General features: G+C 72.3%; 56 protein-coding genes and 1 tRNA gene. 7 read left to right on the top strand and 50 right to left on the bottom strand.

Annotated elements, in window-relative coordinates:
* Positions 1-29: 29 nt before the first annotated feature.
* Positions 30-860: a DUF4097 family beta strand repeat-containing protein gene (locus tag AKI01S_RS09075; protein WP_157419734.1), complete on the top strand. Its 831-nt coding sequence runs from the start codon at positions 30-32 to the stop codon at positions 858-860.
* A 78-nt stretch (positions 861-938) separates the two neighbouring features.
* On the opposite strand, the gene AKI01S_RS09070 is transcribed toward AKI01S_RS09075, so the two are convergent.
* From AKI01S_RS09070 to AKI01S_RS08990, 17 genes are all read right to left on the bottom strand, one after another.
* Entirely contained in the window at positions 939-2,459 is a 1,521-nt protein-coding gene (locus AKI01S_RS09070; protein ID WP_067813884.1) for a M28 family metallopeptidase, read from the bottom strand.
* A gap of 216 nt (positions 2,460-2,675) precedes the next feature.
* Positions 2,676-4,184 (bottom strand): M28 family peptidase, encoded by a 1,509-nt coding sequence (locus AKI01S_RS09065; protein ID WP_067813882.1) that lies wholly within the window; start codon positions 4,182-4,184, stop codon positions 2,676-2,678.
* Between the two features lie 171 nt (positions 4,185-4,355).
* Positions 4,356-5,879: a M20/M25/M40 family metallo-hydrolase gene (locus AKI01S_RS09060; protein WP_245681534.1), complete on the bottom strand. Its 1,524-nt coding sequence runs from the start codon at positions 5,877-5,879 to the stop codon at positions 4,356-4,358.
* 86 nt (positions 5,880-5,965) lie between these two features.
* The gene (locus AKI01S_RS09055; RefSeq protein WP_067813878.1) at positions 5,966-7,462 is read right to left on the bottom strand and encodes a M28 family metallopeptidase; all 1,497 of its coding nucleotides are present in this window, start codon (positions 7,460-7,462) and stop codon (positions 5,966-5,968) included.
* Between the two features lie 172 nt (positions 7,463-7,634).
* Positions 7,635-8,114 (bottom strand): DUF2550 domain-containing protein, encoded by a 480-nt coding sequence (locus tag AKI01S_RS09050; protein ID WP_067813966.1) that lies wholly within the window; start codon positions 8,112-8,114, stop codon positions 7,635-7,637.
* Positions 8,115-8,313: 199 nt separating this feature from the next.
* Positions 8,314-8,694, bottom strand: a complete 381-nt coding sequence (locus AKI01S_RS09045; RefSeq protein ID WP_067813876.1) for a F0F1 ATP synthase subunit epsilon — start codon at positions 8,692-8,694, stop codon at positions 8,314-8,316.
* A gap of 81 nt (positions 8,695-8,775) precedes the next feature.
* Complete coding sequence (atpD, locus tag AKI01S_RS09040; protein WP_067813874.1) at positions 8,776-10,209, bottom strand: F0F1 ATP synthase subunit beta; 1,434 nt, start codon at positions 10,207-10,209, stop codon at positions 8,776-8,778.
* A gap of 2 nt (positions 10,210-10,211) precedes the next feature.
* Complete coding sequence (locus tag AKI01S_RS09035; protein WP_067813872.1) at positions 10,212-11,117, bottom strand: F0F1 ATP synthase subunit gamma; 906 nt, start codon at positions 11,115-11,117, stop codon at positions 10,212-10,214.
* Between the two features lie 5 nt (positions 11,118-11,122).
* Positions 11,123-12,760: a F0F1 ATP synthase subunit alpha gene (gene atpA, locus AKI01S_RS09030; protein WP_067813870.1), complete on the bottom strand. Its 1,638-nt coding sequence runs from the start codon at positions 12,758-12,760 to the stop codon at positions 11,123-11,125.
* 42 nt (positions 12,761-12,802) lie between these two features.
* The gene (locus tag AKI01S_RS09025; RefSeq protein ID WP_067813868.1) at positions 12,803-13,621 is read right to left on the bottom strand and encodes a F0F1 ATP synthase subunit delta; all 819 of its coding nucleotides are present in this window, start codon (positions 13,619-13,621) and stop codon (positions 12,803-12,805) included.
* On the bottom strand, positions 13,618-14,190 hold the full coding sequence (locus tag AKI01S_RS09020; RefSeq protein WP_067813866.1) for a F0F1 ATP synthase subunit B: 573 nt from the start codon (positions 14,188-14,190) through the stop codon (positions 13,618-13,620). The genes AKI01S_RS09025 and AKI01S_RS09020 overlap by 4 nt, the downstream gene beginning before the upstream one ends.
* 40 nt (positions 14,191-14,230) lie before the next feature.
* Positions 14,231-14,455, bottom strand: a complete 225-nt coding sequence (gene atpE, locus AKI01S_RS09015; RefSeq protein WP_067813864.1) for an ATP synthase F0 subunit C — start codon at positions 14,453-14,455, stop codon at positions 14,231-14,233.
* Between the two features lie 75 nt (positions 14,456-14,530).
* Entirely contained in the window at positions 14,531-15,334 is an 804-nt protein-coding gene (atpB, locus tag AKI01S_RS09010) for a F0F1 ATP synthase subunit A (protein WP_067813862.1), read from the bottom strand.
* Positions 15,335-15,446: 112 nt separating this feature from the next.
* Positions 15,447-15,698, bottom strand: coding sequence for an AtpZ/AtpI family protein (locus AKI01S_RS09005; protein ID WP_083999205.1), 252 nt, complete (start codon positions 15,696-15,698; stop codon positions 15,447-15,449).
* 66 nt (positions 15,699-15,764) lie between these two features.
* Positions 15,765-16,193, bottom strand: a complete 429-nt coding sequence (locus AKI01S_RS09000) for a Cg1360 family ATP-synthase-associated protein (RefSeq protein WP_067813859.1) — start codon at positions 16,191-16,193, stop codon at positions 15,765-15,767.
* A gap of 260 nt (positions 16,194-16,453) precedes the next feature.
* Positions 16,454-17,620 carry a glycosyltransferase family 4 protein gene (locus AKI01S_RS08995; protein ID WP_067813857.1) on the bottom strand — a complete coding sequence of 389 codons (1,167 nt, stop codon included), beginning with the start codon at positions 17,618-17,620 and terminating at the stop codon, positions 16,454-16,456.
* Between the two features lie 94 nt (positions 17,621-17,714).
* Complete coding sequence (locus AKI01S_RS08990) at positions 17,715-18,773, bottom strand: DUF2207 domain-containing protein (RefSeq protein WP_083999203.1); 1,059 nt, start codon at positions 18,771-18,773, stop codon at positions 17,715-17,717.
* A 197-nt stretch (positions 18,774-18,970) separates the two neighbouring features.
* Here AKI01S_RS08990 and AKI01S_RS08985 point away from each other — a divergent pair, with 197 nt between their 5' ends.
* The 3 genes from AKI01S_RS08985 to AKI01S_RS08975 all read left to right on the top strand — a co-directional run bounded on the left by AKI01S_RS08985 (position 18,971) and on the right by AKI01S_RS08975 (position 23,386).
* The gene (locus AKI01S_RS08985) at positions 18,971-19,363 is read left to right on the top strand and encodes a hypothetical protein (RefSeq protein WP_067813852.1); all 393 of its coding nucleotides are present in this window, start codon (positions 18,971-18,973) and stop codon (positions 19,361-19,363) included.
* Between the two features lie 61 nt (positions 19,364-19,424).
* A complete protein-coding gene (locus AKI01S_RS08980) occupies positions 19,425-21,344 on the top strand; it encodes a sensor histidine kinase (RefSeq protein ID WP_067813850.1) in 1,920 nt (639 codons plus the stop codon).
* A gap of 17 nt (positions 21,345-21,361) precedes the next feature.
* Positions 21,362-23,386 carry a sensor histidine kinase gene (locus tag AKI01S_RS08975; RefSeq protein ID WP_067813848.1) on the top strand — a complete coding sequence of 675 codons (2,025 nt, stop codon included), beginning with the start codon at positions 21,362-21,364 and terminating at the stop codon, positions 23,384-23,386.
* Positions 23,387-23,925: 539 nt separating this feature from the next.
* Here AKI01S_RS08975 and AKI01S_RS08965 read toward each other — a convergent pair.
* From AKI01S_RS08965 to AKI01S_RS08890, 16 genes are all read right to left on the bottom strand, one after another.
* Complete coding sequence (locus AKI01S_RS08965) at positions 23,926-25,101, bottom strand: hypothetical protein (protein ID WP_067813845.1); 1,176 nt, start codon at positions 25,099-25,101, stop codon at positions 23,926-23,928.
* On the bottom strand, positions 25,098-25,607 hold the full coding sequence (locus AKI01S_RS08960; RefSeq protein WP_245681533.1) for an RNA polymerase sigma factor: 510 nt from the start codon (positions 25,605-25,607) through the stop codon (positions 25,098-25,100). The genes AKI01S_RS08965 and AKI01S_RS08960 overlap by 4 nt, the downstream gene beginning before the upstream one ends.
* A gap of 73 nt (positions 25,608-25,680) precedes the next feature.
* Positions 25,681-26,481, bottom strand: a complete 801-nt coding sequence (locus AKI01S_RS08955) for an AfsR/SARP family transcriptional regulator (RefSeq protein WP_157419733.1) — start codon at positions 26,479-26,481, stop codon at positions 25,681-25,683.
* 55 nt (positions 26,482-26,536) lie between these two features.
* On the bottom strand, positions 26,537-27,133 hold the full coding sequence (locus AKI01S_RS08950) for a hypothetical protein (RefSeq protein WP_067813841.1): 597 nt from the start codon (positions 27,131-27,133) through the stop codon (positions 26,537-26,539).
* Positions 27,130-28,386 carry a DUF7224 domain-containing protein gene (locus AKI01S_RS08945; RefSeq protein WP_067813839.1) on the bottom strand — a complete coding sequence of 419 codons (1,257 nt, stop codon included), beginning with the start codon at positions 28,384-28,386 and terminating at the stop codon, positions 27,130-27,132. The genes AKI01S_RS08950 and AKI01S_RS08945 overlap by 4 nt, the downstream gene beginning before the upstream one ends.
* Before the next feature lies 1 nt (position 28,387).
* Positions 28,388-29,125, bottom strand: a complete 738-nt coding sequence (locus AKI01S_RS08940; RefSeq protein WP_067813837.1) for an ATP-binding cassette domain-containing protein — start codon at positions 29,123-29,125, stop codon at positions 28,388-28,390.
* Positions 29,126-29,213: 88 nt separating this feature from the next.
* Positions 29,214-29,666 (bottom strand): hypothetical protein, encoded by a 453-nt coding sequence (locus tag AKI01S_RS08935; protein WP_157419732.1) that lies wholly within the window; start codon positions 29,664-29,666, stop codon positions 29,214-29,216.
* Positions 29,667-29,827: 161 nt separating this feature from the next.
* The gene (locus AKI01S_RS08930) at positions 29,828-30,511 is read right to left on the bottom strand and encodes a hypothetical protein (protein ID WP_067813833.1); all 684 of its coding nucleotides are present in this window, start codon (positions 30,509-30,511) and stop codon (positions 29,828-29,830) included.
* Entirely contained in the window at positions 30,504-30,878 is a 375-nt protein-coding gene (locus AKI01S_RS08925; protein WP_067813831.1) for a PadR family transcriptional regulator, read from the bottom strand. The genes AKI01S_RS08930 and AKI01S_RS08925 overlap by 8 nt, the downstream gene beginning before the upstream one ends.
* Positions 30,879-30,990: 112 nt before the next feature.
* Positions 30,991-31,725, bottom strand: coding sequence for an L-threonylcarbamoyladenylate synthase (locus AKI01S_RS08920; protein ID WP_083999199.1), 735 nt, complete (start codon positions 31,723-31,725; stop codon positions 30,991-30,993).
* Positions 31,726-31,757: 32 nt separating this feature from the next.
* On the bottom strand, positions 31,758-32,618 hold the full coding sequence (prmC, locus tag AKI01S_RS08915) for a peptide chain release factor N(5)-glutamine methyltransferase (RefSeq protein WP_067813826.1): 861 nt from the start codon (positions 32,616-32,618) through the stop codon (positions 31,758-31,760).
* A complete protein-coding gene (gene prfA / locus AKI01S_RS08910; protein ID WP_067813824.1) occupies positions 32,615-33,676 on the bottom strand; it encodes a peptide chain release factor 1 in 1,062 nt (353 codons plus the stop codon). Before prfA ends, prmC begins: the two co-directional genes overlap by 4 nt.
* A gap of 120 nt (positions 33,677-33,796) precedes the next feature.
* On the bottom strand, positions 33,797-34,009 hold the full coding sequence (gene rpmE / locus AKI01S_RS08905) for a 50S ribosomal protein L31 (RefSeq protein ID WP_067813822.1): 213 nt from the start codon (positions 34,007-34,009) through the stop codon (positions 33,797-33,799).
* Between the two features lie 174 nt (positions 34,010-34,183).
* The gene (locus AKI01S_RS08900; RefSeq protein WP_067813820.1) at positions 34,184-34,837 is read right to left on the bottom strand and encodes a response regulator transcription factor; all 654 of its coding nucleotides are present in this window, start codon (positions 34,835-34,837) and stop codon (positions 34,184-34,186) included.
* A 47-nt stretch (positions 34,838-34,884) separates the two neighbouring features.
* Positions 34,885-36,228: a sensor histidine kinase gene (locus AKI01S_RS08895; protein WP_245681532.1), complete on the bottom strand. Its 1,344-nt coding sequence runs from the start codon at positions 36,226-36,228 to the stop codon at positions 34,885-34,887.
* 425 nt (positions 36,229-36,653) lie between these two features.
* Positions 36,654-37,223 carry a hypothetical protein gene (locus AKI01S_RS08890; RefSeq protein ID WP_157419731.1) on the bottom strand — a complete coding sequence of 190 codons (570 nt, stop codon included), beginning with the start codon at positions 37,221-37,223 and terminating at the stop codon, positions 36,654-36,656.
* 912 nt (positions 37,224-38,135) lie between these two features.
* Between AKI01S_RS08890 and AKI01S_RS08885 the strand changes: the two genes are divergently transcribed.
* Positions 38,136-38,867, top strand: coding sequence for an MFS transporter (locus tag AKI01S_RS08885; RefSeq protein ID WP_067813816.1), 732 nt, complete (start codon positions 38,136-38,138; stop codon positions 38,865-38,867).
* A gap of 267 nt (positions 38,868-39,134) precedes the next feature.
* Here the strand turns inward: AKI01S_RS08885 and rho are convergent, their stop codons facing one another.
* The 7 genes from rho to AKI01S_RS08850 form a co-directional block, all read right to left on the bottom strand.
* A complete protein-coding gene (gene rho, locus AKI01S_RS08880) occupies positions 39,135-41,120 on the bottom strand; it encodes a transcription termination factor Rho (protein WP_067813814.1) in 1,986 nt (661 codons plus the stop codon).
* A gap of 465 nt (positions 41,121-41,585) precedes the next feature.
* Positions 41,586-42,506 carry a homoserine kinase gene (gene thrB / locus AKI01S_RS08875; RefSeq protein ID WP_067813812.1) on the bottom strand — a complete coding sequence of 307 codons (921 nt, stop codon included), beginning with the start codon at positions 42,504-42,506 and terminating at the stop codon, positions 41,586-41,588.
* Positions 42,507-42,568: 62 nt separating this feature from the next.
* Positions 42,569-43,636 (bottom strand): threonine synthase, encoded by a 1,068-nt coding sequence (gene thrC / locus AKI01S_RS08870; protein ID WP_067813810.1) that lies wholly within the window; start codon positions 43,634-43,636, stop codon positions 42,569-42,571.
* A 56-nt stretch (positions 43,637-43,692) separates the two neighbouring features.
* Positions 43,693-44,994, bottom strand: a complete 1,302-nt coding sequence (locus AKI01S_RS08865; protein WP_067813808.1) for a homoserine dehydrogenase — start codon at positions 44,992-44,994, stop codon at positions 43,693-43,695.
* Entirely contained in the window at positions 44,991-46,382 is a 1,392-nt protein-coding gene (gene lysA, locus AKI01S_RS08860) for a diaminopimelate decarboxylase (protein WP_067813807.1), read from the bottom strand. Before lysA ends, AKI01S_RS08865 begins: the two co-directional genes overlap by 4 nt.
* Positions 46,379-47,089: a DALR anticodon-binding domain-containing protein gene (locus AKI01S_RS08855; RefSeq protein WP_157419730.1), complete on the bottom strand. Its 711-nt coding sequence runs from the start codon at positions 47,087-47,089 to the stop codon at positions 46,379-46,381. Before AKI01S_RS08855 ends, lysA begins: the two co-directional genes overlap by 4 nt.
* A 21-nt stretch (positions 47,090-47,110) precedes the next feature.
* Entirely contained in the window at positions 47,111-47,473 is a 363-nt protein-coding gene (locus AKI01S_RS08850; protein ID WP_067813959.1) for a response regulator transcription factor, read from the bottom strand.
* Between the two features lie 134 nt (positions 47,474-47,607).
* On the opposite strand from AKI01S_RS08850, the gene AKI01S_RS08845 reads away from it, so the two are divergent.
* Positions 47,608-47,679, top strand: a tRNA-Arg gene (locus AKI01S_RS08845).
* 185 nt (positions 47,680-47,864) lie between these two features.
* Here the strand turns inward: AKI01S_RS08845 and AKI01S_RS51625 are convergent.
* From AKI01S_RS51625 to AKI01S_RS08835, 3 genes are all read right to left on the bottom strand, one after another.
* Positions 47,865-48,035, bottom strand: a complete 171-nt coding sequence (locus tag AKI01S_RS51625; protein WP_169813931.1) for a hypothetical protein — start codon at positions 48,033-48,035, stop codon at positions 47,865-47,867.
* A gap of 456 nt (positions 48,036-48,491) precedes the next feature.
* Positions 48,492-49,175 (bottom strand): permease prefix domain 1-containing protein, encoded by a 684-nt coding sequence (locus AKI01S_RS08840; protein WP_067813802.1) that lies wholly within the window; start codon positions 49,173-49,175, stop codon positions 48,492-48,494.
* Positions 49,172-49,507, bottom strand: coding sequence for a PadR family transcriptional regulator (locus AKI01S_RS08835; protein ID WP_067813800.1), 336 nt, complete (start codon positions 49,505-49,507; stop codon positions 49,172-49,174). Before AKI01S_RS08835 ends, AKI01S_RS08840 begins: the two co-directional genes overlap by 4 nt.
* A gap of 386 nt (positions 49,508-49,893) precedes the next feature.
* Here AKI01S_RS08835 and AKI01S_RS08830 point away from each other — a divergent pair, with 386 nt between their 5' ends.
* The gene (locus AKI01S_RS08830; protein ID WP_067813798.1) at positions 49,894-50,709 is read left to right on the top strand and encodes a sensor histidine kinase; all 816 of its coding nucleotides are present in this window, start codon (positions 49,894-49,896) and stop codon (positions 50,707-50,709) included.
* 39 nt (positions 50,710-50,748) lie between these two features.
* Here AKI01S_RS08830 and AKI01S_RS08825 read toward each other — a convergent pair whose 3' ends face one another.
* The 7 genes from AKI01S_RS08825 to AKI01S_RS08795 all read right to left on the bottom strand — a co-directional run.
* A complete protein-coding gene (locus AKI01S_RS08825) occupies positions 50,749-51,972 on the bottom strand; it encodes a beta-ketoacyl synthase N-terminal-like domain-containing protein (protein ID WP_067813796.1) in 1,224 nt (407 codons plus the stop codon).
* A complete protein-coding gene (locus AKI01S_RS08820; protein ID WP_067813794.1) occupies positions 51,969-53,255 on the bottom strand; it encodes a beta-ketoacyl-[acyl-carrier-protein] synthase family protein in 1,287 nt (428 codons plus the stop codon). Before AKI01S_RS08820 ends, AKI01S_RS08825 begins: the two co-directional genes overlap by 4 nt.
* Entirely contained in the window at positions 53,252-54,109 is an 858-nt protein-coding gene (locus tag AKI01S_RS54635; protein ID WP_067813792.1) for a cupin domain-containing protein, read from the bottom strand. Before AKI01S_RS54635 ends, AKI01S_RS08820 begins: the two co-directional genes overlap by 4 nt.
* A 26-nt stretch (positions 54,110-54,135) precedes the next feature.
* Positions 54,136-54,384 (bottom strand): acyl carrier protein, encoded by a 249-nt coding sequence (locus AKI01S_RS08810; protein WP_067813789.1) that lies wholly within the window; start codon positions 54,382-54,384, stop codon positions 54,136-54,138.
* A gap of 78 nt (positions 54,385-54,462) precedes the next feature.
* Complete coding sequence (locus AKI01S_RS08805) at positions 54,463-55,824, bottom strand: acetyl-CoA carboxylase biotin carboxylase subunit (protein WP_067813957.1); 1,362 nt, start codon at positions 55,822-55,824, stop codon at positions 54,463-54,465.
* A complete protein-coding gene (locus AKI01S_RS08800; RefSeq protein ID WP_067813788.1) occupies positions 55,824-56,303 on the bottom strand; it encodes an acetyl-CoA carboxylase biotin carboxyl carrier protein in 480 nt (159 codons plus the stop codon). Before AKI01S_RS08800 ends, AKI01S_RS08805 begins: the two co-directional genes overlap by 1 nt.
* Positions 56,296-57,151: acetyl-CoA carboxylase carboxyltransferase subunit alpha (locus AKI01S_RS08795; RefSeq protein ID WP_067813786.1), on the bottom strand; the 856-nt coding region annotated here is incomplete at its 5' end. The genes AKI01S_RS08795 and AKI01S_RS08800, both read right to left, overlap by 8 nt.

Here is a 57,151-nt window from a genome sequence, read left to right as displayed (position 1 = left end):
ACGGACCGAGTGGCGGGGTGGGAGACGACGTGAGGACCCTGACGGGCACGACGGTGCTGGCCGCCGCGACGGTGGCGCTCACCACGATGGCACTGACCGGATGCGGCAACGTCGACTTCGGCACCGAGACCGGACAGCGCACCTATGACGTGACCGAGAAGGTCGACGCCATCAGGGTGAACGGCGGCGGCGCGGTGGAGGTCACCGGCTGGGACTCCCCCACCGTCCAGGTCCATGAGAAGACCCGCTGGTCCAACGACAACAACAAGCCCGACGCCCGGCACGCGGTGGACGGCGGGACGCTGAGCCTCACCACCAGGTGCGCCCGCACCGTGATCGGTTACAACGCCTGCGGCGTGTCCTACGAGGTCCGGGTGCCCCGGTCGGCGGCGGTGAGCGTTCACACCGACGACGGAACGGTGCGCGTGTCCGCGCTGAAGGGCGCGCTCACGCTGCGCACCGACACCGGGAGGATCATCGCCACGGGTCTGGACACGCCCTCGCTGAACGCCGTCGCCGAGGACGGCGACATCCGGATCGACGGGCGGGCGCGCACCGCCGAGCTGCGCACCGACACCGGCGGCATCCTGGCCAAGGGCCTGCGCGCCGACCACGTCAACGCGCGCACCGGCGACGGCGCGGTCCACCTGGCGTTCGCCGCCGCGCCGACCGTGGTGCGGGCCCGCACCGACACCGGGTCGGTGCACCTGAAGCTGCCCGTCGACGTCGGCTACGCGTTCTCCACCTCGACCGACACCGGTTCCCGGCACATCGACCGGGCGTTCAGGCGCGACAACGGGTCCGCCCACCGCGTCACCGTCACCACCGGCGACGGCTCGATCAGCATCAACCCCGCCTGACCAGCACAAGTTCACCCCCGAACGGCACGGGGCCGCGCCCGGAAACCGGACGCGGCCCCGTTCCTCCGGGGTGGTGGGTCAGCGAACGACCTTGCCGCCCTTCCAGATGGGGGCGTGGGTCTGGGCGCGCAGCGCGCGCGCCTTGCGGGCCTCGCCGTTGACCGGCAGCGTGCTGCGCGCGAACCGCTGCGTCGCGTGCGCGGCGCCGTCGCTCAGCTGGTCCAGGGCGGTCCAGCTGATGTTCTTCATGCCGTCGCAGGCGGCGTGGTAGCACGGGTCGTAGGGCTGGCCCGCGGTGCCGCCGTAGATCTTGGCCTGCTCGGGGGTCTTGATGCCCTCGGCGCCGGAGAACAGGCCGCCCGCCGGGATGCCGCTCTCGATGAAGGGCCCGTAGTCGGAGCGCCCGTCGAACGCCGTCGGCTCGGTCTTCAGGCCCCGCTTGGCGAAGTAGTCCACGAAGGTCTTCTCGATCGCGCCGGAGCCCGCGGGCGGGACGGTCGGGTTGCCCAGCGAGTTGTCGCCGTCGTAGACGAACCGCACGAAGTTGGTGGAGCCGAGCATGTCGAAGTTCAGGTTGAGCGCGATCTTCGACTTCTCGGCGGCCGGCAGGGTGTCCACGTAGTGGGTCGAGCCGAGCAGCCCGGCCTCCTCGGCGCCCCACCAGGCGAAGCGGACCTTGTTCTTCAGGCCCTTCTTGCCGAGCTTGTGGGCCTGCTTGGCGATCGCGAGGATGGCCGCCGAGCCGGAGCCGTTGTCGTTGATCCCGGCGCCGTCGTGCACGCTGTCGAGGTGCGCGCCGACGACCACGACGTTGTCGGAGCGGCCCCACTTGGTGTCGGCGAGGACGTTGTAGGTGGGCCGGGAGACGTTGCGGGTGTCGGACTTCAGCCGCACCTTCAGCGTTCCGGCCTTGGCGGAGGCCGCCAGCTCGTTGCCGATCTTGTAGGTGGTGCCCAGGACCGGGAACGGCGCGGGCTCGCTGAGACCGAAGACGGCGGGCGGGTCGTTGGGGACGTCGGCCCCGGTGCGCTGGTAGATGATGACGCCGGAGGCGCCCGCGGCGGCGGCGTTCTTGGCCTTGTCGCCGAAGACGCAGGTGCCGCGGCGGATCAGCGCGATGTTGCCCTTGGGGAAGTTCGCGAAGTCCGACATCTCACAGCCGGAGCTGCCGCCGGGGCCATGGTCGCCGTCCAGGTCCACGGGGGTGACCTTGGCGGTGACGTCGCCGCTGCCCGAGTACTCGTAGGTGCCGTACTCGGTGCCCGCCTTGTAGCTCACCTTGTTGGGCTCGACCTGCTCGAACGCGCCGGGGCCGAGCTGGTCGAACACCCAGAACGGGAAGCTCTGCACCTTGGGGTCGTAACCGGCCTTCTTGAGCTGGCTGACGACGTACTTCACCGAGATGTCGTAGCCCGGACGTCCCGACTGGCGGTTCCCGCCGTTGTAGTCGGAGATCTGCTGGAGGGCCTGCAGGTGCTTGCGGATGTCCTTGACCGTGACGAGCTTGGCGAGGTCGGGGGCGCTGGCCGCGTTCGCCGTCGGGACCGTGACGGCGGAGACGGCGAGGAGGGCCGCCGCGCCGATCGCGATTCTGCGCAATGTCGCTCCTGTCGGTTGTGGCGGGGGGAGAGGGGTGCCTGGATCGTGGCATTTGCCCCCTTACACAACAAGAGTCGATCTTGTGAAGGTTGTGTCACGAGCGCATCACGGGCCACCGCACGGCACAGGACCCCAGGGCACGGGCCCCCAAGGCACAGGGCCCCGTCCGGAAGCGGACGGGGCCCTGCGTCACGAGCCGGGAACCGGTCGGGCCGGTCAGCTCAGGCTGTGGCCGTGCGCGGGCGCCGGGGTCAGGCGCACCGAGCGCTTCGCCACGCGGCGGCTGGCCTCGCCGTTGACCTCCAGCGTGCTCCTGGCGAACCGCTGGGCCGCGAACGCGACACCGTCGAGCGTGGTGTCGAACAGCTTGCGGTCCACGTTCTTCAGCGTGTCGCAGGCCTGGTGGTAGCAGGGGTCGTAGACCTTGCCCGCCTCACCGCCGAACAGCTTGACCTCCTCGGGGGTCTTGACGCCGTCGGCGCCGCTGTCGATGCCGCCCGCCGGGATGCCGTTCTCGATGAACGGCCCGTAGTCGGAGCGGCCGTTGAACTCGGACGGGACGGTCGGCAGCTTCCGCTTGGCGTAGTAGCCGTTGATGATCTTCTCGATGGCGCCGGAGCCCGCGGGCGGGTTGGTGCCCGCGCCGAGGGAGTCGTCGCCGTCGTAGACCGCGCGGACGCCGTTGACCGAGCCCAGCATGTCGTAGTTCAGGTTGAGGGCGATCTTGGCCTTGTCGGCGGCCGGCAGGTTGTTGACGTAGTACGTCGAGCCGACCAGCGAGATCTCCTCGGCGCCCCACCAGGCGAAGCGGACCTTGTTGCGGATCTGCTTCTTGCCCAGCTTGTGGATCTTCTGGGCGACCGCCAGGATCGCGGCCGAGCCGGTGCCGTTGTCGTTGATGCCCGGACCCTCGGGAACGCCGTCCAGGTGCGCCCCGACGACCACCACGTTGTCGGAGCGGCCCCACTTGGTCTCGGCGATCACGTTGTGGGTCTTGCGCTTCTCGTTGCGGGTCTCGGACTTGACGCGCAGCCGCAGCGTGCCCGCCTGGGCGGACGGGATGAGCTGGCGGCCGATCTGGTGGGTCACCGACAGGGTGGGCAGCCCGGGAGGCGCTCCCATGGTCGCGCCGGTGATCGGGCCCGGGGCGTCGGGGCGGTTGTACATGACGACCGCCGAGGCCCCGGCCGCCTTGGCGTTCTCGGCCTTGACGATCAGGTTGCAGGTGCCGCGCTGGATCAGCGCGATGTTGCCCTTGGGGAAGCCGGAGAAGTCCTCGGCCTCGCAGCCGGAGGAGCCCGCCTGGCCCTCGGCGGGGACGTCCACGGCCGTCACGGCGGCGGTGACGTCGCCGGCGCCGGAGTAGTCCATGGTGTTGTACTCGGTGTCGACCTTGTAGGCGACCTTGTTCGGGGCGGTCTGCTCCAGCGCCCCGTTGCCGAGCTGCTTGTAGTAGTCGAAGGGGAACTCCTGCAGCTTCGGCTGGTAGCCCGCCTTCTTGAGCTGGCTGACGACGTACTTCACCGAGACGTCGTAGCCGGGCTCCCCGGCGGCGCGGTTGCCGCCGTTGTACTTGGCGATCTGGGAGAACGCCTTCAGGTGCTTGTCGGCGTCCTTGAGGGTCACCAGCTTGGCCAGGTCCGGCGCGGCGGCCGCGTGGGCCGTGGGCGCCGCGACCGTGGACACCGCGACGACGGCCGCGGCGGCGAGAGCGAACCTACGCAATATGCGCTCCTCTGAGGGGGGAGTTCAACTGGGCGAAAAGCCGGATTTAAGCTCAGAGGTGGCAAGAGTAGATATTGCTTCGGTTTTGTCTCGGTTAGGCCACAAATCTTGGGAAAAAGAGAGGCCGCGCCCGGAAGGGCGCGGCCTGCGTCGTCGCGGACGACCGGCGGATCAGCGGACCTGACGGTCCCCCACCCACGCGAACGGGCCGGGTCCGGCCGCCCGGAGCGCACGCGCCCGCTTGCGGACGTCGCCGTTGACCGGCAGCGCGCCCCCGGCGAACCGCTGGACCGCGAACGCGACCCCGTCGACATGGGTGTCCAGCAGCTTCCAGTCGACGTTCCCGATGGTGTCGCAGCCCTGGTGGTAGCACGGGTCGTACGGCTCCCCCGCCCGGCCGCCGAACAGCCTCGCCTGCTCAGGGGTCTTCTTCAGCTCGGCGCCGGAGAACAGCCCGCCCGCCGGGATGCCGGCCTCGATGAACGGCCCGTAGTCGGACCGGCCGCTGAACTCGGTCTCCACCACGGGCAGCCTTCGCCTGGCGTAGTAGTCCCGGAAGGTCTTCTCGATCGCGCCCGAGCCCGGCGGCGGCTTGGCGCCGTTGGACCCGGTCGAGCCGTCGCCGTCGTAGACGCCGCGGACGCCGTTGACCGAGCCGAGCATGTCGAAGTTCAGGTTCAGCGCGATCTTCGACCGCTGGGCGGCCGGCAGGCTCTTCACGTAGGCCCTGGAGCCCCGCAGGCCCTCCTCCTCGGCGCCCCAGAACGCGAAGCGGACCCGGTTGCGGATCTGCTTCCTCCCCAGCTTGTGGATCTTCTGGGCGACCGCCAGGACCGCCGCCACGCCGGTGCCGTTGTCGTTGACGCCCGCGCCGCCGGGAACGCTGTCCAGGTGCGCCCCGACCACCACGACGTTGTCGGGCCGCCCCCACCGGGTGTCGGCGATGACGTTGCTGCTGCGATGCCTGACGTACCTGGAGTCGGCCCTGATCCGCAGCCGCGGCGTCTCCTCGCGCGCCGCGTCGAGCAGGTCCGCGCCGACCTCGCGGGTGACGAACACGGCGGGCAGCGGGCGCGGGGCCTCCAGCGACGGCCGGACCAGGCCGCCCTGGCCGGGGCGGTTGTAGATCACCACGGCGGACGCGCCCGCGGCCCTGGCGTGGTCGGCCTTCACCACGAAGTTGCAGGTGCCGCGCTGCACGAGCGCGATGTTCCCCCTGGGGAAGCCCGCGAAGTCCTCCGCCTGGCAGCCCGCGTCGCCGACCCCGCCGTCGGCGGGCACGTCCACGGGGGTGACCCCCGCGGTCACGTCACCGGATCCGGAGTGCTCGATCACCGCGTAGTCGGTGCCGTGCTGGTAGGCCGCCTCCCCGGGCGCGACCCGGGTCAGCACCGGCGGCATCCTGGGCTCCCAGCGCTGGAACGTGAACGGCCGCACCGCCGGCCTGAACCCCGCCTTCCTGAGCCGGCCGACCACGTACTTCACCGAGGCGTCGTAACCGGACCGTTCCATGGCCCGGTCGCCGCCGTTGTCCTCGGCGATGGCCTGGAGGCTCTCCAGATGCCGGCGGACGTCCTTGGCCGTGACCGACCGGGCCAGGTCGGGGCCCGCCGCGGCGGGCGGGACCGTCAGGGTCACCGGCAGCAGGGCCACCGGCAGCGCGACCACGGCCCCGAGGGCGAACTTGCGCAACACGCGCTCCTGTCAGATCGGCGCGACGGACGGCGAAGGGCCGCGTCCGTTCCCGGACGCGGCCCTCGTCATCGCGGAGACGACGGCGGTCAGTAGACCGCGCGGTCTCCCTTGTACTGCATCGCCGGGCCGCGCAGGCTCCGGACGCGTCGTGTCTCGCCATTGACGGGCAAAGTGCTCTTGGCGAACGCCTGGGTCGCGAACGCGACACCGTCGGCGTGCGTGTCCAGCAGCTTCCAGTCGATGTTCTTGATGGTGTCGCAGGCCTGGTGGTAGCACGGGTCGTACGGCTGGCCCGCGGTGCCGCCGAACAGCTTCGCCTGCTCCGGCGTCTTGATCACTTCGGCGCCGGAGAACAGGCCGCCCGCCGGGATGCCGACCTCGATGAACGGCCCGTAGTCGGAGCGGCCGCTGAACTCGGTCTCGATCGTGGGCAGCTTGCGCTTGGCGTAGTAGTCGGCGAACGTCTTCTCGATCGCGCCCGAGCCCACCGGCGGCACCGTCGGGTTCTGCCCGCTGGAGTTGTCGCCGTCGTAGATGCCGCGGATGCCGTTGATCGAGCCCAGCATGTCGAAGTTCAGGTTCAGCGCGATCTTGGCCCGCTCCTCGGCGGACAGGCCCGCCACGTAGGCCGTGGAGCCCCGCAGGCCCTCCTCCTCGGCGCCCCACCAGGCGAAGCGGACCTTGTTGCGGATCTGCTTCTTGCCCAGCTTGTGGATCTTCTGCGCGGCGGCGAGGATCGCGGCCGAGCCGGTGCCGTTGTCGTTGATGCCCGGACCCTCGTGGACGCCGTCCAGGTGCGCGCCGACGACCACCACGTTGTCGGAGCGGCCCCACTTGGTCTCGGCGATCACGTTGGTGCTCTTCTTGGTGACCTCGGCCAGGTCCACCTTCAGCCGCAGCTTCAGGCCGCCCGCCTGGGCCAGCTTCGCCAGCTCGCCGCCCAGCTCACGGGTCGCGAACGCCACCGGGATGTCGCGCTTGCCGTTCAGCAGCGGGTTGAGCAGGCCCGGCTCGTCGGGGCGGTTGTAGAACACCACGGCCGAGGCGCCGGCGGCCTTGGCGTTGTTGAACTTCTGCTCGAACGGGCAGGCGCCGCGTTGGATCAGCGCGATGTTGCCCTGGGGGAAACCGGCGAAGTCGGCCGCCTCGCAGCCGGCGTCGCCGACCTGGCCCGGCGCGGGCACGTCCACGGCGGTCACGGAGGTGTTGACGTCGCCGTTGCCCGTCTCACCGGACAGCGTGAAGTCGGTGCCGAGCTTGTAGGCGGCCTGGTCCGGCGCGGTCTGCGCCAGGACGGTGGGGGTCTTCTCCTCCACGGAGGTGTAGGAGAACGGCTGCACCGTGGGCGTGAAGCCGGCCTTCTTGAGCTGGCTGACCACGTACTTCACCGAGATCTCGTAACCCGGCGTCTCGACGGCCCGGCTGCCGCCGTTGTAGTCGGAGATGGTCTGCAGGCTCTGCAGGTGCTTACGGACGTCCTTGAGCGTGACCAGCGAGGCCAGATCGGGCGCGGCCTCGGCCGGCGGGACCGTCACCAGGGTGGCGGCCAGCACGGCGGCGGCTCCGATGGCGAGCTTGCGCAACGTGCACTCCTGTCGATCGGGGGGAGAACAGAGTGATGGAGCGGAAGCGGGGTGATGCAGCATGAAGTTGCACAGGATGCGCCGATCAAAGCGTTGATGACCGATTCGCTACAAGGTCCGCGACCTCGCTGAGACCTTTTCGTGACCGGTTCGGTAGGGGGAACCGGAACCCTCAGTCCAGGCCCTCGGTGGGGACGTCCACCGGGAAACCGGGCGGCGCGGCCTCCAGCCACGACAGGAAGCCCGTCAGCGCCGCCGAGCCCATCGCCAGCTCCATGGCGGCGTCGCCGTCGCGGACCTCGATGATGCTGACCTCGGGCAGCAGCCCCTCGGCCTCGGCGGGATCCGGCTCACGCCGCCCCGCCACGACAAGACCCCGGCGGTGGATCACCTGCCGGGGTCTGCCACGGAAACCGAACACGCGGTGCCACTGGAGCACGTCGCCCTTGTAGCGGCCGATGCCCAGCCGCCACGGGCCGGACTCCTCGCCGGACCCGCCGGGCGACGGGAGCGTCCGCAGGCTGCACTCGACCGCGCCGCCGCCGCGTACCAGCAGCCAGCGGCGCAGCGACATCAGGGCGAACAGGAACGCGACCAGCAGCACGACACCGGCCAGCACCACGCCGGCGTCCAGAGCCAGTTGCCCGGTCACGTCCCCCCGCCGTTCTCGCCTGCGCGCGGCGCCCCGGGTGAGGCGCACCGCGCGCGTTCCACGAAGAGCGCGACGGCGGGCCGTGCGGCCCGCCGGTCACGGTCGAAGCTTCGGTCCGGCCCGAGCGGTCCCGCCGGGTGGGCGGGACGCACCGGACCGGGGAGGCGTCGCCCCTCGCGGGGCGCTGTCCCCTCTCGGGTCACGCCTCCGCGCCGGCCGCGCGCAGGCGCGCCCGCGCCCGCCGCTCGCCGACGGTGTCGTTCTCGGACTGGGCCCGCGACAGCGCCTGGCGGGCGTGCTCGCGGTCCACCTCGGTGCCCAGCTCGGCCTGCTCGGCCAGCACCGACACCTCGTTGTCGGCCACGGAGAAGAAGCCGCTGCCGACCGCCGCGGTGATCCACTCGCCGCCGTCGGCGGGCTCGATCTTCACCTCGCTGCCGTCCAGCAGCACGCCCAGCACCGGGGCGTGGCCCGGCATGATGCCGAGCTGGCCCTCGACGGTCTGCGCGACCACCATCCTGGCCTCGCCGGACCAGACCTCGCGCTCGGGCGAGACCAGGCCGACCTTCAGGGTTGCCACGTTCGTTCCTCCGGATTCTGGAGCGGACCGGAGGGACCGGACCGGCGCCCGTCGGCGGCGGGCCGGTCCCTCCGGAGCGGACTACTTCTCCAGCTCCTTGGCCTTGCGCTCGACATCCTCGATGCCGCCGCACATGAAGAAGGCCTGCTCGGGGATGTGGTCGTACTTGCCCTCGGTGAGCGCCTTGAACGAGGCGACCGTCTCGTCCTTCGGCACCGTGACACCGGGCTGGCCGGTGAACTGCTCGGCCACGTACATCGGGTGCGACAGGAAGCGCTCGATGCGACGGGCCCGGTTGACGGTGACCTTGTCCTCTTCGGACAGCTCGTCGATACCGAGGATCGCGATGATGTCCTGGAGCTCCTTGTACTTCTGGAGGATCCGGCGGACTTCCTGCGCGACCTCGTAGTGCTCCCGGCCCAGCACCTGCGGGTCCATGATCCGGGAGGACGAGTCCAGCGGGTCCACCGCCGGGAAGATGCCCTTCTCGGAGATGGCCCGCGAGAGCACGGTCCGCGCGTCGAGGTGCGCGAACGTGGTGTGCGGCGCCGGGTCGGTGATGTCGTCCGCGGGGACGTAGATCGCCTGCATGGAGGTGATCGAGTGACCGCGGGTCGAGGTGATGCGCTCCTGGAGCACACCCATCTCGTCGGCCAGGGTGGGCTGGTAACCCACCGCGGACGGCATGCGGCCCAGCAGGGTCGACACCTCGGAACCGGCCTGGGTGAAGCGGAAGATGTTGTCGATGAACAACATCACGTCCTGCTTCTGGACGTCCCGGAAGTACTCGGCCATGGTCAGGCCCGACAGGGCGACGCGCAGACGCGTGCCCGGCGGCTCGTCCATCTGGCCGAACACCAGGGCGGTGTCCTTCAGGACGTCGGCCTCGTCCATCTCGACCCAGAGGTCGTTGCCCTCACGGGTGCGCTCGCCCACACCGGCGAACACCGAGGTGCCACCGAAGTTGCGGGCGACGCGACGGATCATCTCCTGGATGAGGACCGTCTTGCCCACACCGGCGCCACCGAACAGACCGATCTTCCCGCCCTTGACGTAGGGCGACAGCAGGTCGATGACCTTGATGCCGGTCTCCAGCATCTCGGTCCGCGACTCCAGCTGGTCGAACGCCGGGGGCTTGCGGTGGATGGCCCAGCGCTCGTTGATCTCCAGGGACGCGGTGGGGACGTCCAGGGTCTCCCCCAGCGCGTTCCACACGTGGCCCTTGGTGATGTCGCCGACCGGCACCGAGATCCCGGCGCCGGTGTTGACGACGGCCGCGCCGCGCGTCATGCCGTCGGTCGGCTGCATCGAGATGGCGCGGACCAGGTTGTCACCCAGGTGCTGGGCGACCTCCAGGGTCAGCGTCTTGGTCTCCGCGCCGAGGGTGACGTCCACCTTCAGCGCGTTGTAGATCTCCGGAATGGCGTCGGCGGGGAACTCCACGTCGACGACCGGGCCGATGACCCGGGCGACGCGCCCGGTGGCCGTCGCCGTCTCCTCTACCTGAGTAGTCATTCTCACTCCCCGCCAGAATCGGCGAGCGCGTCAGCGCCACCGACGATCTCGCTGATTTCCTGGGTGATCGCAGCCTGCCGCACCTGGTTCATCTGGCGCGTGTAGACACCGATCAGTTCGTTGGCATTGTCGGTCGCCGACTTCATCGCGCGACGCCGTGCGGCGTGCTCGGAGGCGGCCGACTGGAGCAGCATGTGGAAGATGCGGCTCTCGATGTAGTTGGGCAGCAGCAGGTCCAGCGCCGCGCCCGCCGACGGCTCGAACTCGTAGGCGGGCAGGACGTCGACCTTGGCCTCCGCCTCGTCGCGCTCGACGACCTCCAGCGGGAGCAGCCGGCGCACCTGGACCTGCTGGGTCAGCATCGAGACGAACTCGGTGTAGACCACGTGGATCTCCCCGACGCCGCCGTTCTCGTCGGTCTTCAGGAAGTCCTCGGCCAGGCGGCGTCCGATCTCCTCCGCCTTGGGGAACGTCGGGCGGTCGCTGAAACCGCTCCACGTCTCGACCATCTCCCGGTCCCGGAACCGGTACCAGGTGATGCCCTTGTTACCGACCACGTAGGGGACGGGCTCGCGCCCCTGCTCGCGCAGGCGCGCCATCAGAGCCTCGGCCTCACGGATGACGTTGGCGTTGTAGCCGCCCGCGAAGCCGCGGTCACTGGTGATCACCAGGACCGCGCTCCGCCTGTCCTCCGGCTGCTCGTTCAGCAGCGGGTGGTCGATCCCGACGTGGTGGCTCACCAGCGCGGACAGGGCCTGGACGATCTGCTCGGCGTACGGCTTGGACGCCTCCATCGCCTGCTGGGCCTTGACGATGCGCGAAGTCGCGATCATCTCCTGGGCACGCGTGATCTTGGCGGTCGACTGGACCGACCTGATCTGCTGCCGCAGTTGCCGAAGCTGGGCCATCTAGGTCAGTCCTTCTTGACGCGGGTGATCGTCTCCTGCTGGACGTCCTCGTCGGCGATGGGCTCGACCGACTCGTCCTCGCCCAGCAGCTTGCCCTCGCTGGTCTCGAAGCCCTTCTTGAACCCCGTGATGGCGTCCTTGAGGGTGGTCAGACCGTCGTCGGTGAGCTGGCCGGTCTCGCGGATGCCCGGCAGCAGCCCCGAGTGCTGGCGCTTCAGGTAGTCCAGGAACTCGCGCTCGAAGCGGGCGATGTCACCGACCGGGACGTCGTCCAGCTCGCCGGAGGTGCCGGCCCACACCGAGACGACCTCCTCCTCGACCGGGAACGGCGAGCCCTGCGGCTGCTTGAGCAGCTCGACCAGGCGGGCGCCGCGCTCCAGCTGGGCGCGGGAGGCCGCGTCCAGGTCGGAGGCGAAGGCCGCGAAGGCCTCCAGGTCACGGAACTGCGACAGGGACAGACGCAGGGTGCCGGCGACCTTGCGCATCGCCTTGATCTGCGCCGAACCGCCGACTCGGGACACCGAGATACCGACGTTGATGGCCGGCCGGACGCCCTGGTTGAACAGGTCCGTCTCCAGGAAGCACTGGCCGTCGGTGATCGAGATGACGTTGGTCGGGATGAACGCCGAGACGTCGTTGCCCTTGGTCTCGATGATCGGCAGGCCGGTCATCGAGCCGCCGCCCATGTCGTCCGACAGCTTCGCGCAGCGCTCCAGCAGACGCGAGTGCAGGTAGAAGACGTCACCGGGGTACGCCTCACGGCCCGGCGGGCGGCGCAGCAGCAGCGACACCGCGCGGTAGGCCTCGGCCTGCTTGGACAGGTCGTCGAAGACGATCAGGACGTGCTTGCCCTGGTACATCCAGTGCTGGCCGATCGCCGACCCGGTGTAGGGGGCGATGTACTTGAAGCCCGCGGGCTCGGACGCCGGGGCCGCCACGATCGTGGTGTACTCCAGCGCGCCGGCCTCCTCCAGCTGGCGGCGCACGTTCGCGATCGTGGAGCCCTTCTGGCCGATCGCGACGTAGATGCAGCGCACCTGCTGCTTGGGGTCGCCGGTCTCCCAGGCTTCCTTCTGGTTCAGGATGGTGTCGATGCAGACCGTGGTCTTGCCGGTCTGCCGGTCACCGATGATGAGCTGGCGCTGGCCACGGCCGATCGGCGTCATCGAGTCGATGGCCTTGATGCCGGTCTGCAGCGGCTCCTTGACCGACTGCCGCTGCACGACGGTCGGGGCCTGCAGTTCCAGCGCACGACGCTCGGTCGCCTCGATGGCGCCCTTGCCGTCCAGCGGGTTGCCCAGCGCGTCCACGACGCGGCCGAGGAAGCCGTCGCCGACCGGGACCGAGAGGACCTCGCCGGTCCGGCGGACCTTCTGGCCCTCCTCGATCTTGCTGAAGTCACCCAGGACAACAGCGCCGATCTCACGCACGTCCAGGTTCAGAGCCAGGCCACGGGTGCCGTCCTCGAACTCCAGGAGTTCGTTGGCCATCGCGGAGGGCAGGCCCTCGACGTGGGCGATACCGTCGCCGGAATCGACAACGGTGCCGACCTCATCGCGCGCGGCGGCCTCAGGCTCGTACGACTGGACGAAGCGCTCCAGCGCGTTCCGGATCTCGTCCGGACGGATCGTCAGCTCCGCCATGATTCCTCTCTTGCTCCCTTTGGGGTCAGCTCGTCAGCTTGGTCAGCTCGCGAGCCGCCGGCGGACGTCGTCCAGCCGTCCGGCGATCGTGCCGTCGATGATCTCGTCCCCGATCTGGATCGACAGGCCGCCGATCGTGCTGGGGTCGAGCTCGATGTTCAGGTGTACTTCGTGCCCGTAGGCCGCGGCGAGCACCGCGGCCAGCCGGGTGCGCTGCTGCTCGCTCAGTTCCACCGGGGTGCGTACGAGCGCGACCAGGCGCTGGCGGCGCTGGGCCACCAGACGGCCGTACTCGGCGAGCCCACCTTCCAGGCTACGTCCTCGCGGACGGAGCGCCAGCTCGGTGATCAGCGTGAGCGCCGACGGGGTGACCTTGCCCTCCAGCAGCTCGGTCACCAGCCCCAGCTTGCGCTCGTCCGGCAGGCCCGGGCCCGACAGCGCGCCGCGCAGCTGCGGCTCGCCCTCGACGACCCGGGAGAACCGGAACAGCTCGTCCTCCAGGTCGTCCAGCCGGCCCTGCCCCTCGGCGCGCGCGGACTCGGCGGTGACCGCGAGGACCTCCACCGCGTCCGCCAGCTCCGACGGCTTGGACCAGCGCAGCCGCACGACGTCGGCGACCAGCTCGAGAGCGGCCGGCGAGACCTTGCCCTCGAGCAGGACCTGGACGAGCCGCGCCTTGTCGGCGCCGTCCCGGGACGGGTCGGAGACCGCCCGTCGCAGGCCGTGCTCGCGGTCGATCAGGTGCAGCACCGCGAACAGGTCGCCGCCCAGCGTGTCCAGGTCGGCCTGCGGAAGGACCGCCTCCAGCCGTTCCCTGGCCTCGGCCAGCGACGCCCTGCTCACCGCTCCCGTGATGGTCATGATGTGATCTGCTCCTGCGTACGAGCGCGCTCCTCGAGTTCCTCGAGGAACCGGTCGACGACGCGGCTCTGGCGGGCGCTGTCCTCCAGGGACTCGCCGACCACACGGCCGGCCAGCTCGACCGACAGCGCGCCGATCTCGGCGCGCAGCGACTGCAGCGCCTGCTGCCGCTCGGCCTCGATCTGCGCCTGCGCGGCCTCGGTGATGCGCCGGGCCTCGGCCTGGGCCTGCTCCTTCATCTCAGCGATGATCGCAGCGCCCTGCTCGCGGGCCTCCTCGCGCAGGCGGGAGGCCTCGTGCCGGGCCTCCTTGAGCTGCTCGTTGTACTTGGCGAGCAGCGCCTGCGCCTCTGCCTGGGCGTCCTCGGCCTTCTTGAGACCGCCCTCGATGGCCTCGGTGCGCTCCTCCAGCGTCTTGCGGATCGCCGGAACGAGCTTCCAGCCGACCAGCGCCAGCACGATCAGGAACGCGAGCGTGCCGACGACCAGCTCGGCCGGCTCCGGGGCCAGCGGGCTGTAGTGCTGCTGCCCCTCCTGGGCCGCGACGGACGCGGCCAGCAGGTTCGTCATGAGGGTTCCGCCTTCCTCTTATGTAGTGGGAAGGAGTCGGTTACTGGTGCACGAAGGGCACGACGAAACCGATGAGCGCCAGCGCCTCGGTGAGAGCGAAGCCCAGCAGCATGTTCTGGCGGATGACGTTGGTCAGCTCCGGCTGGCGGGCGATGGCCTGCACACCCTGACCGAAGATGATGCCCACGCCGATACCGGGGCCGATGGCGGCCAGACCGTACGCGATGGAGCCGAGGTTGCCGGAGACGGCGGCGATGGCGGACATTCGCACTTTTCCTTTTCACTCGACCGGTGGGGCGTTCTTCCCACCGGAGGGTTGCTAGCGGGTGTGGTTGGTCTATCAGTGGTCAGCGTGCAGCGAGCTGTTGATGTAGCTCGCGGCCAGCAGGGTGAAGATGAAGGCCTGCAGGCTCTGCACGAAGATCTCAAAGGCGGTCATGACGATGGTCATGACGAAGCCGACGACGCCGACACCCGCACCCAGCGGGGTGAGCTTCTCGGCCAGGAACCACCAGGCGACGGTCGCGAAGAACGCGATCAGCAGGTGGCCCGCGAACATGTTCGCGAACAGTCGGACGGCATGCGTGAACGGCCGCAGAATAATCGTCGACAGGAACTCGATCGGCGCGAGGATGACGTACAGCGCCTTGGGCAGGCCGGGCGGGAACATGACGTTCTTGAAGTAGCCGACCAGGCCCTGGTGCTTGATGCCGAGGAAGAGCATCATTCCGTAGACGGCCAGCGCCAGCACGATCGGGATGGCGATGTGCGAGGTCGCCGGGAGCTGCAGCACCGGGATGACGCCCGCGTAGTTCATGAACAGGACGAAGAAGAACGTCGAGAACAGGAACGGCATCCACCTGTCGCCGTCCTTGCCCAGCATCGGCCGCGCGACCTGGTCGCGGACCAGCAGGTAGGCGACCTCACCGACGTTCTGGACGCCGCGGGGCACCAGCTTGGGGTTGCCGAACGCGCGCCAGGCGAACAGGATGACGGCCAGCGCGGCCAGGATGACGATGAGGGTCGGCTTGGTCAGCCACGCCAGCCCCGCCTGACCTTCGAAGATCGGCTTCCAGTCGAAGATATGGAGACCTGGGGCCTCGAACTTATCTCCGCTCCCAGAGGCGAGGAGTCGCGCGCTCACGCGGCAGTCCCTTCGTCAGTGACTCTGCAGGTCAGTCGGTGGTACATCGAATGCGTGCCCGAGGGCCGCAGGGGCATTCCGAAGTCGGTGCCGGTCCGTTCCGCCCGTCGCGTCAGGAGCGACCGTAGCGGTGGTAGACCAGGTAGAGCGCTAGAGCAAGGCCCACCAGAACTCCGATGGGGAGCAGCGCCGAGGTGCCCAGCCAGCGATCCAGCAGCCAGCCTAGGCCGCCGTAGACCGCCATCCCGCTGAGGATGTAGCTGGGGATGGACCAGGCGGCGTTGGCGAAGCCTCGGTGGTCCGACTCGTCGGACCCCGGATCGTCGGGCCGGTGCCCCTCCTCGCTCATCGCAGGACGGACCATAGCAGGCCACCCCCCTGATGGTCATATTGGAGTAGTCCATTGCGGACCTCCGTGACCGGACCGTCATCACGGGCTCCGGTCGGCGGTGGTCTTGGCGTCCTCGGCCGGGTCGACGTAGAGCGTCTTGACCTTCAGCGAGGCGCGGATCTCGGCGCCGATCCAGACGAGGGTCAGCGCGATCACGGTGTAGGCGAACACCTTGGGGTTCCAGGCCGTGGCGTCCTTGAACGCGGCGATCAGCGCGAACATCACCAGCAGTTTGGTGATGTAGCTGAACACGGCGGCGGCGAACATCATCTGCGGCGAGATCTTGGAGGCGTAGCTCACCGCGACGACGCTGATGGTGAAGAAGGCGAGCACGGTGATCGTGCCGAGCGCGGCACCCAGCATCCCCTTGGACCCCGCGAGCACCAGTCCGACCACGAGGGCCACGATGCCGGCGAGACCAGAGGGGAGCGCGGCGCCGCGGAGGATCCGGGCGTCAGTCGAATGCATGTGGGCTCCGGCTGGTCACGTTCAGTGTTCGTCCCTTGCTAGTGAAAGGTATCACAAGCGTCCAGAACGCCCGCAATTACCCTTGATGTAACGGGAACGGGGCTCGCGTCCCCATCCACGCCGTCACCGTCACCGCCCGGCATGGTTCGCATCACGGACTGTAGCCCAGGTCAACGAACGGGTTCCGGAGAACGGGCCGTGACGCGCGCGCGTTACGGCCCGTGGACACGGCGAAGAGGTTACCCGCCGGTCGGGGGTCCTCAGACCGGTTCGTGGGAGCGCGGCACCGGGGGGACGGGCCGGGGGGCCACGTCCGGCGCGGTGCGGCGGGCCGCCATGCGCGGGAGCGCGACCATCAGCACCATCCCGACCACCCCGACCGTCAGGGTGCCCCCCGCCACCAGCGTCGTGGAGGGCACCACCGCTATGCCGACCAGCCCGACGGCCAGCAGCGACACCCAGAAGTACATGATCAGCACGGCGCGGCGGTGCGAGTGGCCGAGCTCCAGCAGCCGGTGGTGCAGGTGCAGCTTGTCCGGCGCGAACGGCGACATCCCCTGGTTGGTGCGCCGCCACACCGCCAGCAGCATGTCCAGGAACGGCACCGCCGCGACGGCCGGGACCAGCAGCAGCGGCACCCAGAACGGGAACAGCCCGTACTCGCCGAGCAGCGTCGGGTCGAAGTTGCCGGTGAGCAGGATCGTGGAGGAGCTCAGCAGCAGCCCGATCAGCATCGAGCCGGTGTCGCCCATGAAGATGCGGGCGGGGTTGAAGTTGTGCGGCAGGAAGCCCGCGCACATGCCGACCAGGATCGCGGCGGTCAGCGTCGCGCCGTCCAGCGTGGTCAGGCCGTTGGACTTCGACAGCAGGTAGGCGTAGGAGAACAGCGCCAGCGCGGCGATCCCGACGACCCCGGCGGCCAGGCCGTCCAGGCCGTCGATGAAGTTCACCGCGTTGATCGTGGCGACCACCACGAACACCGTCAGCGGGACGCCGTAGGAGGGCGGCAGCGACAGCGGCTCGCCGTTGGGCATCGGGATCACGTAGAGCTGCACGCCCTGCATGATCAGGATGCCCGCCGCGGCGACCTGCCCGGCGAACTTGGTGAGGGCGTCCACGCCCCAGCGGTCGTCGGCGATGCCGACCAGCACGATCAGGCCGCCCGACAGCAGCAGCGCCTTGCCGACGTTGACGTCAGCGGAGGCCAGCACCTTGCGCATCTCCGGCAGCCCCGTGGCGACCACCAGCGCCGCGACCATGCCGCCGAACATCGCCAGCCCGCCCAGCCGGGGCGTCGGGATGACGTGCACGTCGCGGTCGCGCGGCGCGGCCTGCGCGCCGAACCACACGGCGAACCGCCGCACGGCCGGGGTCAGCAGGTAGGCCACGAGGGCGGCGACCAGAATGGTGAGCAGGTACTCCCGCACTCCCGCTGCCTCCCCCTCGTCAACGACCTCAATCCGACAGACGTCCGGGGACCGCGTCGCGGTTCACTCCGGCCGTGTCGGGCCAACTCTATTCCTACCGCCCGTTGACCGTTGCGTGATCCGATGCGCCACTCCGGTGGACATGGGTCACGGCGGCCCCCAGAACGCCCAACGCGATCCCTATCACGGACATGTCCCCCACCCCGTACTCCCAGGGCCCGTCGGCCACGACCTCGGTTCCGGCGTCGGCGACCACCAGGGCGATCCCCGATGTGAGCAGCAACGCCCCGGGCCGCCGCCCGAGTTCCCGGATCCGCTCGCGCCGCCGCGCGACCAGGGCGGTCCCGCCCAGCGCGAGCGCGAGCGCGGCCGGCCCGAGCCAGGTGCCCCGCCAGTGCGGGCGGGCGTAGCGCGGCGGCGGGACGGCGACCGCGCCGCGCGGCAGCCGCACCCGGACGACCATCCCCTCGCGGGGCCGCAGCCCGGTCTGGGTGAAGTCCACGGCGAACGGGCCGTCGCGGTGCCGCAGGCAGCGGGTCACGGCGGGCGGCCGCCCGGCGTGGCAGGCGGCCTTGCGCAGCGGGACCGGGGCCTCCACCCGCACGGCGGCCTCGCCGATCGGCACCTCCCAGGTGTCGCCGACCGCGTCCCACACCAGCTCGTCGCGGTCGGGATGGCGGGTGAACGCCCCGGCCACCTCGTACTCGATCACGTAGGCCTGGCGTCCGCGCACCTTGCGGCCCTCGTCGCCGACCCTGATGCGCACGGAGTTCGGCATGCGCAGGGTGGCGGCGCGGGCGGGCGCGCCGGTGGAGGAGCCGCTGCGGACGTTCCGCACCTCGTACAGCCGCCGCCCCTTGCGATAGGGGACGCGCCGGATGACGCCGCGCCCGCCGTCGGCGGTGAAGTCGTAGGTGATGGTCTCGCGGACCCGCAGGACCGCGTCGGACCCGATCGCGAGCCGCACGTCGAACGTGGGCACGCTGTCGCGGAACAGGACCCGCCCGTCCCCCGCGCCCACCGCGCCCACCGCGCGCGCCGTGCCCGCCGTCTCCGGCCCGGCCGCGTCGGCGCGGGCGGGCAGCCCGAAGACGACGGTCGCCAGTAGGACTCCCGCCGCCGCGAGCATCCCTCCGCCGTGCCTCTGGGGCATTGCCGATCACCGCCGGTAATCCCGGCGTAACAAGCCGATTGCTCTACGTAATTTCCGGTCGCTCTCCGCATAGGCTACGTGGCGTGTCCACCGCCTCGCAGTCCACTTCCGCACCCCGGTGCCTGTGTGCCCTGGCGTGCGGCGCATGCCTGGCCGTGTCCGCGGTGACCTGCGTCACGTCCTGTGCCCGTGGGCCGGTGCTGTCGGAGTCGGCCGTCCGGCTGCGCACCGACGTCGCGCTGGTGCTCGACCACAGCGCCCGCCGGTTCGGCGTACAGCCCCGCGCCCTGGCCGACCAGTCCGTCCCGTGCGGTGACGGCCTCGCCCGCCGCACCCTGCGCGCCGAGGTGCGGCTGCCGTCCGGAGCGCCGCCCCGCGCGCTGATCGACCAGGCCACGGCGCTGTCGCTGGACGCCTCGGCGCAGCGCGGCTACCGGCTGACGGGCCCGCCGAGCGGGCCGCGCCGCGACCGCTCGTTCACGCTGACCCGCGCCGTCCCGCAGGTGACGCTGACGGTGCGGCTGCGCGGCGGCCGCCACCCGACGATGACCCTGGACGGCACCACCGCGTGCCTTCCGGACGACACCTGAGGGACGGACCTGACATAGTTCCATGCCCGTGAGGGGCGTCGACGGAACCAGGTGGCCGCGCGTGGCCGACCTCGCCGTCCCCGCCGCGACGGCGACGATCCTGCTGTGGCTGACGAGGGGCCTGGCCGCCGAGCCCGGCGCCGAGCCGACCTCCTTCCAGTGGACGGCGACGGTCGTCACGGTCGTCGTAACGTGCGCCGCGCTGGTGTTCCGCCGGTGGGCGCCCGTCCCGGTGTTCGGCGTGGTGCTGGTCACCGCGGCCGCGGGCGCGCTGCTGATCGGCCATCCCGACACCGTCGTCTACGGGCTCGTCGAGGTGGTCGCGTTGTACTCGGTGGCCGTGCACCTCGACCGCCGGACCGCGACGCTGGGCGGGTGCGCGGCGTTCGCGGTCGCGTTGATGCTCGGCGTTCCGGTGCGGGCCGGTCCGCAGAGCCTGCTGGCCGAGCTGGTGCTGGACGCCGCGCTGTACATGGCGGTCGTCGCGTGCGGGCAGTTGCGGCGGCAGCGGAAGGCGCGCCGCCGGGAACTGGCCGCGCGGCTGGCCGCCGCCGACGCCGAACGCCGCGCCGCCGCCCTGGCCGAACGCCACCGCCTGGCCCGCGACCTGCACGACGTCGCCGGGCACCATCTCAGCGCGGTCGTGGTGCACAGCGGCGCCGTCGCGGGCGTCGGGGACCCGGAGCTGGCGCGGCAGGCGCTGGGCGCGGCGGCCGAGAAGGGCCGCGAGGTGCTCAAGTCGCTCAGCCGCCTGGTCGACGTGGTGGGCGCGCAGTCGGTGGACGGCGACCTGCGGACGGTGCTGCCTCCGCTGTGCCGGGGGCTGTCGGAGTTCGGGGTGCCGGTCGCGCTGGAGGTGGAGGGCCGGGCCCGGCGGGTGCCGCCGGAGGTCGGGTTCGCGGCGTACCGGATCGTCCAGGAGGCCCTCACCAACGCCGTGCGGTACGCGGCCGGCGCGCCGGTCCGGGTGACCGTCCGCTACGTGCCGGGCTCGCTGGAGCTCACCGTCGTCAACGACGCGCCCTCCGGCGGGGGGACCGCCCCGGGACTCGGCTCCGGCCGGGGCGTCGCCGGGATGACCGAGCGCGCGACCGAACTCGGCGGCACGCTCCGGGCGGGTCCGGACGCGGCGGGCGGCTGGACGGTCGCCGCCGCGCTGCCGACCGGCGGCGGCCCGCACCGGGGACCGGGCTGGGACGAGGCCCTGGACGCGGCCGCGATCGCGATGTGCGCGGGGCTGCCGCTGGTGGCGTTCACCCCGCCCGACCCCCTCGTGCGGGGCTTCCCCGGCTGGGCCGTGCCGCTGGTCGCGGCGGCGCTGGTCGCCCGGACCGCCCCCCTGTGGTGGCGGCGGCGCGCGCCCCGGATCGCGGTGGCCGCCCTCGCCGTGACGACGCTGGTGTTCGGGATGGCGACCGCGCTGTGGCGGCCGGACCTGCTGCCGGTGCTGATGCTCGGCTGCGGCGCGGAGATGGTCGCGGTGTACTCGGCCGCCTGCTACGGCGGCCGGACCACGCCGACCTGGCCCACCGCCCTGGTCGCCGCCGCGCCGTGGGGCGTCGTGCTCGGGCTGGTGACGGTGGAGCCCGCCGCCGCCCGCGAGGACCTCGCCCTCGTCCTCCTGTACGGGCTGCTGGCCGGGGGGACGGCGGTGACGGTGGCGCTGCTGCCGTTCTGGGCGTGGGGCCGGCTGGTCGCCGCCCGCAGCCGCCACTGGGAGACCGAGGCGCTGGCGACCATGGCGGCCCACACCGGCCGGGCCGTGCTCGCCGAACGCGACCGCGTCGCGCGGGGCCTGCGCGGCGGCGTCCTGGACCACACCGGGCGGCTGGTCCGGGTCGCCGAGGCGGGCCTGGCCGGGGACGCCGACGACCGGCGGGCGGCGTTGACGGCGGCGGCCGACGAGGCGCGCGCGGCGCTGACCGGGATGCGCGCCCTGCTGGCCGCCATGGAGGAGCCCGGGTCCGCCGGGCGGCCTTAAGGTCGGTACCGGGGACCGTGACCGAACGGAACGAGGGGATGCCCGAACGGGACGCGCCGCGCGGCGGCTGGCCGAGCACGGCCGACTTCGCCGTGCCCGCGCTGCTGGCCGCCGTCCAGCTCGCCGGGACCCGGGCGGTGCCCGCGCTGGACGACACCGGCGGCGGGCCGCTGGCGCGGTGGCAGTGGATGGTCGCCACCGTCTGCGTGCTGCTGTCGTGCGTCGCGCTGATCTGGCGGCGGGTGGCCCCGGCGCGGGTGCTGGCGGCGACCGTGCTGGCCGGCGGCGCCGGGGTGCTGCTGATCGGCCGCGCCGACACGCTGGTCGGCGGGGTCGCCGACGGGGTCGCGCTGTACTCGCTGGCGGTCCACCGGGGACGGCGGGCCACGGTGCTCGGCGCGCTGGCCGCGTGGGCGACGGCGTTCCTGATGTACCTGCCCGACCGCCAGGGCGCCGGCGACGTCGTCATGAACGAGGTGTTCAACGGGCTGTTCTACATCGCCGTCGCCGCGCTCGGGCAGGTGCGGAGGCAGCACAAGGCGCGCCGCCGGGAACTGGCCGCCCAGCTGGCCGCCGCCGACGCCGAGCGCCGCGCCGCCGCGGCCGCCGAACGCGACCGCCTGGCCCGCGACCTGCACGACGTCGCCGGGCACCACCTCAGCGCGGTCGTGGTGCACAGCGGCGCCGCGGCCCGCGTCGGCGACCCGGACCTGTCCCGGCAGGCGCTGTCGGCCGCCGCCGACACCGGCCGCGACGTGCTGGACGCGCTGACCCGGCTGGTGGACGTGGTCGGCCCGGAGAGCGACGGCGAGGGCCTGGAGGAGCTGCTGCCGCCGCTGTGCCAGGGGCTGACGCGGCTCGGCGTGCCGGTGTCGCTGGCGTTCGAGGGCCGCGCCCGGCGGGTGCGCCCGCAGGTGGTGACCGCCGCCTACCGGATCGTCCAGGAGGCCCTCACCAACGCCATGCGGTACGCGCCCGGCGCGGCCGTGAACGTCGAGGTGAACTGCTCCTCCGGCGCGGTGCGGGTGTCGGTCGTCAACGCCCCGCCCGCCGACGAGTCGCCCGTCACGACCCTCGGCGGAGGCCGGGGCATCGAGGGTATGCGCGAGCGCGCGGAGGCGTTCCACGGCACGCTCAGCGCCGGGCCGACGCCCGCGGGCGGCTGGGCCGTCGAGGCGGTGCTGCCCACCGCCCCGGCGGGCGGGCGGCGCGGGCTCGGCTGGCCGGAGGTGATCGACGGGATCGTGCTGACGTTCTGCGCGGCGCTGCCGTCGCTGCTGGCGTTCGCGCCGCCCGACGCGGTGCTGCGCGGCTGGCCGCTCGCCGGGGGCGCGGCCGTGGTGGCGGGGCTGACGCTGCGCGCGGCCCCGCTGTGGTGGCGGCGCAGCCACCCCTACCGGACGCTGCTGACCCTGACGGCGGTGGACTGCGCGGCGGCGGGGCTGCTCGCGCCGTACTCGCTCGACCTGGTCGTGCTGCTGATGATCGGCCTCCCGGCGGCGATGTTCGCGGTGTACGCCGTCGGCCGCTACGCGACCGGCCGCCCGACCTGGCCCGCGCCGTTCGTCGCGGTCCTGGCCTGGGGGGCGCAGTTCGGGGTGCTGCTGGCGTTCGGCGACGAGACCGCGTCCCGGGAACGCGTTCCGGTGCTGGTGTTCGGGATCCTCATGGGGTACGGGTTCGGGCTGCTGGTGCTGCTGCCGTTCTGGGCGTGGGGCCGCACCGTCGCCCGCCGGGGCCGCCGCTGGGAGGCCACCGCCCTGGCGACGATGGCGGCCCGCACCGGCGAGGCCGTCCTCGCCGAACGGCACCGCGTCGCCCTGGGCCTGCGCGGCACGGTCCTGGACCACACCAGCCGCCTGGTCCGCGCCGCCGAGGCGGGCCTGGCCGGCTCCACCGAGGACGCCGCCGCGGCACTGTCAGCGGTGGCCGACGAGGCGAGGGCCGCCCTGATGGACATGCGCGCCCTGCTGGACGCGATGCAGGAGGACACCGCGCCCCCCTATGACAATCCCCACAACCCCGCCCCACCCCTATCTTGATCATTTGTCCCGGTGCGGCCTGGAGAACAACCGACCCGTTTCGATCGAACACGGGATCGCCGGACCGACACCCCCTCCGGGCAGGCCGAGGCCAACCGCCTTTGACACCTACTGCCCCTTTCCGACCCGAGCGGAACAATGCGAATTTCGTCGCACTCCCAGAGACATAAAGGCCGCACATGCTCCGGCGAGCTTCCCGCTACGGCATTCCGGTTATCCCAGAATCAATCTCCTTCAGGAAGAAATATGCGTCGTCTCGCCACCGTGGCGATCACGACCGGCACCCTGATCACGGACCTGGCCACTACCACCACCCCCACCATGGCGGACAGCAAGGTGACCCTGGCCGCAGCCTCCCCGGCCTGTGCCGAGGGTGTGTACGCGAATGGCACCTACAGCCGGAACCGCACCAGGGTCGCCGTCAGGGCTTCCCTCTAGGACAAGTCCAAGTACACGGCCGAAATCCAGTTCCGCGAACGAGAAAACGGAGAAGGGGAAGGAGAAGGAGTCCCACTACAAGATGATCATCCTTGGACGGCCTACCAGGCCACGTCGGTAACTCCGCCAAGCCACGGCAGGGGCGTGAAACGGCCACTGTCCACATCGGCGAAGCCTGACCGGACCAGCACATGGCGCCCAGAAGAGTCCGCTTCGACCGTCAAGACGTCCGACGGCCTCCGCACCGGGACCGGAACCACGGCTCTCTCCACCGTGCCGGAGAGAGAGATCCGAACGAGCTTCACGCCGGTGGACAGAGGTTCCATCGGTTCGAGGTCTCCGCCGTCCGCCACCCTTCCCTTCGGCCGTCCCCCTTCCCGCACGGCCAGGAGGAGACTCCGCCCGCCGTTCACCGGGGTCACCGCCACCACGCTGCCCTCGGTCGACGTGAAGAGCACGCGGCCGGCCTTCACGACATCGCCGGATCGGGTCGTCGCGGTGTCCAGGAGATGGAGCGTCCCGCCGTCCAGCATTCCTTCACCCGAGAAAAGCAGATGCCGTCCGTCCGGCAGCCACGTCAGGGCGGGCAGCGAGGCCAGCGGGTCCTGCACCTTCCAGCTCCGGGACGCGGCGGTGCTCGGATCCGTCACGGTGAGCGTCCCCTCGACGGGCGCACCCGTGCCTCCATCGGCCTCGGCGGCTCCACAGGACTGCGTCCAGTAGGCGACCCTCCCCGACGGGGCGAGCGCGACGTCCTCGATCCGCTGGCCGGACGGCGCCCGCAGCTCCATCGCCCTCGGTTCGGCGAGTTCGCCCGCCGCCCCGACCGAGACCCGCAGCAGCCTGGCCGCGCACCCCTCGTCCTCGCGCGGAACCGTCCGCACGACGAACTCCCGGCCGCCACCGGTCCCCACGACCCGGTCGAACTCCCAGCCCGGATCGGTGATGTCGCGAGAGGCGGTCAACCTCCCGCCCAGCGTCTCCCTGACCTCCAGCCGCGACGGCCTTCCCGCCTTGGCCGGAACGCTCAGCAGCACGAACCTCGGAACGTTCGGCCTCTGCTGGGGCTCGGGCTTCCCGCCGTCCCGCAGGCTCACGATCCCCACGATCGCGGCGAGGACCACCAGCACCGCGACGGCCGCCGCCAGCGGCACCACGGGGAGACGGGACCGCGCCCGGCGGGAGGCGCGTTCGGGGAAGGGCCGCTCAACGTGCTCGTCGACCGTCGCGGCCGTGCCCCTCAGGGCGTCGCGCAGGCGCTGTTCGAGCTCGTTCACCGGACCTCCCCTCCCAGCTCACGCGCCAGGGCGGCCAGTGCCCGGGTCATCGTGGACCGCACCGTACCCGGCCGGATCCCCATCGCCTGCGAGACCTCTTCGTCGGTCAGGTCGAGGTAGTAGCGCAGCACGAGCGCCTCCCGCTGCCTCCGGGGCAGCCGCTGCAACGCCCGCATGACCTCCCGGCGGTCCTCGCTGAGGATGGCCGCCGACTCGGCGGACCAGACCGCCGGCTCGTGCTGCTCCGTCCGTCCCCACGACCATCTGCGCCGGCGCAGCACCATGCGGCAGCCGTTCACCACCGCGGCCCGCACGTAGGCGAGGAGCTTGCCCTCGTCGTCGAGCCGGGGCGGCCTGTCCTGCATCCGCAGGAAGACGTCGTGCACCACGTCCTCGGCCGTGGCCTCGTCCCCGACCAGCAGGATGGCCATCCTGATGAGCCCGACCTGGTGCTCCCGGTACAACGCGACCAGAGCCGGCGTCGTCACGGTCGGGGAGCTGGACACGAGAATGGATCATAAGGCCGTATCCATGCCGTCCCCTACCGAAAAGTCCACTACGGCGTCGGCCCGAAGCCTCTCAGGACGCCAGGACCGCTCCCCGCCCGGGACGCTTCCGCGGCGAGCGCGCGACACCGCCCCGCCCCAGCAGTTCCCGGAAACCAGGACTCGGCTCCAGCCCGAGTTCCCGGTCGAGCAGCCGCCGGTACCCGCCGTAGACGCGCAACGCGCCCGCATGGTCGCCTCGCAGCAGGTGCGCCGAAGCCATGACGCGGTACGCCGTCTCGGCGAACTCGTCCGCCTTGGTCGCCAGGTCCGCCAACTCGATCGCGGCCAGGACGGCACCGGCGCGCAGGCTCTCCTCCGCCAGCCGTTCCAGGGCCAGCAGCCGCAGCCGGTTCCAGCGGTCCCGCGCGCCGAGGACGTCGGCGTCCGACCAACCGACCAGCAGCTCCGTGCCGAGCAGTGTCCGGTCGGCGCTCGCGGCCCCGTCCGACTCGATCACCTGCCGGGCGACGCGCTCGGCGACGCGCAGATCCACCTCGACGTGGTCGGCCAGCCGAACCTGGTCGCCGGAGACGTCGAGCAACCGGCCGTCGGTCGCCGCGCGGATCCGCCACAGCATCTGGCGCAGCCGCTTGGCCGCGGCCTCCGGGGGCTGGTCGGGCCACATGCGGCCCTGCAACGCCCGCCGGCCGACGCCGCCCGGCTCCAGCGTCACCGCGACGACCAAGGACGACAGCCCTTGCGGCAGCCGGACCTCGGCACCGTCCACCGCCAGCCGGACCATCGGCATGAGCCGCAGGCGGCATCCCCGTTCCGCGCCCACGGCCCGCCCCGCCTCCGCCACGATCTCTTGTCCCTCTCGATCACCCTGCACGCACCGTTGATGCGCGGGACACGTCCTTCGCTGCTCCAGGCGAGAGTGATGTGGGTCACAGACCGCGTCGGGGGTTCCTCGCGTTCCGTCCGGTCAGGAACAGCCCGACCGCGAGGCACACCCCGGCGAGCGCCGCGGCCGCCACGCTGCCCGATGCCGCCAACGGCCACACGTGGAGCGGCGGCTCCCCGGTGACCGGGGCACCGGTCATGACGACCAGGAGCAGATAGGCGGTGGGGAGGGCGACGGCGGCGTGCCGTCCCAGCAACGCCCCGCCGACCAGCGCCAGGCCCGTGTATCCGGTCAGGTTCCGGGCGGCGGCCGCCCCCAACGGCTGCGCCCCCGACACCGACAGGGCGAGCCCGGCGAGCGCCGCGACGCCGCACACCGCCAGGACGTACAGCAGCCGATAACGATCGGCGGGCCGGACCGCCACCGCCGCCTGGTCGTCCGCCCCGGACGCCAGCCCGTGCGCGAGCAGCCCCGCGACCAGCAACGGCAGCACTGCCGCCAAAGGGGTGCCGACCAGCATCCCCTGCAACAGGTTGGGCGCCGGAACGCGGCTGCCGCCCGCGACCGCCACCAACGCCAGCATCAGCGCCAGCCCGGCCGTCGTGGGCGCGACACGGTGGACGCGCATCCACAGGATCACGATGCCGTCACCTCCCAGGGCTGGACGTCGCAGCGGGTGAGGGACGCCAGGTTGTGCCGGAACCAGGACAGTTGCCGGTCCCGCGGCTGGGCGCGGACGCGTTCGGCGACCTTGACGGCGTTCGGCCCGGCCTGTTCGGCGGCCTGGTCCCGGCTCAGTCCCATGCCGAGGACCAGCCACGCCCCCACCGGGGCGTAGGCGGCGTCCTCTCCGTCGGGACGGTTCGGGCAGTGGAGGTCACCCCGGGGCAGGAAACCGCCGGCCAGCGACATCTGCACCTCGGTCGCGGAAGCCCGGGGGGCGGCCACGAAGCGCCAGGACGTCCGGCCGTCCGCCGTCCCCTCGGTGATCCTCTGCGGCATGGGCAATCCGGTCCGGGTCAGTCTCCGCGCCGCCGGAACCACGGTCCGCGCCACCGTGTCCAGCCGGTCGCGGCGCTCCTTCCACACGCAGACCTCCACCCCCTGGTGGGCCCGGCAGACCAGTCCCTCGATCCGTGGCCGCTGGACGGTGGGCCCCAGATCCCTCACCAGTGGCACGGCGACGGCGACGCCGATGACGGGCAACGCGAGCAAGGGGATCCACCGCGCCGGACGGACCACGCGCACATGCCAGGCCCCGGTCGCGGCCAGCGTCAGCGCCCCGGCGATGATCGCCTGGGCGGCGAGGGCCCGGCCGTCGGGCACCGCGTCGGTGTCGCAGCACGCGCCCTCGTTGTAGCCGGTGAGGTGGCGCAGCCACAACGGCTCCAGGGCGGCGGGGTAGGACAGCCACAGCCAGGTTCCGACCATCAGGGCGGGAACGCCGACAGCGGGGGGCAGCCACCGTCCCGCCGCGAACCCCGTCACCGTCCAGGCGACGGTGACCAGAGCCCCGACCGCGGCGACCGTGGGGTCCGGCCCGCCTGGAAGGCCCTCCAGGCTCAGCGCGACCGTGAGGTAGGCGCCGAGCGTGCCCAGCAGGGCGCCGACCAGCGCCGGCAGCAACGCGGCCAGCATGATCGTCGAAGGTGGGCGGACAGCCGTACCGGGATGCACCCCGGCCCGACGCAGCCGCCACCCCTCCCAGACACCGAGCGCCGCTCCCGCCGGGGCGAAGGCGCCCAGCGCCGCCGAGGAGGCCAGCACGCTTCCGGCCCGCCAGTTGTCCTGGAGGAACTGCCGGGCGTCCCCGAGCGTGACCGCCAGGTAGAGAGCGATCAGCGGGAACACGTAAACGGCCGCCGAGGAACGCAGCCAGCGGTGCGACGGCATCTCAGACCTCCCCCGTCACAAGCCGGGCATAGGCGCGCTCCACCGACGCCTCCCCGACCGGCCCCGCCGTGGCGAGGAAGTCCCGGGTGGCCCCCGCGAACCGGACCCGGGCCCCGTCGAGCACCACCACGGACCGGTACAGCGCCGTGAGGTCCTCGGTCTGGTGCGTGGAGACGATCACGTGCCGCCGCTCGCCGACCCGGGTGACGATCTCCCGGAAGGTCTCGCGCTGCCGGGGGTCCAGCCCCGCGGTCGGCTCGTCCAGCAGGATCACCTCGGCGTCGTGGACGAGCGCCGAGGCCAGGCCGACGCGCCGCAGCTGGCCCCCGGACAGCTGCGAGCAGCGCCGACCGGCCAGCGCGCCCAGGTTGACCGCGGTCATGGCCTCCAGCGACCGGTGCCACGCCTCCCGGCGCGACAGCCCCTTGAGCCAGCCGCTGTAGCTGATCTGCTCCCGCACGGTCAGCCCCGGCATGGGCCGCACCTGCTGCGGCATCCAGCCCACGCGCCGCCGGAACTCGGCGCGGTCCCGGCGCCGAGCCGGGTCCAGTCCCGCGTAGGAGACCGTGCCGCCGTCCGGCCTCAGCAGTGAGGCGGCGAGGCCGAGCAGGGTCGACTTGCCCGCCCCGTTGGGACCGAGCAGCACGGTGCGTCCGGGCGGCAGGTCGAAGGTGAAGTCCTCGAAGATCGGCGCGCCACGCCGGTAACCGAAGGCGCAACCACGGAACGAGATCGGCATGACGCTCGCCTTCCTGTTCTCAAACGGGGGGTCGCCCGCGTGGCCGGGCGGCGGGGGAAGAGCCGCCGCCCGGTCACGCGGGAGCGGATCAGTAGTAGACGTTCACCGTGCCGGCGGACCACCGGTACCAGGACTGGCCCCCGCCGTTGTTGATCTTGGTGAGCTTGAACCGGTAGCCGCCCGAGGTCTGGTCGCCCCACGCGGCCCGGTCGACGCGGCCGCCCCGGCACTGGGAGCGGATGATGGCCCGGTTCCCGTAGGAGACGTCCGGCCGGAGGCGGCGGTGCCTGCGCAGTTCGAAGTAGGCGCCCTTGACGTTGCGCGAGTTGCCGCTGCAGCGCGACATCTCCACGGCGGTTTTCCAGCCGTCGTTGTTGTGGTCGGTCCAGGCGCGCGAGGTCTTGCCCGGCGCCCACGCACTGATGCTGGTCCCGAACTGCCCCTCGGCGTGGGCGGGCAGCATGCCGCCGTAGCCGACGGCGCCGACCACCAGGGCCCCCACCGTGGCCCTGCGCGCCGTCGCTCCCAAGCGTGCGAACATGTTTCCTCCCTTTCGTCATGGCCCTTCCGGGCCCCGGGGAGAAACCAACCGCACCCGCGCCTTCGAGCCGTCCCCGCGCCATCCCCGGAATGTCTCCGGTGCGTCGGTTCGCCATCTCCATGGCGTCTCCGCTCCAGGTGACGACGGTGTCCGGAGTGTTCTCAGTTCTCGGCCGGCCATGGGTCGGTCGCCGGCCGTCCTCTCCGGCGGCCGACCACCTTCCAGCGGACCACCGCCACGACGAGTGCCAGGAACGCCGCCGGGCCGAGGCTCTCCGCCAGGAAGTAGCGGATTCCCAGCGGAAATCCATAGCGCGCCGCCAGGCCGATGGTCACCGATGCCGCCACCAGGCCCGCCGCGGGCAGGGCCCACACCAGCGCGCGCACGGTGGCGCGGCGGGCGGCGTCGCCGTGGAAGCGCAGTACCGCCGACGCGCCGCCGACCATCCCCGCCCATGCGAACACCGCGCACAGCGTGTAGCCCGCGACGAACAACCAGGGTGAAAGGTCTCGGTCCGCCTGACCGCCCGTCGCGTCCACCAGGGTGGCGCTCTCCAGCCCGTAGGCCACGAACAGACCCGCCAGCCCGGCCGGAAGTCCTCCGAGGACCGCCGCCAACGTCACCCGTCCGACCAGCGCGCGCACCGGCACCAGCCCGCGTTCCGACGCCCACGCCCGGGCGAAAGCGGCCGGGTCACCGCCGACGTAGGACTGCGGGTCACGGCCGTCCCGTTCGGCGGCCTCCAGGTCGGCGGCCAGTTCGGCCGTCATGTCGGCGATGTCCACGCGCGGCACGCCCAGCCGGCGCCACGTGCGGCGGCACTGCCCGAGGACCCGCTCACTCACGGATCTTCCCTTCGCTCTCTCCGGGAACGCGGGCCAGCACGGCGGCGACGCCGCCCACGAGTTGCCCCCACTCCCGCGACCATTCGGTCAGGGCCGCCCGGCCCGCCTCGGTCAGCCGGTAGTACTTGCGGGCCGGTCCGCCACCGCCGTCCACCAGGTACGTCTCCAGCAGGCCATCGCGCTGGAGACGGCCCAGGGCCGGATAGATCGAGCCCTCGGCGACCGACTCCAGCCCGGCGGCGGCGAGACGCTGCGTCATCTCGTAGCCGTAGGCCGGCTCCTCGGCGTTCACGGCCAGCAGGCAGAGATCGAGCACGCCGCGCAGCCACTGGCTGCGGCGACGGGCCGCCCCGTCCGCAACTGTCATGCTGAGCAAGGTACCTGGCCGTAGGCTTGCGGTGCAAGATAGTGGGTGAAGCAAAAGGCGGACGCCGCCGTCCGGCACCGTCCGCCTCAGGGTGTTCCGCGGCGCGGACGCCCTATTTCGCGTCGTCCTTCTTGTCGAGGGAGACCGGGGGCTCCTCGGGGAGTTCCGGGAGGGGCTGGTCCGTCCGCTCGTCCTCGTCGTCCTCGTCGGTCAGCAGCACGCCGACCACCGCGCGGATCTTGTCCGCCGGGATCGCGCCCTCGCGCAGCAGCCGCGGCACCGCGCCCGTCAGGTCCACGATCGTGGACGGCTCGGCGCGGCCGGACGGGCCGCCGTCCAGGTACACCGAGACCGAGTCGCCGAGCATCCTCTCGGCCTCCTCGGCGGTGCGGGCGGCGGGCTGCCCGGTCAGGTTCGCCGACGAGACCGCCAGCGGGCCGGTCTCCTTCAGCAGCTCCACGGCCAGGTCGTGCATCGGCATCCGGACGCCCACGGTGCCCTTGGTCTCGCCCAGGTCCCACAGCAGGTTCCGGTTGGCGCGGCAGATGATCGTCAGCGCGCCCGGCCAGAACTCGTCCATCAGGTCCTGGCCGTAGGTGCCGAGATCCTCCACCAGCGCGGTCGCGGCGCGCACCGAGCCCACCAGCACGGGCGGCGGCATGTCGCGGCCCCGGCCCTTGGCGTCCAGCAGGGACTGCACGGCGGGCGGGGTGAACGCGTCGGCCCCCACCCCGTAGACGGTGTCGGTCGGCAGCACGACCAGCTCACCGCGCCGCACCGCCGAGACCGCCTCGGCGATTCCGCGGGTGCGCTCCATCGGGTCGGAGCAGTCGTAGCGTCGGCTCACGAGGGACATCCTTCCAGGAATGTCGGCGCGGGTCAGTCGGTTCCGAGGCGTGCCGTGACGAAGCGGTCCCGGTTGGTCAGGTCGCGGCGGTTGCGCACGTCGCGCCAGCCGTTCTCCTCGGCGAAGATCCAGTAGACGGCGTTGCCCTGCAGGTCGGAGTGCTCGACCGCGACGTAGCCGCCGGGCCGCAGCAGCCGCCGGGCCGTCTGCTCCACCACGCGGATGGCGTTCAGGCCGTCGTCGCCGCCGCCCCACAGCGCCGCGTCGGGGTCGTGGTCGCGCACGTCGCGCGGCACGTACTCCCACTCGCTCATCGGGATGTACGGCGGGTTGCTGATCACCATGTCGACGGTGCCGTTGAGCTCCGGCAGCGCCGTGCCGAAGTCGTCCAGGTGCAGCCGGACCCGGCCGCGTTCGTCCAGCTCCTCGACGTTGCGGGTGGCGTGCACGAACGCCGTCGGGTCCTTCTCCACCGCGTGCACGCGGGCCCGGGGCATCTCCTGCGCGATCGACAGCGGGATCGCCGCCGATCCGGTGCCCAGGTCCACCACCAGGGGGTCCTGGACGTCCATGTCGCGCAGCTTCTCCAGCGCCCAGCCGACCATCACCTCGGTCTCGGGGCGCGGCACGAACACCCCCGGCCCGACCTTCAGCTCCAGGTACCGGAAGAACGCGCGGCCGGTGATGTGCTGGAGCGGCTCGCCCGCCTCCCGGCGCGCCACGTACTCCCAGAACCGGGCGTCGAACGCGCTGTCGGGCACGGTGTGCAGCTCGCCGCGGGGGACGCTGTGGACGGCGGCGGCCAGTTCCTCGGCGTCGGCGCGCGGCGAGGCCACGCCGGCGTCGGCCAGCCGTGCGGTCGCCCTGGCGATCTCGTCGAGGAGCAGGTTCATGATCCTTGGGCTTCGGCCAGGCGGCGTTCCATGTCGGCGTCGACCAGGGCCTGGGTCACGTTGTGCAGGTCGCCGTCCAGGACCTGGTCGAGGTTGTAGGCCTTGTAGCCGACACGGTGGTCGGAGATGCGGTTCTCGGGGTAGTTGTAGGTGCGCACCCGCTCGGAGCGGTCGACGGTGCGGACCTGGCTCTTGCGTTCGGCCGCGGCCGCCGCGTCGGCCTCCTCCTGCGCGATGGCCAGCAGCCGGGAGCGGAGGATGCGCAGCGCCTGCTCCTTGTTCTGGAGCTGGCTCTTCTCGTTCTGGCAGGACACCACCACACCGGTCGGCAGGTGGGTGATCCGGACGGCCGAGTCGGTGGTGTTCACGCTCTGCCCGCCGGGCCCGGACGAGCGATACACGTCGATCCGCAGGTCGTTGGGGTCGATCTGGACGTCGACGTCCTCGGCCTCGGGCGTGACCAACACGCCGACGGCGGAGGTGTGGATGCGGCCCTGCGACTCGGTGGCCGGGACGCGCTGCACGCGGTGCACGCCGCCCTCGTACTTGAGGCGGTGCCAGGCCCCCTCCTCGCCGCCCTTGGACTTCACCGCGACGGTGACGTCCTTGTAGCCGCCCAGGTCGGAGGGGTGCGAGTCGATGACCTCGGTCTTCCAGCCCTGGCGCTCGGCGTACCGCAGGTACATCCGCAGCAGGTCGCCGGCGAACAGCGCCGACTCCTCGCCGCCCTCGCCCGCCTTGACCTCCAGGATCACGTCCTTGTCGTCGTTGGGGTCGCGGGGCACCAGCAGGCGCCGCAGCCGCTCCTCCAACTCCTCCTGGCGCTTCTCCAGGTCGGTGGCCTCGGCGGCGAACGCCGGGTCCTCACCGGACAGCTCGCGCGCCGTCGCCAGGTCGCCTCTCGTGCCGGTCAGCTCCCGGTAGGTCTCGACGATGGGGCGAAGTTCGGAGTAGCGCTTGCCGAGCCTGCGCGCCAGCCCCTGGTCGGCGTGCACGGAGGGGTCGGCGAGCCGCCCCTCGATGTCGGCGTATTCGCTGATGAGCTCGTCGAGATTCACGATGAACGTCCTGGCCTTCTCCGGCCGTGTGCGGCCTCCGGTTCCGACTTCGAACGGCCCGGGGACGCCTGCCGCGTGGGCTGGTGTCCCCGGGCCGTCCCTGCCTGTGCTGTCCGCGGGCTACTTGGCCTTCTTGCCGAAGCGCTGCTCGAAGCGCGCCACCCGGCCGCCGGTGTCCAGGATCTTCTGCTTGCCCGTGTAGAACGGGTGGCAGTTGGAGCACACATCAGCGTGGATCACGCCGTTCTCGGCGGTGCTGCGGGTCTCGAAGGTGTTCCCGCACGTGCACGTCACGGTGGTGACGACGTAGTTCGGGTGGATGTCGGGCTTCATGAGGGTCTCCTCGCTAGGGGCGGTCGCCGGGCGCTCCCCACGCACGGTCCTGCCCTGTGACAGGCCGTGTGCGTGTCGGGGATCGTGAACCGGTACCACAGCGGTTGCACACCAAGTGTGCCAGATACCCGAACGTGCCGAGGTCACCGGGCGTTCCCGAGCACGGCCGGCGTTTCAGCCCCCGGCGCGCCCCAGGTACGCCAGGACGGCCATCACGCGCCGGTGGCCGCCCTGGGCGGGCTGGAGGCCGAGCTTGGCGAAGATGTTGGAGATGTGCTTCTCCACGGCCCCCTCGGTGACCACCAGCTCCCCGGCGATGGCCCCGTTGGAGCGGCCCTGCGCCATCAGCGCGAGCACCTCCTGCTCGCGCGGGGTGAGGTCCTGGAGGGGGTCGTTCGAGCGCCGCCGCCCCAGCAGCTGGCCGATCACCTCGGGGTCGATCACCGTTCCCCCCGCCGCGATCCGGCGGACCGCGTCGATGAACTCGGCGATGTCGGAGACGCGCTCCTTGAGCAGGTAGCCGACGCCCTCGGCGCCGCCGCCGATCAGGTCGGTGGCGTAGCGCTCCTCCACGTACTGCGACAGCACCAGGATCGGGGTGCCGGGAACGGCCTCCCGCACCTTCAGCGCGGCCCGCAGCCCCTCGTCGGTGAACGACGGCGGCATGCGGACGTCCACGATCGCCAGGTCCGGCCGGTGCTCCCGCACCAGCCCCAGCAGGCCGGGCCCGTCGCCGACGGTGCCGACCGTCTCGATGCCCGCGTCCTCCAGCAGCCGGACGATTCCCTCGCGCAACAGCACCGAGTCCTCGGCGATCACTACCCGCATGCCCCCCATTATCCGGGGTTCGCGGTCGCCCGGCCGGACTTTGGTGATCACCACGAGCAGGGCAGGTCGGCCCGGATGATCGTGGGACCGCCGGGCGGGCTGTCCACGATCAGCATGCCGTCGATGGTGGCGGCGCGGTCGGCCAGCCCCGCCAGCCCGCCGCCGGGCTCGGCCCTCGCGCCGCCGACCCCGTTGTCGATCACCTCGACGACCACCCAGTGGTCCTCGCGGACCACCCGGACCGAGGCGCGGGTGGCGCGGGCGTACTTGGCGATGTTGGCCAGGGACTCGGCGACGATGAAGTAGGCGATCGACTCCACGGCGGCCGGGGGGCGTTCGGGCAGGTCGACGTCCACCTCCACCGGCACCGGCGCGCGTCCGGCCAGCCCCGACAGCGCCGGGTCCAGGCCCCGGTCGGTGAGGATGGCCGGGTAGATGCCGCGCGCCAGGTCGCGCAGTTCGGTGATGGCCTCCTTGGTGCCCGCGTGCGCCTGCTCGATCAGCGCGCGGGCGCCCTCGGGGTCGGTCTCCAGCTTGGCGCGGGCACGGCCGATGTCCATCGCCACGGCCAGCAGCCGCTGCTGGGCGCCGTCGTGCAGGTCGCGCTCGATGCGGCGGCGCTCGGCCTCGACGGCGTCGACGCCCCGGGCGCGGCTGGCCTGGAGGCGTTCGGCGCGGGCCCGCAGCTCCCGGTTCTCGCTCTGGGAGACGTTGGGGCCGAGCAGCATCCGCGCGAACCAGGCGTGCCCGATCGCGACCGTGCGGGTGACGTACATCGCCGCCACCGCGATGACCAGCCCGAACGCGGCGATCGGCAGCGCCTCGACCGGGTTCCCGGCCCAGTAGGACACCGTGCCGAACCCGACCTCGACGCCCCGCTCGCCGAACAGCACGACCACCGGGAGGGAGACCAGCGTCACCGCCGGGAGCCACAGCACCAGCATGACCGCGGCCTCGGCGACCGCGACCGGGAACAGCAGGACCAGGTAGAGGAGATCTTTCCAGGTGGCCGGGTCGGTGGCCATGGTCCGCAGCTTGGTCAGCGGGTTGAGCCCCCGGGGCAGCGGCCGGTACGGGCTGGGGATCGCCACGCCGAACGCGAGCCGCACCAGCGCCCGGTCCAGGACCGCCGCGAACCGCCACGTCACCATCAGCGCGACCAGCATCGGGATGCCGATCCAGATGACCGACAGCCCCAGCGAGAGCGGGAGCCCGATGGCCAGGACGAGGAACCAGCCGAACGCCAGCGCCACGTGTGTCTGCAGGTAGACCGCCGACGTCCAGGTCAGCGGCGACCGGGCCATGGCCGCGGGCCGCCACGACCCCTTGGTGACCGTCCGCCCGGGTACCCGCCAGGCCGCCCGCACGGCGGCCCCGCTCACTTCGCCCACTTTCGCCCTCCCCCGGCCGGTCTCTCCACGGTACGGCCCGGAACGTCCCCAGCCTGCCCGGCCGGCGGCGGCCGGGCCATCCGGCGTCCCAGCGAGTACGGGGTGGGGCTAGCCCCACCCCGTACCCGCCCACGAAGATCATTCGCCATGTGGCGGACGCGCGGGGGCGTGCCGGGGGTCCGGCGCCGCGGCTGAGACGGAGGGCGCGGCAGGCCCGGGAACCAGTCAGGGCCAGGGGGCGTCGTTGACCCCTGGCCCTTGTGGTTTGGAGCGCTTACGCGTGGGTGAACGCTCCAGGTTCATGCGCGCCGTCACGCATGGTGTTCGCAGCGGACGTCCCCGCTTCCGCGATCCGGATTACTTGCGGCGTGGCGCCACGGAAGCGGGGTCCGTTCATCAGCGGCGGGTTATGGCACCAGGCCGGTTCAGCCGCCAGCCGACCAGCGGTACGCGCCGTTGCGGTAGCCGGTCACGTTGACCCACGGCGAGTAGGTCTTGCGGTTACCGGTGTAGTAGAAGCGGTACTGCGCCTTGGAGGTGACGGAGCTCCAGCTCTTGGTGGGGGCGGCCGACTTCTTGACCCAGCCGCGCATGCGCCACACCTTCTTGTTGGCGGTGGTGGCCTTCCAGTTCGCCCGGTAGGAGAGGACCTGAGAGCCGTTCCAGCACCAGGTGAGGCGGTTGGTGACCTTGATCAGCCAGCGGCCTTTGGAGTTCTTGTAGCCGCGGGTGCGCTCGTACACCCTGCACGGCGCCGCCTTGATGGCCGCGGCCTCCTTGGCGCTGTACGGTCGGCCCGCACGCTTGGCCTCATTGATGAGGGCCGCCCCGGAGATCGCTCCCTCACGCGTGACGGTCACCTCCTTGCCGAAGTCGTCCTGGGCCGCGGCCGGCTGGACCTTCGTCCGGGTCTCGGCCTGGGCGGCCGGGCCCGCGGCGAACAGGCCGCCGACCAGGGCGCCGGAGACGATCGTCACACTGACGACACGCCGCATGTATTCCTCCATGCTTGAAAAAAGGGGGAGAGCGCGGGATACCGCGCCATGAGGCTATCGGTACCACTTGGCTCTTTTCTCACTTCTGTGATGCATGTGACAGCTGATCGGTTCCATGGTTTCCGGCTTCTTTTGGAACTTCTTCCGGGCGCGGCGGGAGGTGCGGGCGGCAGTGCCTCGGACGTCTCCGCCGCCTCGCCCGAGGGATGGCCGTCAGGGCGCGGACCGGCTGGTCGGGGACGTTGGCAGGAGGGGATCCGCCCGCGAACGGTGCGATCGCCGGGACGGAACCCTCGACGCGAGGGAGTGACAACCCCGGACGATAGGGCGGTTTCGTTACCGCGGCGCCTTGACCCGATGTGGTCGGCTCCGCACCCAACTTCTCGTATCAAGATCGTTAATGCCGGGTTACGTGCCGGAAGCCTGCGGCGCCGTTTCGGGTGCCTTGGTGGCAGTCAGGTCGTGTCCGCCGTCATGAGTCGCCCGATGCCGAGCGGACGGTGCCGCAGCCGTCGCCGCCGCGCCAGAGGGTGGGATGTCCGCAGCAGCCGGACACCCGCTACCGCAAGGACCAGCGAACCCCGCCGGACCACGATCACCCCGACCACCAAGCTGATCTCGCTGTGAGACCTTGACCACAGGGCCTGGGCCTGTCGCCAGGCGAGCCAGCGGGCCAGTTGGTCACCATGTTCTCGGTCGTGTGCGCCGTGGCCGCCCCGCCGCGACGGTGGTCACGGCTGCTTGGCCCCGGCGGAGACTGCTGGTCAGCGGCCTGCTGCTGTTCCGCACCGCCAACGTCGCCGCCGCGACGGCTGCCCTCTCCCGCCCGCCGCCGCTAACCGCCCCCCTGTCCCCCGCCGAACGCCGGGGCCGCGACCTCGCGACGGTCATGGCGGGCCTGGGCGAGGGGCCGTGGTCGGCGTCCCGCTGGGCACGTGGATCGGCGCGGCGTTCGGCTGGCGCGCGACGTTCCTGCTGGTCGGCGCGCTCGGCCTGGGCTGCCTGGCGCTCACGCGCGCGGCCCTGCCGCAGGCCCCGCCCGCTCCTCCCGCGCGCCTGTCCGCCCGCCTGCGGCCCCTGCGGCTGCCCGCCGTGCTCGGCGTCCTGCTCGCCGCCGTGCTGGGCAACCTCATGATCCAGACGTATCTGGCGGTGTTCCTGCGCGAGTCGGCCGCGGTGAACGCCGCGACGCTGGGTGCCCTGCTGGCGCTGGCGGGCATCGCCGGGACGCGGTTCAGCGGCGCGCTGGCCGATCGGCTGGGCGCGGGCCGGGCGTTCGCGGCGGCGTCGGCAGCGTTCGCGGTGACGATGGCCGGGCTGGCGGCGTGCTGGTGGCTGCGCCCGGTGCCGCCGGTGGCGGTCGTCCCGGCGCTGCTGCTGTGGTCGGCGGTCGCGCGGGCGGTGCCGCCGCCGGTCCAGACCCACGTGCTGGCGCTGGCCGGTCCGGACGACGGCCCGCAGGTGATGGCGCTGACCAGCAGCGCCGTCTATATCGGCGCGTCGCTGGGCGGCGCGGCGGCCCGGGAACGCTGCCCCGGCGGCCGGTGCGTGCGCGTTGGCGGTGCTGGCGGTGTTCGCCGCCTTCGGGCACGCGACACCCTCCGCGCGTGCCGGAAAGGGCGGGGCGGATGGCTCCGAACATGATGACGGCCGTCGCGTCCACCGGGAGGACCCCGCATGAGAACGAGCCGGGCCGCCGTGGGGCCTGCCGCTCCAGAACCCCGTGGCGGAGATCATCGCCGCCGCGGCGTGACGCACGCCCTACGGCGTCGGCGAGCACGCCCTCAGCGACACCGGGTGCGCGCCGTTCGAGGGCCGCCGCGACCGGGCGGGCTCCGGCGCACGTCCCCTGAAACGGCGGACGCCCCCGCCCGGAGGCGATCCGGGCGGGGGCGTTCGTCAGGTTCGCGCTCAGCGGTCGTCGGAGACCGTGGTCTTCTGGACCTGGAGCAGGAACTCGGCGTTGGACTTGGTCTCCTTCATCTTCTCGATGAGGAGCTCCAGCGCCTGCTGGGTGTCGAGGGCGTGCAGGACGCGGCGCAGCTGCCAGACGACCCGCAGCTCCTCCGGCGCCATGAGGATCTCCTCCTTGCGGGTGGAGGACTGGTCGACGTCCACCGCAGGGAAGATCCGCTTGTCGGCGAGCTGACGGTTGAGCTTCAGCTCCATGTTGCCGGTGCCCTTGAACTCCTCGAAGATGACCTCGTCCATGCGGGATCCGGTCTCCACCAGGGCGGTGGCGAGGATGGTCAGCGAGCCGCCGTTCTCGATGTTGCGGGCCGCGCCGAAGAACCGCTTGGGCGGGTACAGCGCGGTGGAGTCCACACCACCGGACAGGATGCGGCCCGACGCCGGGGCCGCCAGGTTGTAGGCGCGGCCCAGACGCGTGATCGAGTCCAGCAGGACGACCACGTCGTGCCCCAGCTCGACCAGGCGCTTGGCCCGCTCGATGGCCAGCTCGGCGACCGTGGTGTGGTCCTCGGCGGGACGGTCGAAGGTCGAGTGGATGACCTCGCCCTTCACCGTCCGCTGCATGTCGGTGACCTCTTCGGGACGCTCGTCGACCAGAACGACCATGAGGTGGCACTCGGGGTTGTTCTTGGTGATCGCGTTGGCGATGGACTGCAGCACCATCGTCTTGCCGGCCTTCGGCGGCGAGACGATCAGACCGCGCTGGCCCTTGCCGATCGGCGACACCAGGTCGATGATCCGGGTGGTCAGCACGCCCGGGTCGGTCTCCAGGCGCAGCCGCTCCTGCGGGTACAGCGGGGTGAGCTTGGAGAACTCGACGCGCTGCTTGGCCTGCTCGGGCTCCATGCCGTTGACCGTGTCCAGGCGGACCAGCGCGTTGAACTTCTCGCGCCGCTCGCCCTCGCGGGCCTGGCGGACCGCGCCGGTGATGACGTCGCCCTTGCGCAGGCCGTTCTTGCGGACCTGGGCCAGCGAGACGTACACGTCGTTCGGGCCGGGCAGGTAGCCGGTGGTCCGGACGAACGCGTAGTTGTCGAGGATGTCCAGGATGCCCGCGACCGGGATGAGGACGTCGTCCTCGCTGATCACCGGCTCCTCGTAACGGTCGCCGCGCCCGCCACGGCCGCGGTTGCGCTCGCGGAACCGGCGACCCCGGCGGCCGCGGCCGCTGCCGTCGCCGTCGTCGTCGCCCTGACCGCCGCCCTGGCCGCCGCCCTGCTGCTGCTGGTTGCCGCCGCGCTGGCGGTTGCCCTGCTCGTCGCGGTTGCCGCGCTCGCCACGGTCACCGCGCTCGCTGCGGTCACCCCGCTCACCACGCTCACCGCGGTCGCCACGCTCGCCACGGTCACCGCGCTCGCCACGGTCACCGCGCTCGCCACGGTCACGGCGGTTGCGCTGACGGCCGCCCTCGCGGCCGCTCTCACGACCGCCCTGGTTCTCGCCGTCCTCGGTCTTCTTCTCGGTCTTCTCCGCCTTGTCGGCGGCGGGCTTGTCGGCCTTGTCGGCCTTCTCCACCCGGACGTCGCCCTCGGCCCGGTCGGCCTTCTCCGGCTTCTCGGTCTTCTCGGGCTTGGCGGCGGTCTCGGCGGGAGCCTCGACGGTGTCACGCTTGGCGGCGGTGCGCGTACGGCGCTGCCGAGCCGGAGCCTGCTCGGTCTTCGCCTGCTCAGCGGCTCCCTGCTCGCCCGCGGCCGAACCCTGCCCCTGGCCGCCCTGCTTCTCCTGGATGGCGGCGATGAGCTGGCTCTTGCGCATCCCCGTCACGCCGGTGATGCCGAGGCTGGACGCGAGCGCCTTGAGCTCGGGCAGCACCATGGCCGACAGGCCGGTACCGGTCCGGCGGCGCCGGGGGGTGGCACGCTCGGCGGTCTCGCCGGCGGAGGCCGTGCTGGAGGCGTCCGTAAGGAGTTCGCTGGATTCGCTCACTAAGGGTCCTTCCCAGGGAGCGGGCTTTGGCCGACGGTCGGCCAGGCAACCCGATGATGCGGCCCGGCGGGGGCGCCGAGTCGGGGTCCGCGGACCGAGACAGGTCCGGGATCTGTGATTTCTGGGCACAGCCAGATGGTGGTCGGGACGGCTCGCTCGCTGGCCGGTCCGTTACCGCCACGTCCGAAGTCACACTGGAAAGCCTGGCGACGGAGAGTCACGGCGACGGGAAGCCTCGTACGCGGGACCGACACGACCGGAGGGCCGGACAGGTGACGCGTGGCTGACGAGCACACGGCCCCGAACGGGGCATCTGGTGCGGCATTCAGCCTAACATCACCAGGGCACACTGCTATTCCCCAGAGGTCGATGTCTTCGCATTTTACCTACGTGGATCATCGCACCGGCCGGAGTGCCGCCCGAACGCCCGGTCCCGCACGGAAGCGGGATCGGAGGCCGGGACCGTCAGTCGGGAACGCGAGCGCCGCGAGGGGCGACGTCCAGCGGGTGTATGTGCCACCCATTACCCACTTTCGCGGTCGTCGAATCAATCCGGTCCCCGGCGGTGAGGGCCAGGACCGTCGGCCCCGCCCCGGAGATCACCGCCGGGACGCCCTCGGCCCGCAGCGCGGCCACCAGTTCGGCCGACTCCGGCATGGCCGGGGCGCGGTACCCCTGGTGCAGGCGGTCCTCGGTGGCGTCCAGCAGGACGTCGTCCCCGAGGCCGCCGGTCAGCGCGGCGACCAGCAGGGCGGCGCGGCCCGCGTTGGCGGCGGCGTCGGCGTGCGGAACGGCCGCCGGCAGCAGCCCGCGCGCCTGCTCGGTCGCCACCCGCCGCTCCGGGACGAACGCCACGACCCGCCCGACCCGCGACTCCAGCCGGACGAGCCGGGGCCCGTCCGGCGTCGTCCAGGCGACGGTCAGCCCGCCCGCCAGGCACGGCGCGACGTTGTCGGGGTGGCCCTCGATCTCGGTGGCCAGGCGCAGCGCCGCGTCGTCGTCCAGCACCCGGCCGTGCGGGTGCAGGTGCCGCGCGGCGATCACGCCCGCCACGATCGCGGCCGAGGAGGAGCCCAGGCCGCGGCTGTGCGGGATGCGGTTGCGGCAGCGCAGCCGCAGCCCGGCGGGCTGGCCGAGGTCGCTCCCGGCCAGCGCGTCGATCTCCTCGAACGCGCGCCGCAGCACCCGGACGATCAGGTGCCGTTCGCCGCGGTCGGCGACCTCGGCCCCCTCGCCCTCGACGTCGATCTCCAGGCCACCGGCGGTGACCTGGACCTCGACGTCGTCGTGCAGCGACAGCGCCAGCCCCAGGGAGTCGAACCCCGGGCCGAGGTTGGCGCTGGTCGCGGGCGTGCGCACCAGGACGGGCTCACCGGCCCAACTCATGGAACCCCCAGGTAGGGAGACGGGGACCGCCCGGCGCGCGGACGGTCCCGTTCGTGCGGTGGCTAGGCCAGGCCGAGCGCGGAGGCGGCGGCGTGCGCGTCCACCTTGACGGTGGTCGGCGCGGGCGCCCCGGCGATCGCCCAGTCGGGGTCCTTGAGACCGTTTCCGGTCACGGTGCAGACGATCTTCGAGCCGCGCTCGATCCTGCCCTCCTCGGCGGCCTTCAGCAGGCCCGCGACGCTGGCGGCGGAGGCGGGCTCCACGAACACGCCCTCCTCGGCGGCCAGCAGCCGGTAGGCGGCCAGGATCTGCCGGTCGGTGACCGAGTCGATCGCGCCGCCCGACTCGTCGCGCGCGGCGATCGCCAGGTCCCAGGAGGCGGGGTTGCCGATGCGGATCGCCGTGGCGATCGTCTGCGGCTTCAGCACCGGCTCGCCCTTGACGAACGGCGCCGCGCCGCTGGCCTGGAAGCCCAGCATGCGCGGGGTCCGCGAGGCCACCCCGTCGGCGGCGTACTCCTTGTAGCCCATCCAGTACGCCGAGATGTTGCCGGCGTTGCCGACCGGCAGGCAGTGGATGTCGGGGGCGTCGCCGAGCGCGTCGACGATCTCGAACGCGGCCGTCTTCTGCCCCTGCAACCGGTACTTGTTGACCGAGTTGACGAGCGCGACCGGGTAGTCGACCGACAGCTTGCGGGCCAGCTCCAGGCAGTCGTCGAAGTTGCCGTCGACCTGCAGCAGCCGCGCGCCGTGCACCAGGGCCTGCGCCAGCTTGCCCATCGCGATCTTGCCCTGCGGGACCAGCACCGCGCAGGTCATCCCGGCCCGCACCGCGTACGCCGCCGCCGAGGCGGAGGTGTTGCCGGTGGAGGCGCAGATGACGGCCTTGGCGCCGTCCTCGGCCGCCTTGCTGATCGCCATGGTCATGCCCCGGTCCTTGAACGAACCGGTCGGGTTCGCGCCCTCGACCTTGAGACGGACCTCACAGCCGGTCAGCTGCGACACCCGGTGCGCGGGGACCAGCGGGGTGCCGCCCTCCAGCAGCGTGACCACCGGCGTTCGCTCCGACACGGGCAGGCGGTCGCGGTACTCCTCGATGAGGCCGCGCCAGGCGCGGGCGGTCCCGTTCACGTCGATCTCCTCAGCTGACCTGCGGCTTTGCGCCGGATTCTAGACCCGGTAAGGGGTTATTCGTCGCCTTCGACGCGCATGACGCTCGCCACCTGGCGGACCATGGGGAAGGCGCGCAGCCCCTCCACGGTCGCCGACAGCGCGGCGTCGGGCGCCCGGTGCGTGACCACGACCAGCTGGGCGTCCTCGCCCATGCCCTCCTGCCGGACGGCCTTGATCGACACGCCGTGCCGGGCGAACTCCTCGGCGACCCCGGCCAGCACACCCGGCTGGTCGGCGACGTCGAGCTGGATGTAGTAGCGGGTGGTGGTCTCGCCCATCGGCAGCACCGGCAGCTCGGCGTAGGTGACCTCGACGGGGCCGGTCGTGCCGGCGACCACGTTGCGGGCCACCGCCACCAGGTCGCCGAGGACGGCCGAGGCGGTCGGGGCGCCGCCGGCGCCCGCGCCGTAGAACATCAGCGAACCGGCGGACTCGGCCTCCACGAAGACGGCGTTGTACGCCTCGCGCACGCTGGCCAGCGGATGCGACCGGGGGATCATCGCCGGGTAGACGCGCACCGAGACGCCGCGCCCGTTGCGGCCGTTCTCCTCGGGCACCCGCTCGCAGATGGCCAGCAGCTTCACGACGCTGTCCATCTCCTTGGCGCCCGCGACGTCGGCGGAGGTGACCTCGGTGATGCCCTCGCGGTGCACGTCGGCGGCGGTCACCGGCGTGTGGAACGCCAGCTGCGCCAGGATCGCCGCCTTGGCCGCCGCGTCGAAGCCCTCGACGTCCGCCGTGGGGTCGGCCTCGGCGTACCCGAGGGCCTGGGCCTCCTCCAGCGCCTCGTTGAACCCGGCGCCCTGGGTGTCCATCTGGTCGAGGATGTAGTTCGTCGTGCCGTTGACGATCCCCAGCACCCGGTGGACGTGGTCGCCGACGAGCGACTCCCGCAACGGCCGCAGCAACGGGATCGCGCCCGCCACCGAGGCCTCGTAGTACAGGTCGACGCTGTACTCGCGGGCGGCCGCGAACAGCGTCGCGCCGTCCTCGGCCAGCAGCGCCTTGTTCGCGGTGATCACCGACTTGCCGGTCTTCATCGCCGCCAGGATCAGCGACCGGGCGGGCTCGATCCCGCCGATCACCTCGATGACGATGTCGACGTCGTCGCGGGTGACGAGGGCCTCGGCGTCGGTCGTCAGCAGCGCCCGGTCCACGCCCTCGCGGACCCGGTCGGGCCGCCGCACGGCGATCCCGACCAGCTCCAGGGGCGTGCCGACGCGCGCGGCCAGGTCGGCGGCCTGCTCGTTGAGCAGCCGCACCACCTCGGTGCCGACGACGCCACAACCCAGTTGCGCCACCCGCAACGGTTTCACCCTTCGACCTCCGCATCGAGACGCAGCAGGTCGTCGTCGCTCTCGCGGCGGACGATGACCCGCGCCTTGCCGTTCCGGACCGCCACCACGGCGGGCCGGGGAATGTGGTTGTAGTTACTGGCCATCGATCGACAGTACGCACCGGTGGCCGCGACCGCCACCAGGTCCCCCGCCGCCAGATCCTCGGGCAGCCACAGGTCGCGTACGACGATGTCGCCGCTCTCGCAGTGCTTGCCGACGAGCCTGCTGAGCATCGGGGGCGCGTCGGAGGTCCGGCTGGCCAGGACGCAGGTGTACTCGGCGCCGTAGAGGGCGGTGCGCAGGTTGTCGCTCATGCCCCCGTCGACGGAGACGTAGGTGCGCAGTCCCTCGACGTCCTTGACGGTGCCGACCTCGTACAGGGTAACCCCGCCCGGACCGACGATGGCCCGCCCGGGCTCCACGGTCAGCCGGGGCATGGCCAGCTCGTAGGCCCGGCACTCCCGCCCGACGATGTCCCGCAGCCGGTCGGCCATCTCCTTGGGGTCGATGGGCTCGTCGCCGTCGGTGTAGGCGATCCCGTAGCCCCCGCCGAGGTCCAGCTCGGGCAGCTCGATCCCGTGCTCGTCGCGGATCGCGACCAGCAGCCCGGCCAGCCGGTGGGCCGCGACCTCGAACCCGTCGGCGTCGAAGATCTGCGACCCGATGTGCGAGTGCAGCCCCACCAGCTCCAGCGCGTCGAGCGCCAGCACCCGGCGCACCGCCTCCAGGGCGGCGCCCGAGTTCCGCGAGAACCCGAACTTCTGGTCGTCGTGGGCGGTCGCGATGAACTCGTGCGTGTGGGCCTCGACACCGGTGGTGACCCGGATCATGACCTTGGGCCGGACCCCGCGTTCCCGCGCGAGGTACCCCAGCCGCGCGATCTCCTCGAACGAGTCGAGCACGATGCGCCCGACCCCCGCGTCCAGGGCCCGCTCCAGCTCCCACACGGCCTTGTTGTTGCCGTGCAGGGTGATCCGCTCCGCGGGGAAGCCCGCGGCCAGGGCGATGGAGAGCTCGCCCCCGCTGCACACGTCGAGCCCGAGCCCCTCCTCCTTGATCCACCGCGCGACCGCGGTGCACAGGAACGCCTTGCCCGCGTAGTGGACGTCCCCGTCATGGAACGCCTGCGCGTACTCCCGCGCCCGCGCCCGCACGTCGTCCTCGTCGTAGACGTACAGCGGGGTCCCGAACTCCTGCGCCAGGTCCCGGACGTCGACGCCGCCGATCCGGACGGCGCCGTCCCGCCGCCGGGCGCCGCGCGGCCACACCAGCGGCTCCAGCTCGTTCAGGTCGGCCGGAGGCGGCACCGGGTGGTCTTCGGGAAGGACGTCGGCGTGGCGCGGCCCCGCCGGGTGAACTCTGCTCATATCCGCTCTCTGGGTGTCTCACCGATCATGTTCATGCCGTTGGCCAAGGCGATGCGCGCGGCCTCCGCGAGGGTCACGCGGGCCCCGTGCACCGCCCCGGGTTTCTCATCGCCCCGGGGCAACGCCGGACATCGTTCATGAACGTCGTGATAGGCACCCGCGAGCCGTTCCAGGCACTTCACCAGCGCGCCGGGGTCGCGTTCCCGTTCGGCCTGCCGGGCCCGCCCGGGCAACTCCCCCAAGGCTCCCAGCAACGCCAGCTCCTCGTCCCGGACGAGCCCCACCGGTTCCCCCGGCCCGATCCCGAGCTCTTCCGCCCATCTCCGCACCGCCGCGGCCCGCGCATAGGCGTACCGCACCGCGAACCCGGGATTCTCCCAGGTCCGGGGCCACTCGTCCCATCCCCCGCCCGGCACGCGGGCGACCCCGTAGGAGTCCCCCGCGGCGATGACCTCCGCCGCCAGACTCCCCGGCTCCACGAAAACAACGACCATCCCCCGGGCGACCTCGGCCCGCAGCACCCCCGGCCACCGCGCCACCCGCCGGGCGAGCTCCTCCGGATCCAGCCCCAGCCTCAACGCCACCGGGCTGGCATAGACCCCGGGGCCCCGCCCCACGACATCGACCCCGTCCGGCGGCACGACACCACCCGCCACGGCGTCACGCACCGCGGCCACGAGGGCGTCACCGACATCGACTGGGGTCACTCTGGTGAGACTATCTGACCACTATCTGGACACGGCAGCGAGTTTACGCACAGTCTGGATCAGCACGTTGGGGTCGAACGGCTTGGTGACATAGGCGTCCACACCGATCTCGTGCCCCCGCCGGATGTCGTGCTCCTGCGCCCGCGCCGTGATCATCACGACCCGGATGTGCGAGGTGGCCGGATCCTCCCGCAGCCGGCCGGCGGTCACCCACCCGTCCAGCCGGGGCATCATCACGTCCAACGTGATCACATCGGGCCGAACCTCGCCGACCCGCTCAAGACAGTCCTGACCGTCCACCGCGGTCTCGACCTCGAACCCCTCCAACTGCAGGTTCACGGCGATCAGCTGCCGGATCACCTCATCGTCGTCGACGACCAGCACGCGTCCCAGTGGCTCGGTCACCCTCCCGAAGCTAGCCGACTCCCTCCCCCGACGCACGGCGAACGCCCACGTACGCACTACGCGTCGAACCCTGGTAGCCTTCTTCCCGTCGCACCGCAGAGACGAGCGACAGGGCCCCCTTAGCTCAGGGGATAGAGCAACGGCCTCCGGAGCCGTGTGCGCAGGTTCGAATCCTGCAGGGGGCACCTAGCAAGACCACCAGAAACCCCGGCAGTCCAGGCGAAACGCCAGGCGCCGGGGTTTGTTGTATGTGCCGCCGTTCGCCAGCATCCCCGAAACATCCACGGAATGCATTCCAAGGCGTCCGCCCAGGACAGCACAGCAAAAAGCTCCGGTACGGAATCAGGACTTACACCGCTGACAAGCAGCATCAAGTCACATGGTCGTCGTTTGACGATGGCGTGCGAAGCGCCCGCCGGACGGTGCGCCAAGCCTGGATCACCTCAAGGACCTTGAGCAAGACCTCCCAGAGCATGATCAAGAGCAGAGCCACCATGCCGGTGGCGCCGAGGACAGCGAGCGTGGCCTCATCCCAGCTCACGGCCTGAGCCCCCGAAGCGTCAGCCGCGCCCCTTCCAGGCACACGACAGTGTTCGCGGCTGCGCGAACCTTGGTGGCTCCCGCCACGCCGATCGGTGATTCGGCCAGTGCCGCTGCAACATCCTCCTCGAAGGGGAAACGATGCCACTCAAGCAGCCGTTGGTCCCCGGAACCCCAGAGGCGCCGCTCTTCAGATCCCCGTCCTCGCTCCGTGAGGCTCTGCGGGCGGTTTGAAGGCACTCGGCTGCTTCGCTGATCTCGGGGAGTTCGTCGAGCCAACACCGTTCCTGTGTACTCAATGGCTCGCTAAGCGGCTGGAATTCGGTTGACGGTCGGCGGCTGCCGACTCGCGGCCATCTTCCGTCACGCTCGCCGGTGATGATGAATTGAGCGCCGGTCAGGTCATTGCGAAGTAGGGCGCCTTGGGGTTTGTTGGGCGTCGGGGGTGGGGGCGTCGTCAGGTTGTGCAGGCCAGGCGGCCGGCGGCTCGTAGGTGGTTCAGGGTGCGGTTCACGCTGAACGTCACGTAGCAGGACAGGCCGATCGGGATCACCGCCCACTGCCAGTCGACCGAGTCGGGGCCCGACAGGATCCGGTCCAGCAGGAGCAGGAAGTTCACGGTCAGGCCGAGGAGCAGGCCCGTTCCGGCCCACAGGTTGGCCTGGTGGCCGAGCCGCTGGCGGGCGGGGCGGGTCAGGCCGCCGGTGCCGCGCAGGGTGAGCAGGCCGCAGAGGGCGGCGGCGACGGCGATCGAGGCCAGGGTGCCCAGCAGGCGGCCGCCCAGCTCGACCTCGGGCGGGCCCTGCGGCCAGGGGTCCTTGGGACCCGCCAGCAGGAACGTCACCCAGACCAGGGCCAGCAGGGGGGTGACCGCCAGCACGGTCGAGGACAGGCGCGTCCCCTCGCAGTGGAGGGTGGCGCTGGCGAGGTCGCGGACGATCAGGTCCACCTCGCCCCACTCGGCGACGGCGGCGCGTTCGGCGGCGGCGCGGGACAGTCCCTCCTGCTGGTGGTGCTCGGCGGCGCTCTCCAGGCCGTCGCGCATCTCCTCCAGGAGCTGGCGGCGGTGGCGGCGCGAGCCCTGGAGGCGCGCCGCCACCGCCGCCAGGTAGGCGTCGATGTCCCGCGGGATCTCCGTCATGCGCGCACCACCTTCTCGTCGCCGAGGACGGTGGAGATGACGACCGCTATCTCACGCCACTCGCGGCGCTGCTCGCCGAGGGCGTCGCGGCCCGCCTGGGTGAGCTCGTAGGTGCGGCGGCGCCGGCCGTCCACCTGCGACCAGGTGCCCTTGACGAGTCCGGCGCTCTCCATTCGGCGCAGCGCGGGATAGATGGTGCCGGTGGGCGGGCAGATCTCACCGCCGCTACGTCGTTGCAGTTCGCCGATAATGGGGTAACCATGCATCGGCCCCAATTCGAGAACGGCGAGGATCATTCCTTCGAGATGACCCTTCAGGAGTTCTGCGCGCATGGCCCGATCCTACCGCAGCCAGGCCCGGCGGCCCCGGAATCGGAAGGGTGACGGAAAGTATCCGAAGCTTTCCTACCGGTTTGGTCTCCTACCCCTGTCCTCGCTGATTAGGACGTGCCAGAGGGTGCAGAAGTTGCCACACAGGCCGGGACCGGCCACGCGCGGCGGCCCGAGGGCCAGCGGCGAACGGCGCTGACCTGGCCCTTATCACGATCTGACAGAACTGCTTCGCGACCCGTTGAAAATTTTTGTGCTTGCCTACAGGAAACCCCCACCGTAGGCTTCCTACGTATGCTATTAGTCGCCGCTCTGTGTGTTCATGGCGTCTCAGGGGGAGATGCCATGCGCGACCTCCTCGGAGCGCCTTACTGAATCATCACGGGGAAATGATGGTAAAGCGCTGGTGGATTTTCGTCGACCTCTCCCTGGCGCCGCGTCCCGACGGGATGAACGAGAAGCTGTGGTGGGGGCTGGTGGGGCTGTTCCTCGGCGCGGTCGTCAGCGCCGCCGCCCTGGGCGCGGCCGAGGTGCGGCGGCGCAACCGCCTCCGGGCCGAGCGCTGCGCCGTGGAACGCGAGCGCCGCCGCATCGCCGGTGAGCTGCACGACGCCGTGGGGCACGGGCTCGTCGTCATCGCGATGCACTCGCGCCGGCTGCCGCCGCACGTCGGCGGGGTCGCCCAGCTGATCGACGAGACCGCGCAGGCGACGCTGCGCGACATGCGCCGGATCATCGGCCCGCTGCGCGGGGCCCCGGTCCCGGCCGACCCGGACTGGTCGCTGTCGCGCCGGGTGGCCGAGCTGGTGGAGCGGGTGCCCGCCAGCCCCCCGATCCGGCTGGAGATCGTCGGGGACGAGCCCGCGCTGCCGCACGAGGTCCGCGCCACCGCGCTGCACACCGTGCAGGAGGGGGTCAGCAACGCCCTCAAGTACGGCAGCGGCCCGATCGAGGTGGCGCTCGACTACGGCGACCCGGTCCGGGTCGCCGTCACCAGCGCCGTCGGCCGACAGTCCGAACCGGTGGTGCGGATGGCCGATCCGAACAGCGGGCAGGGGCTGAGCGGGCTGCGGGAACGCGCGCTGCGGCTCGGCGGGACGCTGGAGTGCGACCCGTGCCACGACGGCCGGTTCCGCATCAGGATGAGCCTGCCGGCGACCGGCGCGTCCATGGTCGCGCTGGCCGGCGAGTGCGAGTCCGCCTGAGCACCCGGCGGGGGCCCCGTCCCGAGGGGCGGGCCCCCGCTACGCGACGGCACGGCGCAGGACCGCCGCCGAGTTGAAGCCGCCGACGCCGCGCGCCACGACCAGCGCGGCACGCAGGCCCGCCCCGGTGCGCGGCTCGGTGACCAGGTCGAGACCGTGGTCGGTGGAGAAGGGGTCCACGTTGACGGTCGGCGGGATCGTGTCGTGGTGCAGCGCCAGCGCCGCCCAGGCGAGGTCGAGGGCGGCCCCGCCCGAGCACAGGCGGCCGGTCATGGTCTTGGGGACGGTGACCGGGACCTGCGCGGGAGCGCCCGCGAAGACCTCGTGGACCGCCGCGGCCTCCACCGCGTCCTGCCCCGGATCCCCCGAGCCGTCGGCGAAGACCACGTCGATGCCGGCCGGGGTGAGGCCCGCCCGGGAGATCGCCAGCCGCATCGCGCGGGCGAGCTGCCGGTGCTCCGGCGCGGGCCCGGTGGGCCGGTGGGCGTCGTGGGTGGCGGCGGTCCCCGCGAGCTCGGCGTAGAGGGTCACGCCGTCGCGCGCGCGGGCCCGCTCGCGTTCCTCCAGGACCAGGATCGCGCCGCCCTCCCCCGGCACCCCGCCGCACGCCCGCGCGTCGAACGGCCGGTACCCGCCGGAACGGCTCACCGTCTCCTGGCTGTTCTGGCAGACCAGCGCGTACGGCGACAGCGGCGCCTCGGTGCCGCCGACCAGCACCGCGCCGGTGCCGCGCCGGATCAGCCGGGCGGCCTGGGCGGCGGCGTCCAGGCCGCCCGCGGCGTCGGAGACCACGACCCCGCACGGCCCCTTCAGCCCGTGCCGGATCGACAGCTGGCCGGTGCTGGCCGCGTAGAACCAGGCGATCGACTGGTAGGCGGTGACGGCGCGCGGGCCGTCGGAGTACAGCGACTGGATCTCGCGCTGGCCGAACTCGTTGCCGCCCGAGGCGCTGGAGGTGAGCGCCGCCAGCGCGTACGGGTCGGGCTCGGCGGCCGGGTCGAGGCGGGCGTCGGCGAGGGCCTCGGCCCCGGCCGCCAGCGCCATCCACGTCCACCGGTCGGTCTGCACGCGCAGCCGGTTGGGCACCTGCTCGGCCGGGTCGAAGCCGGTGACCCGGCCGGCCGCCGTAATTGGCAGCCGGTCGGCGTCCGGAAGCGGCGCGATGCCGCACTCCCCGGCCAGCGTCGCCGCCCAGTGGGCGGCCTGCCCGACCCCGGTCGGGGCGACCACCCCGATCCCGGAGACCACCGTGCGCCGGGTCACCGGTCCCCTCCCGTCCGGGAACGCGACAGCCGCGACAGGACCATCGCCGACTGGAACCCGCCGAACCCGCTGCCGGCCGACAGCGCGTGGTCGACGATCGCCTCCCGCGCCACGACCGGGGTGTAGTCCAGGTCGCAGTCGGGGTCGGGGTTCTCCAGGTTGGCGGTGGGCGGGATGACGCCCCGGTCGATCGCCAGGGCGCAGGCGGCCATCTCGATCGCGCCGATCGCGCCGAGCGAGTGGCCCACGACCGACTTGATCGAGCTGATCGGGACGCGGTAGGCGGCCTCGCCCAGGGCGCGCTTGTAGGCGGCGGTCTCGTGGCGGTCGTTCATCTTGGTGCCCGAGCCGTGCGCGCTGATGTAGCCGAGGTCGTCGCCGGTCAGCCGGGCCTGGGCCATGGCGTCGGCGACGGCCTCGCCCAGCTCGACGCCGTCGGGGCGCAGGCCGGTCATGTGGAACGCGTTGGCCCGCGTGGAGTACCCCGCCAGCTCGCAGTAGATCCTCGCGCCGCGTCCGCGGGCGTGCTCCAGCTCCTCCAGGATCAGGAACGCGCAGCCCTCCCCCAGCACGAACCCGGCGCGTTCGGCGTCGAACGGCCGCGACGCCCGTTCGGGGTCCCGGTTGTGCGGGGTGGTGGCGCGGATCGCGTCGAACGCCGCCGCCGAGAACGGCGTGACCGGCGCCTCCGACGCCCCCGCGATCATCACGTCGGCCTCGCCGTCGGCGATGATCTGGTGGGCGTAGCCGAGCGCGTCGATCCCGGCGGTGCAGCCGGTGGACACGACCTGCGCCGGGCCGTGCGCGCCGTAGCGGACGGCCAGCTCGGCGGCCCCGCCGGACGGCACGAGCGCCTGGTACAGGAACGGCATCGCGTGCCGGGGGTCGACGATCCACTCCTGGCCGTGGTCGCTGGCGACGACGTACTCGTCCTCCAGGGTGGTCGCTGCGCCGGTGGCCGAGCCGAGCGAGACGCCGATCCGGTCCCCGTCGGCGGCCTCCGGGTCCAGCCCGCTGTCGGCCAGCGCCTCGTCGGCGGCGGCGAACGCGAGCTGCACGAACCGGTCGGTGCGCCGGATCTCGCGCGGTGTCAGCCCGTAGCGGTCCGGGTCGAAGTCGCACTCGGCGGCGATCTGCGAGCGGAACCGTTCGGGGTCGAACATCGTGATGCGGCGGATCGCGGGCTTGCCGTCCACGATCCGCTGCCAGAACTCCTCCCGGTCGCGGCCGCCGGGCGCGACGACCCCGATGCCGGTGACGACGGTGCGCCGGACGGCGGTCATGCGCCCTCCCGGTCGGGCGCGGGCAGCGGGTTGCCGTCCGCGTCCTCGGTGTCGACGTGGCCGAGTTCGGGGCGCGGCGCGAGCGGGCACAGGTGGAACACCACCAGGGCCTGGTCGTCGCCGGTGTTGGTGACGCGGTGCCGGACGTTGCGCGGGATCAGCAGCGCCGCGTGCTCGCCGACCTCGACGGGGCGGCCGTCGAGGTCCACCCGGATGCGCCCGGAGCTGACGAACAGGTGCTCCTCGGAGTAGGGGTGGTAGTGCTCGGCGACGGTGTCGCCCGGGGCCAGCCGGACCGCGCCGCCGAACCCGTAGGCCGACCCGACGGTGCTCGGCGCGATGAGGGTGCGCAGGTCGCCGCCGCGCCGAGTGTTGGCCGGGACGGACTCCAGCGGCACGACCCGGCTGCGGCGCCGCTCCAGCCGCTCCTTGATGACCCGCATCTGCTCGACCGAGTTGCGGTTGATGTTGCCGGTCATCCAGGCGTCGTCGACGGGGGCGTCGGGCTTCATGCGGAAGTGCTGCACCCAGCGCATCCGCGTGCGGTCGGGCTCGATCTCCTCGTAGGTCCACAGGATGTCCATGAACTCGAACACCCCGGTCTCCACGCGGTGCGCCCGCACGGTCCGGGTGTCGGGGTCCCACTCGCGGTAGGAGGTCCAGGACCAGACCCTGCCGTTCTCGTCGGGGTGCAGGGTGAGCCGGAACGTGGCCGAGGTCGCGGCCTCCTCCAGGATCTCGACCTTGGCGTACTCGGTGAACAGGTCGGTCCAGCCGCGCAGGTCGTTGGTCTCGCGGAAGACGAGGCCGACCGGGGCGTCGATCTCCACGGCGTTGTCGGTGTGGCCGATCATTGCGGTTCCCTCCGGGCGATGGGCGGTCAGGCGGCGGCGAGGCGGTCGTTGACCAGGCCGAGGACGTCCGCCGGGGTGGACTCGGCGGTGATGTCGTCCTCGACGTTCACGCCGAAGCGGTCCTGGATGCGGGTGGCGATCTCGAACCGGGCCAGCGAGTCGAGGTGCAGGTCCTCGAAGGTGCGTCCGTGGTCGGCGGCGGTGACGGCGCCGTCCGCGCCGACGGCCATGAGCAGCGCCTGGATGTCGTCGACGGTCAGGTTCGGGCCGGGCATGGGGTGCCTCCAAGGTGTCTCGGTGGTGGGCGCGGGACGCGCTGACGGCGCGCCCCGCGGGTCGTCGGCGGGGCGTGGCTACGGGGACGGGGAACGGGCCAGGAGCCCGTCCACATGGGTCGTGTCGTGGCGGGCCGCGCGGAAGTCGGGGTCGGACAGCAGCCGGCGCAGCAGCGGGATCGTGGTGGCCACTCCGGGGCCCTCGATCCCGAACTCCGCCAGCGCGCGGTCGGCCCGGGCGATCGCCTGGTCCCGGTCGGGGGCCCAGACGATGACCTTCGCCAGGAGCGAGTCGTAGTTCGGGGGGACGCGGTCGCCCTGGGCGAAGCCCGCGTCGACCCGCGTCCACGGGCCGCCCGGCGGGCGGAACGTCGTCAGCCCGCCCGGGGCGGGGCGGAAGCCGGCGTCCGGGTCCTCGGCGTTCACCCGGCACTCGATCGCCCAGCCGCGCGGGCGGACGTCGTGCTGGGCGAGGGCCAGGCGCTCCCCGGCGGCCACGCGGATCTGCTCGCGGACCAGGTCCAGGCCGGTCACCAGCTCGGTCACCGGGTGCTCGACCTGGATGCGGCCGTTGACCTCCATGAACGTCGGGTCCCCCGAGCCGTCCACCAGGAACTCCACGGTGCCGAGGCCCCGGTAGTCGAGGGCCTGGGCGGCGGTGACGGCGTACGCGCCGATCCGGTCGGCGAGGCCCGGCGGCAGCGCGGGCGCGGGGGCCTCCTCGATGAGCTTCTGGCGGCGGCGCTGGAGCGAGCAGTCGCGCTCGCCCAGGTGGAGGAAGGTGCCGTGGGCGTCGCAGAGGAGCTGCACCTCGACGTGGCGGGCCGAGGGAAGGAGGCGTTCCAGGTAGACGTCGCCGTTGCCGAACGCCGTGCGCGCGAACGCGGTGGTCTCCCGGTACACGCGCCGCAGCTCGGGGTCGTCGCGGGCGACGGCGATGCCGCGGCCCCCGCCGCCCGCGACGGCCTTGACCAGGACGGGGTAGCCGACGGCGGCGGCGACCTCCAGCGCCTCGGCGGCGCCGGCGACCGCGCCGTCGCTGCCGGGCAGCACCGGCAGGCCCGCCGCGGCGAGCGCGGCCCTCACCCGGGCCTTGTCGCCGACCAGCTCCATCGTGGACGGCGACGGGCCGATGAGCGTCAGTCCCTCGGCGGCGCACGCGCGGGCGAAGTCGGGGTCCTCCGACAGGAAGCCGTAGCCGGGGTGGATCGCCTCGGCCCCGGTGCGCAGCGCGGCCTCGATGACGCTGGGCGCGTACATGTAGCTGCGGCCGGGCGGCGGCGGTCCGACCTGCACGGTCTCGTCGGCGTACCGGACGGCCGCGCTGGACCGGTCGGCGGTCGAGTGGACGACGACGGTCCGCACGCCCATCTCGCGGCAGGTCCGCGCGATCCGCAGCGCGATCTCGCCCCGGTTGGCGATGAGGATCTTGTCGAACATCACGCGCCGCCGTCCGGGTCGGGGCGCACGACGACGAGGTCCTGGCCGTACTCCACCGGGTCGCCGTCCTCGGCGGGGACGGCGACGACCTCGCCCGCGACGTCGGCGGTCACGGCGTTCATCAGCTTCATCGCCTCGACGATGCCGACCTGCTGGCCGGGCGCCACGCGGTCGCCGACCCGCACGAACGGGAGGTCGCCCGGCGCGGGGGCGCGGTAGAAGACGCCGACGAGCGGCGCCGTGCAGGCGACGGTGCCGGCGGTGCCGGCGGTGCCGGCGTCCTCCTCGGGCGGCGCGTCCGGGGAGGACGGCAGCGTGACCGCCACCTCCGGCCGCGGTGCCCAGGTCACCTCCAGCGAGCAGTCCCCGGCGCGGACGACGACGCCCGACAGCGGGCCGGGGACGGTCTTCACCAGGCCGGTGACCTCCTCGCGGAGGGCGCGCAGCCGCTCGGCGATCTCCAGGTCGTGGTCAGACATCGGCCACCCTCCCGATGCGGCGGAACCGGTCGTGGCGTCCGGCGACCAGATCGGGGCCGGACAGCGGGGCGAGGTCGGCCAGCGCCTCCAGCACGGCGGCGCGGACCAGGTCGGCCGCGGCGGCGGGATCGCGCTGGCTGCCGCCGGCGGGCTCGGGGACGATCCCGTCGATCACGCCGAGCCGCAGCAGGTGCGGGGCGGTCACGTGCAGGGCCTCGGCCATGCCGGCGGCGTGGCCGGGGTCGCCGAACAGGATCACCGAGCAGCTCTCCGGGCTGATCACCGAGTAGCAGGCGTTGCGGGTCATCAGCACCCGGTCGGCGGTGGCCAGCGCCAGCGCGCCGCCGCTGCCGCCCTCGCCGGTGACGACGGAGACGACCGGCACGGTCAGCTCGCCCATCGTGGAGATCGCCTCGGCGACGGCCCACGCCTGGCCGCGCTCCTCGGCGCCGACGCCGGGGGCCGCGCCCTGGGTGTCGACGAGCGTCACCACCGGCAGCCCCAGCCGTTCGGCCAGGCGCATGAGCCGGGTCGCCTTGCGGTAGCCCTCGGGTTCGGGCATGCCGAAGTTGCGGTCGACGAGTTCGGCGGTGTCGTGGCCCTTCTGGTGCCCGACCAGCATGACGGTGCGTCCGCCGAGCGCGGCGAGCCCGCCGACGATCGCGGGGTCGTCGCCGTGGTGCCGGTCGCCGTGCAGCTCCAGGAAGTCCTCGCACATGAGCCCGGCGTACTCCAGCGTGGTCGGGCGGGCGATGTCGCGGGCGAAGCGGACCGTCTCCCACGCGCCGCGCTCCGCGGTGTCGAGGCCGGGGCCGCCGGGGCCGCCGGGGCCGCCGGGGCCGCCGGCC

The organism is Actinomadura kijaniata NBRC 14229, from assembly GCF_001552175.1.
Taxonomy (GTDB): Bacteria; Actinomycetota; Actinomycetes; order Streptosporangiales; family Streptosporangiaceae; genus Spirillospora; species Spirillospora kijaniata.
This window is presented reverse-complemented; position numbering and strand designations above follow the sequence as displayed.

What these genes read in the sequence shown, in the direction of transcription:
- atpD (WP_067813874.1), bottom strand. Translation starts at nt 10,209, where the DNA reads ATGACTACTCAGGTAGAGGAGACGGCGACGGCCACCGGGCGCGTCGCC.
- AKI01S_RS09035 (WP_067813872.1), bottom strand. Translation starts at nt 11,117, where the DNA reads ATGGCCCAGCTTCGGCAACTGCGGCAGCAGATCAGGTCGGTCCAGTCG.
- atpA (WP_067813870.1), bottom strand. Translation starts at nt 12,760, where the DNA reads ATGGCGGAGCTGACGATCCGTCCGGACGAGATCCGGAACGCGCTGGAG.
- AKI01S_RS09025 (WP_067813868.1), bottom strand. Translation starts at nt 13,621, where the DNA reads ATGACCATCACGGGAGCGGTGAGCAGGGCGTCGCTGGCCGAGGCCAGG.
- AKI01S_RS09020 (WP_067813866.1), bottom strand. Translation starts at nt 14,190, where the DNA reads ATGACGAACCTGCTGGCCGCGTCCGTCGCGGCCCAGGAGGGGCAGCAG.
- atpE (WP_067813864.1), bottom strand. Translation starts at nt 14,455, where the DNA reads ATGTCCGCCATCGCCGCCGTCTCCGGCAACCTCGGCTCCATCGCGTAC.
- AKI01S_RS09005 (WP_083999205.1), bottom strand. Translation starts at nt 15,698, where the DNA reads ATGGTCCGTCCTGCGATGAGCGAGGAGGGGCACCGGCCCGACGATCCG.
- AKI01S_RS09000 (WP_067813859.1), bottom strand. Translation starts at nt 16,193, where the DNA reads ATGCATTCGACTGACGCCCGGATCCTCCGCGGCGCCGCGCTCCCCTCT.
- AKI01S_RS08990 (WP_083999203.1), bottom strand. Translation starts at nt 18,773, where the DNA reads ATGCCCCAGAGGCACGGCGGAGGGATGCTCGCGGCGGCGGGAGTCCTA.
- AKI01S_RS08945 (WP_067813839.1), bottom strand. Translation starts at nt 28,386, where the DNA reads ATGCCGTCGCACCGCTGGCTGCGTTCCTCGGCGGCCGTTTACGTGTTC.
- AKI01S_RS08940 (WP_067813837.1), bottom strand. Translation starts at nt 29,125, where the DNA reads ATGCCGATCTCGTTCCGTGGTTGCGCCTTCGGTTACCGGCGTGGCGCG.
- AKI01S_RS08935 (WP_157419732.1), bottom strand. Translation starts at nt 29,666, where the DNA reads ATGTTCGCACGCTTGGGAGCGACGGCGCGCAGGGCCACGGTGGGGGCC.
- AKI01S_RS08925 (WP_067813831.1), bottom strand. Translation starts at nt 30,878, where the DNA reads ATGACAGTTGCGGACGGGGCGGCCCGTCGCCGCAGCCAGTGGCTGCGC.
- prmC (WP_067813826.1), bottom strand. Translation starts at nt 32,618, where the DNA reads ATGAACCTGCTCCTCGACGAGATCGCCAGGGCGACCGCACGGCTGGCC.
- rpmE (WP_067813822.1), bottom strand. Translation starts at nt 34,009, where the DNA reads ATGAAGCCCGACATCCACCCGAACTACGTCGTCACCACCGTGACGTGC.
- AKI01S_RS08900 (WP_067813820.1), bottom strand. Translation starts at nt 34,837, where the DNA reads ATGCGGGTAGTGATCGCCGAGGACTCGGTGCTGTTGCGCGAGGGAATC.
- AKI01S_RS08890 (WP_157419731.1), bottom strand. Translation starts at nt 37,223, where the DNA reads ATGCGGCGTGTCGTCAGTGTGACGATCGTCTCCGGCGCCCTGGTCGGC.
- thrB (WP_067813812.1), bottom strand. Translation starts at nt 42,506, where the DNA reads ATGAGTTGGGCCGGTGAGCCCGTCCTGGTGCGCACGCCCGCGACCAGC.
- lysA (WP_067813807.1), bottom strand. Translation starts at nt 46,382, where the DNA reads ATGAGCAGAGTTCACCCGGCGGGGCCGCGCCACGCCGACGTCCTTCCC.
- AKI01S_RS08840 (WP_067813802.1), bottom strand. Translation starts at nt 49,175, where the DNA reads ATGACGGAGATCCCGCGGGACATCGACGCCTACCTGGCGGCGGTGGCG.
- AKI01S_RS08835 (WP_067813800.1), bottom strand. Translation starts at nt 49,507, where the DNA reads ATGCGCGCAGAACTCCTGAAGGGTCATCTCGAAGGAATGATCCTCGCC.
- AKI01S_RS08830 (WP_067813798.1), top strand. Translation starts at nt 49,894, where the DNA reads ATGATGGTAAAGCGCTGGTGGATTTTCGTCGACCTCTCCCTGGCGCCG.
- AKI01S_RS08820 (WP_067813794.1), bottom strand. Translation starts at nt 53,255, where the DNA reads ATGACCGCCGTCCGGCGCACCGTCGTCACCGGCATCGGGGTCGTCGCG.
- AKI01S_RS54635 (WP_067813792.1), bottom strand. Translation starts at nt 54,109, where the DNA reads ATGATCGGCCACACCGACAACGCCGTGGAGATCGACGCCCCGGTCGGC.
- AKI01S_RS08810 (WP_067813789.1), bottom strand. Translation starts at nt 54,384, where the DNA reads ATGCCCGGCCCGAACCTGACCGTCGACGACATCCAGGCGCTGCTCATG.
- AKI01S_RS08805 (WP_067813957.1), bottom strand. Translation starts at nt 55,824, where the DNA reads ATGTTCGACAAGATCCTCATCGCCAACCGGGGCGAGATCGCGCTGCGG.
- AKI01S_RS08800 (WP_067813788.1), bottom strand. Translation starts at nt 56,303, where the DNA reads ATGTCTGACCACGACCTGGAGATCGCCGAGCGGCTGCGCGCCCTCCGC.